This window comes from Leptospira sanjuanensis (assembly GCF_022267325.1).
GTDB lineage: Bacteria > Spirochaetota > Leptospiria > Leptospirales > Leptospiraceae > Leptospira > Leptospira sanjuanensis.
The window spans coordinates 2,837,501-2,895,171 of sequence record NZ_JAIZBG010000001.1 but is presented as its reverse complement, the minus strand read 5'-3'; the positions used below and the strand labels follow the sequence as shown (position 1 = coordinate 2,895,171).

Here is a 57,671-nt window from a genome sequence, read left to right as displayed (position 1 = left end):
CCGAAAAAATGTAAGAGACGCTCTTACGAATATTCTCGTAAATCCTTCTTCCCAATAGGATGGCTTTTACAATCGATGAAAAATTATCGTCCAAGAGGACGAGATCCGAAGCTTCCCGGGCAACGTCGGTCCCTCTCTTTCCCATGGAGATTCCAATATGTGCCGCTTGCAAGGCGAGCGTGTCATTCACGCCGTCTCCCGTCATCGCAACGATCTCCCCTTTGTTCTGAAAACAACGAACGAGTCTTAGTTTCTGATGCGGGAGAATTCTACAGAAAATCCGAACGTCGCTTAAACGCGCAGTCAATTCGGCGTCGTTTAACGATTCCAGGTCATCTCCGCTGAGAACTTCATCGGAACGATCAAAGCCGATTTGATCCGCAATCGACTTGGCGGTTCCCGCGTGATCTCCCGTAATCATAACGATCTTAATCCCTGCGCGTTTACATTCGGAAACTGAATTAGGAACGGATTCTCGAATAGGGTCTTCCAAAAGTACAAAACCTAAAAACTCGAAATTCAGATCGTGTTGATCTTCGGGAAGTTTTCTTTTTGATACGCTCGATTTCGCAACTCCCAACATCCTAAATCCTTTCGAAGAATATCTTTCGACGACTTCTTCCAATTCGCGGATTCGTTCTTGGGACAGATGACAAAGATCGAAAATCGCTTCGGGCGCTCCCTTCGCTCCCACGGAAAGAGTTTCGACGCTTTCATCGGACAACCAAGCGTAACTTAGAGCCATCAGTTTCGAGGATAACGGATATTCTTTTTTGAGCTCCCAGTCGAAATGAATGTGTTCCGTACCCGAAAGAAACTCGATTCCCAATTCTTGAATCGCCTTCTCCATCGGATCATAGGGATCTTTTTTGGAAGCGAGGAGCGCGAATTCCAAAAGATGATGAAACGATTCCGGGATTTCAGTAAGTTTAGAATCGCATTCCAAATGTTCGCCGTCGCAGTATAATCCTCGCACTTTCATTTTGTTTTCGGTAAGCGTTCCGGTTTTGTCGACGCATAACACGGTCGCGGCGCCTAATGTCTCGATCGCGCTCAATTCTTTCGTCAATACTCCGATTTTCGAAATTCTCCACGCGCCTAAGGAAAAGAATACACTCAATACGACGGGAATTTCCTCCGGTAAAACGGCCATGGAAAAGGTTAATCCCGCAAGAACCGCCTCCAACCAACGCCCATCTCTATAACCGAATCCTAATATTAGAAAAATACATAATACTCCGGCAAATAACGTGAATACGATCGTAAATCGTTTCGTTTCAGCTTGAAGCGGGCTTTCCGATTGGGTGATTTGCCGAAATTCCGTTCCGATCTTTCCGATTTCCGTGCTATCACCCGTTGCGGTCACCCGGAGGACGCCCTCCCCGGAAAGAACCGTGCTTCCCGCAAAAACTTTGTTCTTTCGATTTCTCAAGGACCTTGAAGCGCTCTCGTCGGCTTCTTTCGGAATTCCGTCCGATTCTCCCGTGAGAAGGGATTCGTCCACGTTTAGATTTAACGAGAATAACAGAGATCCATCCGCCGGGATTCGATCCCCTTCTTGAAGTATGATGATATCTTCGGGGACTACTTCTCGGGACGGTATGACGTCGATTTTTCCGTCTCGAATCACCCTTGCACGCAGAGGTGAAAGCTCCTTTAGGGAGGCTAACGCTTTTTCGGATTTGTTCTTTTGATAGATCGTAATCGAAATCACGGCGATTACGGCGACGGATAGCATTGCCGCTTCGTCCAAGCTACCTAAAAGCCCGTAAACGCTTCCGCATAAGATCAGCAGAATCAGCATCGGCTCCGATATTACCGAGAGAATGTCCTTGAAAAAGGAACGTTTGTGCGTGCTGAGTTCGTTCGGGCCGAATCGTTTTAGTTTTTGTTCGGCTTCCTCGGAGGTTTGCCCTTTGGAAATATATTCCTTGTCAGAGTTTATAATCGTCAAGAATCACTTCCTCTCGAATCGAAATCGCTTATCGTAAAGCGTATTATAGTTATAGAATATACCTTCGCTCGAATTCGATTCCCTCTCCTTTATGAAGTCGATTTTCTCCGAGGTCAACCGGTAAAGTTTAAAAGACCAAATTGCCGATCGGAAAGCGACGTCGATTTTGGAATCGGTTTCGAGTGCCGTTCGAACGGGAACGATTTTTATCAATGAAAAAAGATTCGATTTCGACTCGACAACGCGGATATAGTAATTGCCGGAACGCTGGGAATAACCAAAAATGAACGACTAACTAGAATATGAATCCTCCAGGTTCCGATCGAAAACTTCTCAAACAACTGCGCGGGTTCCGCTCCAAAACATCTTCCGCGTTTCCCGGATGGAACGGCGCCGCCGAAGAGGAGTTCGTCGCGAGCCGACTCAAGTTCGCGGAATGGAATCCGAATTCCTCCGTTCCAAAAACGGAACCCGGTTCGCTTTGTCTTGTTCTTTCGGGAAAACTCGAAGAAACGCTTTTAAACGGAGAAGAAAAGGATCTGATTCTCCGAGAATTGTTTCCGGGAGATTATTTTCTGCATCGACCGGATAAAATCCTTCATTCCGGAACATCAGAGATTCTTTATATACCGCTCCGTGATCTAACCAAAATCGTTTCCAAAATTCGTTCTTGGAGAAAATGGATCGCGGATCTCAATCGAGAGAATCATCTCTTTCACGTTTCCAAGCTCAGACCCTCCAAAAAGGAGCTGATGGCTTTCCTTTCCTCGGTCGAACTTTTGTTTCATCTCGATAAGTCCACTCTTTCCAAACTCGAATCGAGAATGGAATGGCTCGTGATTCCGGGCGGGGAAATTCTTCTCAAACAAGGAGACGTCGGCGACTCGATGTACATTCTTGTTTCCGGCCGATTGTCTTGGACGGTCCGTTCCAAAAGCAAAGAAATTCTCGCCGAAGGCGAATTAGGAAAAGGTGATATTATCGGAGAGATGTCGCTGTTGAGCGGGGACAAACGTTCCGCGACGGTCGTCGCGCTCCGAACCAGCCAAGTCGTTCGGATTTCAAGGGAGGATTTTCGGAAGAGTTTCGCTCATTCTCCCGAAGCTCTTTTTCAAATCACAGGAACGATCGCGCATCGACTCGGAACCGAAAGAAACCAAGGCTATCGCCGTGCGAATTCGGTTCGAACCGTTTCCATTTTTCCGCTGAACGCCTCGGTGATTCCCGAACGGTTTTATGCGTCCCTTCAGAACGGCCTGAAGACGTTCGGAAAAACGATATTAGTGGATTCGAATGCGTTTCGAAAGGAGTTCGGAGCCAAAGTTCCCGCCCGAGGCCGCAACGGATCGAAAACCTATCGTATCGGCGACTTGGTGGATTGGTTTTATCGTCTGGAGAAATATTATGATAAGCTTATATTTAGGACGGACTCGCGGAATCCGGGTTGGAGGGAAACTTGTTTTCGTCAGTCGGATCGTATCTTAATTCTGATCGATCCGAACTCTCCTCTTGAATTGGAATACGAAACGGCGAATTCCATGTTGCCCGGAGAAATTCAAAAAGAACTCGTTTTTTTGATCGATTCCGGCTTTACGAATTGGAAAAAAATCGAAGCGATCCTAACGGATTTTCCGTCGATCTCGCATTCGATCATTCGAAGAGACGTGGACGCGGACTTCGGAAGACTTTCCCGCAGATTGACCGGTAAAAGCATCGGTGTCGCATTATCGGGAGGAGGGGCCAAAGGTTTTTCGCATCTCGGTTTGTTGAAGTGTTTCGAAGAGAACGATATACCGGTCGATATGATTTCAGGAACGAGCGCGGGCGCGATCATGGGAGGCTTGTTCGCGATGGGACTCAGTTCGTCCGATATTCTTCCGTTAATCCGAAACTTTTGGTTGGATCGGAACATACTCGGAGACTTTACGTTTCCCTTCGTTTCTCTCGTACGTGGAAAACGATATTCGAATGCGATTCACGAATTCTTTAAGGATAGAAACATCGAAACGCTTTTGATTCCTTTTTATGCGGTCGCTTGCAATCTTACGAAAGCGGAACGAAAGGTTTTCGACAGAGGTTTGTTGTGGAAGGCGGTTCGATCCAGCACGTCGATCCCCGGAATCTTTCCTCCCTTTTCGGAAAGCGGAGAATTGTATGTGGACGGAGGTTTGCTTGATAATCTTCCCGGTTCGATCTTAAAAGAAAGAGGGGCTGGAATTTTGATTTCCGTGGATTTGGGGAGAGGGGGACAAGCGGATAAGGATTTAATGTATCATAACTTGCTCGGCCCTCAGTATTTGGGAGAAGCTCCCTCTTTTTTGAATTTATTGTTTCATCATTTAAAAAGACAAAGTTTAAAAACGAAGTATACGGGTTTTGCGGAAATCATGATGCGTTCGTTGATGCTTTCGAGTAAGAATACGTTGAACAGAACCCGCGAAAACTCGGACTTATACATAGAACTTCCGGTGGGCGGTTATTCGACGTTCGACTGGGATCAGTTTCAAAAACTGTACGAAATCGGATACGAGGCCGGAAGAAAGAAAGTTCACATCTGGAAAAACGAAATTAAGAAAAAACTAAATTCGTAAATTCTCATTTTTTAATTGAAATCCTTTTTGCGTTGAAGTTAGAATTGTCCTTCTTCGGCGACCACGATGCAACCTTCCAAAATTCAATCCTTGGAGGAATTCGCTTTAGAAATTCCTTCCTTTCAAGACAAGATCTCTCTTTTGGAGGAGCGTCCTTCCGGAAAAATCCTTTTTTCCGAAGGATGTAAGCGTTTTTGGGGATTCCGCGGTTTTGCCCGCGAGCCGGATTCTTTTTCGTCTTTTTTGCTGCATCTTCACGGTAAGATTCGAAACTACGCCGACTTTACGGAAAAAATTCTGCTGAAACATATTCAAGATTATGAATATTTTGATACTCTTTTTGCGGAGAACCGGATCCTGCGTTTCGATTGGAAGGATCTGCTCCGCGAAGGCGGACTAACGTATCGCCTTTACACCTTTGAGATTCTTTCGGAAGAAGGGGATTACGATTTGGTTCCGGAAAATTCGTTGAACGATTCCATCTTTTACCGATTGCCCGAACCCGCGTTTCTCTTCGATCCGTCGACGCTTCGATTTCTCGCGGTGAACGACGCGGCGATTCATCTGTACGGATTTTCCAGAAAAGAATTCTATTCGATGAATCTTTTGGAAATCCGTCCGCCCGAGGATCGGGTCGATATGGAAACGGTGATCAAAAATTTCGCAAAGGAAGCCGGTATTCAATCCAGAGGCATTTGGAGACATTGGAGAAAGGATAAAAAGATCTTATACATGAAGATCAATGCGAATCGGATTCCGTTCGGCGATTCGGTTGCGGTTCTTGCCACTTTAACGAACGTGTCCGAAACGATCGAAACATCGAACGCGCTCAAGCAGAATCGTTCCGAAAAAGAATCGATCATCGAAAGTATGTCCGATCGTTATTTCGCGCTTTCAAAGGACTGGAAATTTATCAGCGTAAACAAACAAGCGATCGGTATATTAGGAAAATCGAAAGAAGAATTGATCGGTAGAAATATCTGGGATATTTATTTCCAGCCTTCCGCGCAGTTTTTCCGGGACAAATACGAACTGGCGGTACAGACGCGAAAACCGCTTACGTTCGAATACCGGATCGAGGAAAGCGGCAACGTGGTCGAGTTTCGAGTGTTTCCATTCGAGGAAGGAGTTTCCGTTTTCTTTCAGGACATCACGGAAAAAAGAAGAAGGGATTCCGAACAGGAAATCCTGAAGGCGATTTCTTTGCGAATCCCCAAGGCTTCCGGAGTGAAGGAATCGTTCGAAATTCTTTTTGAGGAAATCTGCAAGGCGACCCCTTGGGATTTTGCGCAGGCTTGGAGATACAACAACGACGAGATTTTATTGGAGGAGAATTCCGCCTGGTATTCCTCCGAGGCGATTTATCTGCGTTATAGAATGTCTTCGTTCGAAACGAGTTTCTCCTCCGGGGAAGGAATGATCGGAAAGGTTTTTTCGACGGGGAAAATCCGTTTTATCAAAGACATTCAAAAGGAAAAGGATTTCAAAAGAACGCGGCAGGCGATTCAATCGGGCATACGATCCTGGATCGGCATTCCTCTGCGGACGGGACATGAAAGTTATATCCTGGAATTCTGCACTTCGATGGAACTCAATTTAGAAAGTTCTTATATACAAATGTTTGAGTTTATTGCCGATCAGATCGAGGTTCTTTTCGGGAACAAGGAAGCGGAAGAGGAAAAAGATCAATTTTTTAAACTATCGGGGGATATGTTCCAGATCACGAGATTGGACGGAAAGATCATCGAGCGAAATTCCGCTTGGGAAGAAGTGTTGGGCTACACTCAAAAGGAATTGGAAACGATCGATCTATTGGATATAGTCGTCGCCGAAGATCGGGAACGTATGAAAAAACTACGCGAAAGTTTTCGCGCGAACAAACAGAACGTCACGGATACTTTCAAATACGTCTCCAAAAGCGGCGCGATTAAAAGTATCATCTGGAAGACCACCTTTTCCGCCGAAAACGGATTGATATACACGACGGGAAAAGACATCACCGAAATGCAAAAGACTCAGATAAAACTCGAGAATATGACAAAGGAGCTGCAGCGTTCCAATGCGGATCTCGAAGACTTCGCTTTTATCGCATCCCACGATCTTCAAGAACCTCTGCGCAAGATTATGGCGTTCGGTGATCGGCTTCTCCGGAAGGTTTCCAATCTCGATTCGGAGTCCGTCGACTATATTCAAAGAATGTCATCTTCCGCACATCGTTTGTCCAACTTGATCGAAGGTCTTTTGTCGTATTCCCGCATCAAGAGCCGTGCTAAGCCGTTTCAGTTGGCGGATCTTACGAAGATTCTCAAGGATGCGATCAGTGATTTGGAAATTTATAGTAAGGAAAGAAACGCGAAGGTTGTGGATTCCAAACTCGGTTTTACCTGGTGCGATCCTTCTCAGATCGGAATGGTGTTTCAGAATCTGATCAAGAACGGTCTGAAGTTCAACAAAAGCGAAACGCCGGAAGTCATCATCCAGTGCACTCCGCATCCTACCGAGCCGGATTGGATTCAAATTACGTTTTTCGACAACGGAATCGGCTTTGACAAAAAGCACGGTGATAAGATATTTACACTCTTTCAAAGATTGCACAGTCGAGAAGACTTTGAAGGAAACGGAATCGGTCTTGCGGTTTGCAAGAAGATCGTGGAACTTCACGGAGGAAGAATCTACGCGGAAAGCGCCTTGGGCAAAGGCTCCACGTTTTATGTGGATCTGCCGGGAACGCTTTCCGGCGTTTAAAAAACGATGAGGCCTGAAATCAAAAATCAAAATTCCATTCATATACTCGTCGCGGAGGACGATCCGGACGATCGTCTTTTGATGCGCGACGGATTTCGGGAGAATAACCTAATCAATCCGCTTCATTTCGTAAAGGACGGCGAGGAACTGTTCGAATTTCTTCAAAACAAAGGAGAATATTCGGATATTGTAAAATACCCTCGTCCCGGAATCATTCTTCTGGATCTGAATATGCCCAAGATGGACGGAAGAGAGGTTCTGAAAACGATCAAGACCATTCCCGAATTCAAAAAGATACCGGTTATCGTTTTGACGACTTCCCGGGAAGAAGAAGATATGCTGCAGACTTACGATCTCGGAGCGAATTCCTTTATCCGTAAACCGGTCGAGTTCGGAGCCTTTATGGAAACGATCCGGACTCTCGGACAATATTGGCTCGAAATCGTGGAGCTTCCCGTTGTTTCCTGACGATTCGTTCGATGTCGTCGAAGTGCTGTTAGTCGAAGACGACGAGGAAGATTTTATTCTTTTTAAGGAATATCTCGGCGATATTCCGTATCCAAAATACAAAGTGACTCGTTTTCAGGATGCGGATGCGGCTCTTGCGAGTATCCGATCAAATTCCGATGCTTACGAAATCTACGTGATCGATCATTTTTTAGGGCAGAAGACCGGTCCTGAATTATTAAAAGAAATCCGTTCTGCGTCCGGATTTGCACCCGCCGTTTTGATTTCCGGTTTGCCTGATTCGGAAATCGCATCGTTAGCGGAAGAAGCGGGATTTCAAGGATATTTGGATAAAAAGACTCTTTCGACGTTTACTCTCGCCAAAGTCTTTTTCGCGCTGTTGCAAAATAGAAACGAAAAAACATTCAAAAAAGAGAATGGAGTTACGGACCCGCTTCTCCTAAGAATGGAAACGATCGCCCGATTTGCGGGCGGGATCGCTCACGATTTTAATAATATTCTAAACATCATCATTGCGAATTTGGACCTTTTGGAAATGCAATGCAGGGAGCAGCCGAACGTTCTCAGTCGAATCAGTTCCGCGCAAGGAGCGGTGATGCGCGGCGCGGAAGTAAATAAGAAACTTCTAAACTTCTCCCGAAAACAATCCCTCAATCCCGAATCCGTAGAACCGGATCGATGGATCGCGGAATATTTGGAAAAACCCGTCGAACCGTTTCCGGAAAACGTTCGGGTGGTTTTCGAACCGGGAGGGCAAGGAGCCAAGTGCAAAATCGATCGAAGCGAATTTGCAAATTGTCTCATGCATTTGCTTCAAAACGCAAAGGAAGCCGTGGAAGAATCGGGAGGAATCGTTCTGATCGAAACGGATACGGTCGCCGTGACTTCTTCCAAGGAATCGAAGGAATTCGGTTTAGAAATCGGAAATTATTTTTTGCTCCGGATCGCGGATAACGGACGGGGAGTGGACGCGAACTTCGCGGATAAAATTTTCGAACCGTTTATCACTACGAAACCGAAAGGAAAAAGTTCCGGGCTCGGGCTTTCCATGGTCTTCGGATTTGTTAAACGAAGCGGCGGCAAAATCGCTTTCGAATCACATCCCGGTTTTGGTTTCGACTTTTACGCCTACTTTCCCTTGGAAGAACGGCAACCGAACGCGCATTTCCCGGGAAAAGTCGCCTTCGGCGAAGGAGCCGAAATCTTTTATTTTACGGGGGAGGGAGAAACGTCGAAGAGAACGTCTTATGTCTTTCGGACTTTAGGATTTCAGGTTCGTCGATTTCAAGAATTGACATCCTTTCAATCCGAACTTTCAAAAGTGAAAGGAAAGGCCGTTTTATTCTCGGAATGTTGGGGAGAATCCTTCCCGCAGTGGAAGGAAATTTGCAGAAATGCTGAGAAGTCGAATTCTATGTTGAAAACGTTTTTCGTTTCCGCATCCGTTCCGGAAAACGGAGCTGAAAATTCTTCTCAAATCCTTTGGCCGATTTCCCGAAAATCTCTTGTGAATCATTTCGGTCGATTGTAAATTAGCCATTCATGAATCAGCCCCCTCCACCCAATTTACTGATTCTAGACGACGAGGAAGAGATCGCCGGCATCCTCGGAGATCTAGCCAAACAATGCGGCTTTGAAGTTACGATTACGCACGAAGCCGGGGTATTCTTTGAAAAGCTGGGCGATCATACGCAATATATTATTTTAGATCTGATGATCCCAGGCGTGGACGGGGTGGACGTTTTACGGATGTTATCCGGAAAAAAATTATCCGTTTCGGTGATTCTCATCAGCGGCGCGGATCGACGCGTGTTACAAAGTGCGGAATCTCTCGCGATTCAATACGGATTGAAAATTTCCGGCGTTTTGGAAAAACCCATTCGAATTCAAGAATATCAAAGAGTTCTAACGGGATTGATTTCCGATAACAAGAACGATTCTGTCAATTCTTCCGCAGTCGGCAAACGACCCGCGGCGGAACCGGCTTCGGCGATCACAGCAGAAGAGATCGAACAAGGAATTCGAGAAGATCAGTTTCGTCTTTTTTATCAGCCTAAGATTAATTTTAAAACGGGAACCGTTTCCGGTTTCGAATCCTTGGTGCGTTGGTCTCATCCGGTGCGAGGGCTTGTTTTTCCCGATTCATTCATTCCCACTTTGGAATCGTATCCGAGTTTGATGGATGCAATGACGGAGAAGTTGATCTTACAAGCGCTCGGTCAGTGTTCGATTTGGAACAAACAATTCCCCGGTATCGCGGTTGCGGTTAACGTTTCTCCGGTAAGCATGAACAAACTCATTCTTCCCGAAACGATTTCCAAGATGATCGAGGGGTTCGGCTTAAAAAACAATCAGCTCATCGTGGAAGTGACGGAAACGCAGTTATTGGAAAACATCACGTCGACTCTCGATATTCTTACTCGGATTCGGATCCGCGGGATCGGCCTTTCCGTCGACGACTTCGGAATCGGTTATTCTTCCTTGAAACAGATCCATCGTTATCCGTTTACGGAACTCAAGATCGATCGATCCTTCGTGAGCGTGGCTCCGTATGATAAGGAAGCGCTCTTTATCTGTCAGGCTGCGATCGATCTCGGTCACAAACTCGGAATGACTGTCGTTGCCGAAGGAATCGAAACCGCGGAAGTCGGCGAGTTGATGAAGAAGGAAGGCTGCGATAAAGGACAAGGTTATTTTTATAGCAAGCCGATGCCCGCCGAGGCGGCTCTGCAATTCTTAGCGAACTTCAAAGTCTAAGTGCGACGATTGCGGTTCAAGATCGTTGTACTTTTTTTCTGATTTACTCCCCAATGGAGAATTTCATCCTTTCGTAAGATGAAAAATTTTCTCCGGGACCCGGATTTTCCGATTCTCATCAGCGCGTATCGTTCTTCTTTGATCCGAAGATATTCCGCAGCCAACTTGGAACGTTATCCGGAATTGCGCGCGATTCCCCGTTCGGTCGTCGATACTCTTTTGAAATATTTTTTGGAACTCCTTTATCCAGAATACGAAGGGCGCGTTCTTTTGGACGGCGCTTTTGATTCACTTTCGGGTTTCGTTCACAGTCCTTCCAAGGTTTTCGGTTTGATCGGCTCCTTAGGAGCCGCGGCTCTCAGTTTCGGAAGGCATATCGGGGCGGCGTTTAAAACCGGATTTGCTGCGCTTCATTCGTATCTTACTGCGAGACATTTCGAAGCGCTTATGTTCGAATTCACTAAGGCAGAATTGAGAGCCGGAAACGATCCTGAGAACGAAATCGTATTCGAAAGAATCATTGCGCGCGTTCCCAAAAAGGAAGCGGATCAGTTCAGAGAGGACGTCGTAAAACTTTTCGAAACCTTGTCGAATCGCGAACTTCTCGCTAAAATCGTTTCGATGATGAAGGCGATTGTCGCAAAGATGGAAAGCAAACCGAAGACATATACTTCCGAAGACGTCGCCGGAATCCGATTGGGTCTCGCTATTCTTCAAAAGGGGGAAGAACTCTTTCAAGGTCTTTCCGATTTAGAGATGAAGCTGATCTTAAAAGCGATCGATCAAGTCGAAAGAGATTTTTTCGAAGATGCGTTAAAGCGAAACGGAAGATTCGAATCGGGTTGGACGGATCGATCGACGAATTAGACTTCATTAGAAAAAAATAAATCGGTGCGGTTTCCGGTTTTATGATCGTTGCTTTTTCGGAAAAGTCCTTGCGATGACATTCTCCAGTTGTTAGAATAGGAACGCTAAAAGTGGAGTAGGTCTATGAAAAAAATATTAGATTGGACGACAAGGATCATTGCGATTGCGATTTTGACTCCGGCATTTTACTTTAAACTTTCCGGAGCGGAACGTTCCATCGCTACGTTTACCGCATTGGACGCCGAACCTTTTGGGCGTTATGTGGTCGGATTTTTCGAGCTTGGTGTCGTTTTGTTATTATTGATTCCTCAGACGAGCTGGCTCGGTGCGATGATCGCGACGGTAATCATGATCGGCGCCATCGGTTCCCATATTTCCATACTCGGTTTTCAGGGAGAAGCGGGAGTTTCGTTTATTCTCGCCTTTGCGGTTTTGAGCTGTTGTATTCTACAGCTTATCGCGAGTAAGGATCGAAATCCCGTCTTTTCCAGAATTCTTACGAACAAAAGCTACTAAAAGCATTCCGGTTTTTGAATGTGATTTGACAAGGTTGCGGGAGTTCCAACAAACGCGGCAGAGATCGAAGCGGCGCGGAATCGAACGAGCGATTGCGAGTGAGAGAACGCGGTCACGGAGTGACCGAAGCGAAAGCGAAGTCGCGGAAGAGCTCGGTCCTGCCGGGTTTCGAAAAGGTCTGCGGTTTTTGGGGAAATAGTAGGAGCCGCCCAAAGGATGCTCGCTTTGAGTCCCAGTCTTGTCGTGGTTATTAATCTTGCCGATGGTCGGACTCGCCGTTACGCAATTCATCATCCATGATGAATTCAGCTCTACGGCGTCTCGCTTTGGCCTCGGAACATCCTGCTCCTCGGAAGCATTTCTTCGCTCTTTACGAGACCTCGAAATGCTTTACCAAAGCTCGCTTCGAGTCCCAATCTTGTCGTGGTTATTAATCTTGCCGATGGTCGGACTCGAACCGACACAGAGTTGCCCCCGGTGGATTTTGAATCCACTGCGTCTACCAGTTTCACCACATCGGCGGTTTGATTGCGGAAGAAAGATCAGTCGTCTACTTCGATGTACTTGCCTTTTCCACGAGCTACGATTTTTCCGATCTCGTTTTCGATCTCGGCTCTGTTTTCGATCACTTTCTTGTTCTTCTTCACAAACCATCCGCGCAAATGGAGCGGTTGGTTGACGAAGGCAGGCTGAAGAAAACGAATCGTCAGTTCACCCGTGGTTGTTTTGAAATTCATGGCTTCGTTGATTTTGACCATGATTTCGTCTAAGATCGTAGATATAATTCCTGGATGAATTACGTCTGGTTGACCTTGAAACTTTTCCGGACAAGTGAAGTCACCGTATGCGGATTGAGTATCTTCGTCAAAGGTGATTTTCAATTGAAGTCCGTCCGGATTGTCTGGACTGGATCCAAAACTTAAGTTTGCCCGAACCGAAGCTTTCATAAGTCAGAATTATACTATACATCCATGACGTCAATTACAAAAAGAAGTCCGAATGAGTTCAAGATCGGTATCCGGTTTGGTCGATTTTAAGAACAGTAGCTTCGCCCTATGACAACACTCCTCTTATTCATGTTAGGTCTTTTATCCGCCGGGGCCGGAGCCTACACTCTCTTTAGAGACAAACCCGCCTCGAAAGACGGCGATTCCGCTTCGGGAAAATCGGCTTCCGGAGGAGCAGGCGGTGCGGGACCGGGCGGCGGTGGGACTAACGTTCGCGGGGATCGCGGAAAAGAAATTCCCGTTTCTCAACCGGGCGCTCCGGGAGGCGCGGGACAACAATCGGGAGCCGGTCTTCCGTCCACGGGCGGTGCGGGTGCGCAGGCTCCGTCCGGAGGAGGACCAAGACCCGGAAAGGAAGACGCGCAAAAACACAAAGAAGATTTTCCCGGTCTTCGGAAAAAGCCTAAGTTAGATCTTAAGAACAAGGTCGACGATATCATTCGCAGCAATTCCAAATTTGCGAATCATCGTCGTCCTCTCATCAATGCGGAAGCTCTCGTTGATAAGGAAAGCTACAACGGCGCATTAGAAATTTATAAAAGAACCAAGACTCGAGTTCCCGACGAAGAGATTCAAGGGAAGATTCAGGAGAATATCGATCAAATCCAGAATCATCTCGAGAGCGACGAAGAGGAAGTCTATCGTCCAGACGATGGCGGACCTCCGATTCCGTTGGGAGATTTGGTCCGCGCCATCAAGGACATCAGCGAGTCGTTAGGCGATACGATTTCGAAAGGATTTTCCAATCCGATTTCACTTCCGCTTTCTCCTTTGGATCCCGGTGCGGTGCCCGGTCCTCCGACTTTGCCCGGTAGTTTGCCTCCAGGGCCGATTTCTTATCATGTCTTCAGTCCCGGTCCGGCCTTGCCTCCAGGGAGCATTCCTCCTCCAAGTCCGGAATCCTTAGCCGGTGGTGGAGCCGTTTATCCGACTTTTCCTATGGGGGGAGGTGGCGGCGGGAGCGGAGCAGGTCCTGGCGTGGGAACTCCTTCAGGATCCCCTGGTTCGAGCCCTTCAGGTTCCGGGGGAGCCGGTGGGTCCGGAGGTGGACCAGGCCGATTTGACGGTGGCGAAGGCTTTTCCTCGGGTGGAGGAGGCGGTTCCGGTGTGGGAACTCCTTCAGCTTCCAGCGGCGGAGGCGGCGAACGATCCGTAGAGAGTGAGCCGTTGAGTTATAGTTCCGGAGGCGGGGGCGGAGTTCCGTCTGCACCTTCTTCCAAAGAACATCTGGATCCGAACGCGATGGATCTTCCCGACGACACATTCTTCTCGGAAGAATGGGAGAAGTTCAAAGACCTTCCTTTAGTCGATCGCCGAACCGGAGAAAGCAGGCGGTCCGGTGGTGATCGCCGCGGTAAAGATCCGACTCGAAAGGATCGTAGGCAGGGAGACGACCGCCGACAAGAGGATCTATTCAAACTTCGAGACGACTATCTCAAACAAAAGGAAGAACAGAAAAGGCAAGAGCGAGCCGAAACTTCTCCGCCTGAACCGCCTGCATACGACTGGTCGGAAATGCCGCCGATGCGGGACGACCTTCCTCCGTTCTTGGCTCCCGTCGTTCCTAAGATCGAACTCGTACCGATTCGACTTCCCGATCCACAGGACAAAACCGTCCGTCCTCCGGATGAAGTTCCGCCGGCTGCTCCGAGTCCAGCTCCTTCCGGGGAAGTTCGCTTCGAAGCGGCTCCTTCTCCGGCGCAAGAACAAGACCTTAAACCATTAGAACTTCCTAAAATAGGTCTGCCCGATCCTGAATATCAAAAGACGGCCGAAGCGACTCCGGAGATTCCGCATCTCGCTCCAACTCCGACGACTCCGGAAGCGGACGAAGCCCCCGAGATCGAGGTCCTCGAAGGAGGTTTGCAACCGTTCGACGAGGAAACGGAGGAGGAAGAAGGAGGCGGAGAAGAATCCGGCGGAGGTTCCAAAGAAGAAGAACCGAGAATGATCCACGGGATTCTGGAATTAAAACCTCCGGAAGTGGACGATGCTCCGTTCTTGACTTTGACCTACGACTTCGACAAGATTCCGCACGCTTTCAAGCTTTCCAAGAATTACAGTATTATGGAATACTCCTATTACAAGTATAAGCCGATGCTCGTAAAAGCGCAGGAGTTTGCGAGAAGGAAGATGCTCAAGAACGCGCTGAACTACTATCGGGTTATCAAATCGCAGAACATTCCTCCCGAACTCAGAAAGATGATCAATCGAAACATCAAGGACATCACCGAATTCATGGAAAAATATCTCATGGCAAAAGGCGGATAACGGTGAAGAATTTTTGCTATAAATTTTTTTAAAAAATCGTTTAAAAATCGTAAATAACGTAAGTTCGGCTTAAGGAGATTTTTAACGCTGATCGTGTCCTTGATTTTGGGGTATCTCATTCAAAACTTAAAATGCGGGATCTCCTTAGTTCTTCGATCGGTACAAGCTTCTTCGAAAATCCGAATAGCCTAAATGTAAGGATTTTGTCGGAGCTATGCCAATGTATTTTTCGGTTTTTGGACGAGCTCTAAAGTGTAAGATCCTATTTTAGTTATTACAAATCAGTCAATTTCTTTCAAAGGAGATGTCAGGCTAATGCTGTTGCTGCACACGATGCCGAAAGTCGCAGTTATTTGCGTTGTTTATACCGCTTTAGTAATTCATTTAATGCATCTTTATAACAACTTATGTTATACCCGTGAATCATAATAAAATCTAATTGTCGATTTTCCGGTAAAGCATTCTTATAAGCTTCGATATCATCTATATATTTTAATTCTAATTTGATAAATTGATTTTTATCATTAGCTTTTTTGAAACTCTTTTCCAAATCATAAAGATTTTCGAGTTTTTTAATTAAATCATCTATTCGTTCTTTTGATAAACCGGATTTTTCCATAATTAGTTTTATTACTCCTGACTTTGTTGATTTTGGAGTAATACTTATCAATTTATCTTTTGATATCAATGGCAACGCTATGTCTCGATCTATTTCCATGTGGCCTGCTATCATCCATAAAAATATTGCACCTGGTCCAATTGCTAAAGGTCCATTAATCTTATCATCAATAACTTGACAAAGAACCTCTCCATTCATATCTTTAAAAGCAGGGTGAAACACGAAACTTCCATCGCCGCCGCTTATAGGCGATTGTATGCTATATAAATCATAGTCTTCATCCTTCCATTCGGTTCTCTCAAGATTTTTGGAGTTAATTCTATTATCAAACGCAATCTGTCCGCCGAATAAATTTTCTCCTTTCCAGATGCACATAGCTGCATGTTCAGAAATTATTCTTTTAACTGATTCAGGCCATCGTCCAATCTCTTTTTTATCCGCCGGTCCGGTAAGTTCAATTGAAACGTCATTAACAAGATTTACTTTAATATTTTCATCCAAATACTCAATGCCTTCGACTTTAGAAAAAATTCTCTGAAATAAATCCAAGCTGGATGGCGTATCTAACAAAAGCCCTCTGAAATGCTCGATAATCTTTTCATTATTTCGAGTCCATTCTGTATTCATTTTATTTCCTTTTGTAATATTCTAATGTAATTTAAATTGATAATAAAATATTTTTTTTTTTTGATTCCGGTGTATCTGTTTTGACTTATCCGGTTTGTTTATAATTGGCGACAATTGCTCGGTTTGGTGTTACGGAATTCTTGAGGAATGCAAATGCTTTCGGAATGATTCTATCGCCAAAAGCCCGTGTTAAACGTAAAGTGAAATATTTTAAGTCATAACTCATCCGCTAAATCATCTTTAAGCAACAATTGAATAAGTTTACACTCCCCAAGCATGGATGTCGGAAATCTTCCGAATTTTTGAGCCTTCGGTATCCGAAAAACTCTATAGAACCCCTGACTCCAATTTCTTCAATACCTTGTCGATTTGTTCTGTGTTAAATCGTTTCGTCTTTACTTTCTATTGTTATTTTACATCAAAAAGGATTTCAAATGTTAAAAAGATGTTAATCTTCTTTTGAACTCTCCAAGGAAAAATACCGATGGATGTTAAAACCCACGGTCCATTCTTTCTTGTTGTAATCGTAATCCGCGCCGCGGAGCAATTGCGTATGAGCGATGGATCGGCTGTTCGTAACGAACAATTGAAACACGTGGCCTCCCGTTTCAAAGTCCACGCCGAAACTCAAAGGAACCGACATGTATTCCACCGGTTTGGAAAGAAGAATGTTGTTGATGACCGCGTCGATCGTTCTACCTCTCGCGATAAGATCGTTGATCTCCGAAGCGGAATATTCCACCCCTCCGATTTTCGTTTTGCGGTCTTCGGTAACATACGAGTCTCCGATATAATCCCGCTTCGGAGTGAGAATCGTTCCGAACGTAAAATCCAAACGTTTGAAGAGATGAATCCGAAACGAAACGTCCAAGCCGGTTCGATCGTTCGAGATATGGTCTTTTACGAAGTTTCTATGAACAAACATCGGAGAAAGTTGAAGAGAGAAGACGTCTCCGAATCGTTTCGAAATCAAAAACGAAGCCAATGTGCTTTGGCGATCCGTATACGTCAGTTCGTACGTATTCAGCTTTTTATTCGCTTCGGAATCGAATGTGGTAAGCCCCGTCGAAACCTTGAGATACGGACCGTAGAATCGTTCCTGCTCCTCCGTTTCCTGGCCGAACACTCCGAAAAAACTGACCGTTACCGGAAAGCTCGAGTCTTGCGTTAAAAGGCGAACCTTCCCTCTCGCTTCGTACGTTTTTTGAAACGAAGTCCTCGCCATTCCGATCGTGATCCGGTCGGTCACTCCGTAGTCGAGAGAAAGCTGCGTATTGGCTCCGTTGTCCAAGCCGATAAAGTCGTACGAAGTGGACTTCGCATTTCCGAAACGGTGATTGAACCGGAAGTCCAATCCGTTTTTACCCACGTCCTCGGTGCTGGGCATGTGAATCAAACTGCTTCCGAGGAAGGCGGACTTTCTTTGGTCCTGCGCGGAAAGGCCGAAGGAGATTAAAAACAGAAAAGGAAGAAGAAAAAGTTTTATTCTTTGGTTTGCCATGTTACGGATGTTTCGATTCTTATTTTTTCATTCAGTTTCAAAATTACTAATTTAGGAATTTCGATTTTAAAGTCTGTCAGGAGCAGATCAAAGTTTGCGTTGACCACAAGTTCTTTTTCTTTTTCCTCGAAGGTTCCCTGGACTTTAACGTTCTTTTTGGAGATTCCGTGGATCGAAAATTCTCCGTCCACGATCACCGTTTTGGAGGTTTTGTCCCACTTGACGATGTTTCCTTGAAACGTAGCGAGCGGGAACTTTTCCGTTTCCAGATAATTCTCGTGCATATGTTTGTTCATCAGTCGATTGGGAACGTTTAAGTCGTTCAGATTCACCCGGAACCAGAACTTCTTCGTATCCAAATTGGCCGTTCCTTCTGCTTTGGAAGCGGTTCCTTGGATCGTTTCCTGAGGAGCTTCGCTCAAGAACCGAATGTTCGCCTCTTTAACGATCCAGGAATTCTTATCCGCCGCGAAGGCGGACCCGCACCAGAAAATTAGAATAGAATAAAAAACGAATGTGCGAACCGAACGAAGACGCGCCGAAATCACGGATTGGCTCCTTTGAGAATCCAGCAGAAGACGGCTTTGTTGATCGAATCGTTATTGTAGATTCTCATCGTGCCCGTGTTGATTTTTTGAAACAGAAGGCTGTTTCTAGGATCGTTTACGATCACTCGATTTCGAACCGCGCTGTACGAAGTGATATCAAAACCGGCGTTCGCGTTGCTCGAATTATGGCAAGTGGAACAAGTCGACGTTCCCGCAGCGTTTAACGTGGAGAATGCGGGAGCTGGATCGGTGCAATCGGAATTGCTCAGTTCTTTAAGTGGAGCCGCAGATCCCATGAGAAAGGCCAGATTCTTAAGAGAATCCTCCTTATCCGAACTTTTTTCGTTTTGGCAGGCGGGTAGAATCGAAGCAATTCCGAGCGTAAGAATTAAAATTCCGAGCGTTCGTCGATTGTGTTTTTCTTTCATAACATTCTCCTTTGAAAACGGATTTACAACAGATAGAATACCGTTCGCGATTTCCAATCTTATAACGGATTTGCGTCGCAAAAATCAAAATTTATAATTTCGCATTTCCAAGAATATACGCACGATTTTCAGGAAGAAAAATCGCAAATTTACTCTCCGAATTATAGGATCGATTGCAGTGGACGCGAAGGTTCCCGTAAAAAATAGTGTAAGTAGAAGCAAATCCGAGTCGGAGTACGAACATGCAATCCCTGGAATCGACTTTAAAATCCACATACTATCTCGATCACGATTCCGAATCGGTGCGGAAGTTTTTAGAGCGCGTCACTTCCTCCGGAAATTCTCCCTTGGAAAAACTTGCAGAATTTTATTTAGGGGTTCGGGATCAGATTCGATACAATCCGTATCAAGTGAACGATCGGAAAGAATCCTATAAGTCGAGTACGATCGCCGACAGTAAGCAGAACTATTGTATTCCGAAGTCGATTCTTTTTGCGTCCGGTGCAAGGGCTCTCGGTTTCCCTTCGAGGATCGGATTTTCGGATGTGGTCAATCATCTTGCGAGCGAACGTTTGATCCGTCATCTTGGAACGACAACTTTCGCTTTTCACGGATATGCAGAAATTCTAATAGACGGAGTTTGGGTCAAAGCCACCCCCGTTTTCGACAAGGAACTCTGCATACGATTCGGAGTCGCTCCTCTCGACTTCGACGGAAAAAACGATACGATCTTTCATTCGTTCGACGGAGAAGGGAAGAAGTTTATGGAATACGTAAATCATAGGGGAGTCTTCGAAGACTTTCCGTTCGAATTCGTAATCCAAGGCCTGAAGGACTTTTATCCGAACGTGATGGGTAAGACGTTTCGAGGCGATTTGAGAAACGAAAAGCCTTTGGTTTGACATTCTTGTCGAACACTTCCGTATTTCTATTCGATTTGATTACGTCTCCTTTTAATACGAATTTAAAATCATTCCAAATCGAAGTCTCTTTTTAAACCGAAGAAATAAATTTCCTGCGTCTCTTTTTTCTCTTGAGGCGCATTTCAAATTCGTATCTTTTACAAAGTATCCATGGAAACGAGTATACGATCTCTTTTCCTCCGAGAAATAAATGAACGCTCCTTCAATCGTTTTAGAATAGACCTTTGTATGTGTGTAAGCTATTCTTTACGTTTAGAATTGCTCTAAAATAGAAGAGCTTTGACTCACATTATCTTCGCATCTGCTTACTTTATAAACTTATATAAGTAAACGCAGACTCGTTTTTGAAAACACTTGACTACCTATGTGATAGAGGCTATCATTAGCCGCCTTAAAATCTATGAAAAAGATATATATATTCATCCAAAGGTTAGGAATTCGAAAAAAGCTTATGCTTCTATTCGGATCGGTTTTGATACCGATCGCTTTGTTGGTGAGCTTAGCGCTTACGAATACGAAGGATAGAATCGAAGACATAGAAACGATCTACGAAGATCGCGTAATTCCTCTCAAACAATTAAAGAAAATCTCCGATCTCTACGCGATTTTTATCGTGGATTGCGTTCACAAAGTGAGAAGCGGAGTGTTTACTCCCGAAGAAGGCGTTGCCAATTTGGATAAAGCGACTTCCGGAATTCAAAAAGAATGGTCTGCTTACAGCGCCACGCATCTCGTAAAGGAAGAGGAAGTGATCATCAAGGAATTAACTCCTTTGTTTGACGCATCAAACGCCGCGGTTGCCGAAGCGAGAGAGCTGATGACCACAAGAAACTTGGAAGAACTCGGAGTTTTTGCGGAAAAGCGTCTCTATCCGAGAATCGATCCGGTAACCGAGAAAATCGAAGAGTTGATCCAGGTTCAGTTGAGAATTACGGACGCGATTTATATCAAAGCGGAGAAGGAATTCGCTTTCAGTTGGTTCGTGTTCATTCTTCTTTCGGGAATAACTCTGACGTACATCCTTTTGGTCGCGGTGATCTATTCGATCCAATTGGTCAAAGGATTGAACACTGTCAGCGGCGCGATCATAAACGCGGATTTTTCGCATCCGGTCGAGGTGGACGAAGACAAAAAGAAAAAGGACGAACTCTATCTTCTTCTCATGGCCTTCCGTCTCTTTCAGATCAAGGTGAAGGAGATGCTGGATACGATCCTGAACTTTTCGGAAAGCATCGTGGCTGCTTCCGAACAGCTTTCCCAATCGGCCGATCATCTTTCCTCCAATGCGCAATCCGAGTCCGCTTCCGTGGAAGAGATTTCCGCATCCGTGGAGGAAATCTCTTCCGGGATGGAATATGTAACGAGGAACGCGGAATCCCAGTATGCTTTGATTTCTTCGTTTAACGGCGAAATGCGCGAACTGGAAGGAATGATCTCGAAGGTGGGGGATGCGGTTAAGAATTCTCTGGATAAGATTTCCGAAATGTATCTTAAAACCGATTCCGGTAAGAAGACGATGGGCGATCTCTCCGAAAGTATGGAAAAGATCGAGAACAGCTCCGTGGAAATGCAGTCCATCACCGCGATCATTAAGGAGATTTCCGAAAAGGTCAACTTACTCGCGTTAAACGCCGCGATCGAAGCGGCCAGAGCCGGGGAACACGGAAGAGGTTTTGCGGTGGTTGCGAGCGAGATTACGAGACTCGCGGAACAAACCGATTCCAGTGCGATGACGATCGAAGAACTCATCAAAACGAGCAACGCCGAGATTGAAACCGGAAGAAGAATCGTGGAAAATTCCGTGACCGTTTACGCTCAGCTCTTGAGCGGTCTTGAACATTTGAAGGAATCTTCCAATCAGATCGTGGCGACGATGGAACTTCAACAAGAGAAGAAGGAGAAGATCCGTTCGGGAGTCGATCAGGTCGACGCGAAATCCGAAGAAATCCGCAATTCCGTGAAAGAACAAAAGGTGGCGATCGCGGAAACCGCAAACGCGGTTTCGAATATTTCCATTACGGTTCAAAACAGCGCGGCGAATTCGGAAGAGATTGCGGGAAGCGCGGTGAGTTTGTTGCAGATCGCGAAAAATCTGCAGGAAACGATGAGCTTTCTCAAGGGATAGAAGTTTTCGGAATCAAAAAGCTGATTTTAAAATCGTATCTATAGAAAGAAAAATATTCCGAAACTGAAAAAAACGATTCGGTCGGATTGTTGAGTTAGAACATGAAACCTATTTGGAAAGAAATTGATCAAGAGACTTTCCGAAAGAAATCCAAAACCAAAAGACTTTTTGCGAGTCTTTTGGTTTTTTCATTTGTGGCGATCGGCTGTCGTCCCGATTCGGATGAAAGTCAAATGCAAACCTTGCTCCTACTCGGAGCCTATAACCAAGCGCAGTGTTCTTCCGCGGCCAATGCGACGAGAACGCAAGCAAAGAGAACATTCTTCACTTCCTTTGAATCCGTTTCCGATTTTTCAAACTTCTACATCGTTCCGCAGAACTATCACAATTCCTGTTCGCACGATCTTTCCGCCGAACAAGTTAAGACCGGAGCAAAGTCGCACAAGGGTTGGGTGTATTCTTCGTATGCAGCGAGTAGTCTTTTGGTGAATAACAATCACCGCGGTTATCCTACGATACAATTGCATAAGACGAGCGGCGGAAGTTTCGTGACTCCGGTTTTGATCACGATGAATGTTTGGCTGGATATGAATTTGAGGACGATGCAGCCGGAAAACGAGTGGTTCAGCTTTGCGACGATCGCGGATGATTCTTCCGATAATTGGAACAGCCCCATTCTTGTGAATTTAAACAACGAAGGGTTTGTTCATCTAATGCACGTTCCCTGGATGGGGCAGAAACAAACTTCGTATCAAACAAGTTCGTTATCGTTTCCGAAGTCGCAATGGGTGGAGCTGAAAGTCTATTTGGATTTTTCCAATCCAGAAGGGAACGTCAAAGTTTGGCAGAACGGAACCCTCGTTTCGGAAGCGAAAGTGTATTGCAGAAAAAACACGATCGCACAATTGCATTTCGGTTTATACGCGCCGCCCAGCATTTCGAGCGGAACGGTTTACAACGACGATCTGAAAATCGAAGAAGTGGACGCAAGTCCGTAAGATGGAGAGATCGGCGGAAGTTTGTAAAAAGGGAATCCGTGACAAAAGCTTTTTAGAATTTAGCGCTTCCGGCGCTTTATCAGATCCCGTTCCAAAGAAAACTCACTGACACTGCTCTCTACGGATCGCAGTGTCAATGACGGGAACTTGGAGTTTGTCTTTCTATCCAAGTAGAAATAAGTTTCGGGACAAGCTGTAAGTAACGATTTAATTTTTGTTAAACGACTTCGTGTTTTTCATTCCCAGCCGAGTTCTTCGCGGAGGTTGTTCATCCTTCTTCGGTTCGCAAGAAAATCAAACAAACCTAGGATGGATTCCGAGCGGATCTGAACGACCTTGTCATTCTCATCAAATAAGAATTCCACCGTGTCCGGGAAATGAAAAACCCTGGTATAAAAGCGGGTTTTGATATAATAACCGTCGACTTCCAAAACGCTGACGCGGTCGGCCTGTTCGAGTTTTTCTTTGAGTTTTTGAAAGGCTTCTTCCTTTTCTTCTCTGTAGCGGAAGGGTTCTATGTGATGGATGAAGTTATACGAAGAACTTTGACTGGAGACGCAGTTCGGTCTCGGAGAACAATAGTTGAGTTCCTTGTCGTAGACTCCGGTTCTGGGTCCGATCAAGGTCGTGCAGCAAAGAAGAATCAAAAGCGCTGTTTCCATAAAAATTAGACTTTTCTAAAATTCCTTTTCGAGAATTCTTCCGTATGTCATGGTACGATTAGAACCGTTCGAGACCAACGATATTCCCCTGTTGATTTCCCGGGTAGATACTCAAGGAGTCGTTGCCGCAATTTTCCGGTCCTAAGTTTCGTTTTCCTTTAACCGAAGAACAGCTTCTGGAGAATCTCCGGGCCATCGATCGTAAGGCATTTCGCATGATTGAAACAAGTTCCGATGAAAGGATCGGTTATTGCGAACTTGCCTCGATCAACTTGGAACATGAGTCCGCTCGTGTGCCGCGGCTTTTGATCGGCAAGTCCGAGTCGCGTGGAAAAGCGATGGGCAAGGAATTGGTTAAACTTCTTTTGCGGATTCGTTTTACGGATTTTGGATTGCACCGGGTAGCTTTGAACGTGTATGATTTTAACCGGCCGCAATCGCCTGTTATCAGAATGTCGGATTTCGGATCGAAGGTTTAAACCGGGATATCGTTCGATTCAAGGACGGGTTTTGGTCCGGATTTGAGATGAGCATTTTACGACCGGAATGGGAAGCCTTGCCGGTTTCTTAAATTTGTGGTAGTTCCCACAAATCGGGATGGACCCTGGGTTTTCTTTGTTCCCAAGAAGATTCGGCATTTTTCGGGAAAAATGTGGGAACTCATACGACTTGAATCCGACGGAATCTGCTTCTTCAACGCGGGGGCCGGAGTTCCGTCCATTTTTTAGAATTGAAAAAAAATTAGAATGATTCTAAAAAATATTTGCTTCCGGGGGGGAAGCCGATAGTATGGAAGGGTCTAAGTTTCAAAATCAAAATTCAAAAGGAGAGACAAAATGCCTCAGGTTACATCCCTTGCGCCGGATTTCAAAGCGGAAGCTGTTCTTGGAAAAGAAATTAAGGAAGTTAAACTTTCTGACTACAAAGGAAAATGGGTGGTTCTATTCTTCTATCCGCTCGACTTCACCTTTGTTTGCCCGACTGAGATCATCGAATACGATAACAAGCTCGCTGAATTCAAAAAACTCGGAGCGGAAGTTCTCGGCGTTTCCGTGGATTCCGCATTCACTCACTTGGCATGGAAGAATACTCCGAAAAAAGAAGGCGGTATCGGAGACATTAAGTATCCTCTGATCGCGGATCTTACGAAGTCCATCTCCAGAGACTACAACGTTCTTACCGATGGTGGAGTCGCGTTGAGAGGAACCTTCATCATCGATCCAGCGGGAGTGATCCGTCAGGCGACCATCAACGATCTTCCTGTGGGACGTAATATCGACGAAGCGATTCGTCTGATCAAAGCGTTCCAATTCGTGGAAAAACACGGCGAAGTTTGCCCTGCGAACTGGGATGAAGGAAAGAAAACGATGGTTGCGGATCCTCAAAAATCCAAAGACTATTTCTCCGCAGTGAACTAAGTTCACGGATTTTTTTCTGTCCGCAGGCGCTCGCCTGCGGATTCTGGCACTTGAGAGACGAAGTAGGCTCAACGGGAGTCTAATATCGGGAGGAAACGGAAAATGGAACAAGTTCTGGAAAAACAATCCGCCAACGAAGATCGCTTTTACCGCCCCGATAATTTTCCGAAAGGCCTCACACGCAAAGTCGTCGAATCCATTTCTCATATTAAGAACGAGCCGGGCTGGCTCACGGAATTCCGTCTCAAAGCCTTTGAAATCTACGAACAAAAGCCCATGCCGACTTGGGGATTTTTTCCCAACTTCAACGTGGACATCGATTCTTACACGCACTACATCGGCTCCAATCAACAAAAGAAAAAATCCTGGGACGAGGTCGATCCCGAAGTCTTAAAATCCTTCGAACGACTCGGAATCCCGGAACACGAACGCAAGTATCTCGCCGGAATCGAAGCTATGAACGATTCCGAAACCGTTTACGCGAACGTAAAAAAAGAATTAACCGAACTCGGGATTCTTTTCTGCGACATCGACACCGCAATCCGGGAATATCCGGACATCGTACGCAAATATCTCGGAACGGTCGTCAGCGTGGGAGACAACAAATTCTCCGCGTTGAACAGTTGTGTTTTTTCGGGAGGTTCGTTCGCGTTCGTTCCCAAGGGAGTGAAAACTCCGATGCCTCTTCAAGCTTACTTCAAAGTCACCGCGGCTTCTTCCGGTCAGTATGAAAGAACATTATTGATTGCTGATGAAGGAGCGGAGATCGAATACTCCGAAGGTTGTTCCTCCGTTCAAGACAAGGGCACGAACTTCCATACGGCGGTTGTAGAACTCATCGCTCACAAAAACGCGAAGATCTTTTATACGACGATCCAGAACTGGAAGAAGAACATGTACAACTGGACCGTCAAACGCGGGTTATGCCACGAAAGAGGGCATATCACTTGGACGGACGTGAACATCGGAGCGAACACCGTCAAATATCCGGGAATCGTTCTGCAAGGAGACCATTCCACGGGGGATATTCTATCTCTTGCGTTTGCGGGCGGAGGACAGATTCAGGATACCGGCGCGAGAATCATTCATGTCGGCAAAAATACTCGAAGCAATATATTAGCAAAAGGTGTTTCTCTCGACGGAGGAATCAACTCCTACCGAGGACTTGTTAAGTTCACCGCAGGATCCGAAAATTCTTACTCTCACGTTAAGTGCGACGGTTTGATGATGGACAATCGTTCCCAATCGCACGCGTATCCATACAACGACGTTTCCGGTCAAAACGGAACGCTCAACTACGAAGCTACCGTTTCGCGGATCGACGAAGATCAACTGTTTTATCTTCAGTCGAGAGGATTGTCCGAAGACGACGCGAAACTTCTCATCATCAACGGATTCTGCGAAGGTGTGACCAAACACCTCAACGTGGAATACTCCGTTGAAATGACGCGTTTGATCCGAATGATCTTGGAAGACGGCCACGTCATTCAGGAAAACAACGGCTCCGTCGTAAGCTGATCCGTAGAAGTCTTTCCGATCGGTACACATCGAATTTTCGGGAACGTACAACGCGCCCATTTCGGCAAAAGGAAAGACACGTTTAAGTTTTTTCTTGCCGAATTGCCGCGGTTTTTCGACAGTTCGAAATTATAAAAAGACCGATGTCGGTTTAAAATTTTCGTTTGTCAAAAAAATGTTGACCGTCTTTTTGGCGGGTCGGCTAAAATAGAAGTATGAACCGGGTTCTTCTTTTATCCGTGCTTTTGTTTTTGACCGCCTGTGATCCCGGAAAGGAACCATACAATCCCGAAATCCCGTATTCCAAGGCTTGGTGGGACAGCGTGATCGTTCGCTGCGCTCTCGGGCAAAATTCTTCCTGCGTATTTCCTCCGATTCCACCGTCGATTTTTCCGGATAAGATTTCCGATACGGGACAAACGCTCTGTTACGATACAACGACCAATATCTCCTGCGGTAACGGAACCTATCCGCGTCAGGACGGTGACTTCCTGGATCTTCCGTCTAACAGAAGTTATATCGGTCCCACGGCTCACTCGGTTTATACGAACGATTATACGACCTTGGATGCGGTGCGCGGTCTTATTTGGAAAACCTGTGCCGAAGGATTGAGCGGGCCTACTTGCTCGACTGGAACCGCGACCGCGACTACGTACGCAAGCGCGCCGACTTATTGTGCTGCGTTGAACGCGCAAAACTCGGGGGCGGGATATGCGGGAATCACCACTTGGAGGATGCCTTCGATCTTCGAACTCGAACGATTCGCGAATATCGAAAGCAATACGGCCGTGGATTCTTCCGCGTTTCCGGGAAGCCCGAGCGTGAATTTTATTTCCGATACTCCGTATTCGGGAAGCCCTTCCACAACGGGCTGGCATATTCAAATCAACGCGGGTTTTTACGATCAGTTGAATTACGGAATCAGTCCGTATGGAGTTCGCTGCGTTTCGGGAACTTCCCTCTCCACGCCTTCTTACACGAACAACGGTGATGGAACCGTTACGGACAATCGAACCGGTTTGATTTGGCAAGGCGGTGCGGGTTCAGGCGGAACGAACACTTGGCAAGGTGCGCTTAGTTATTGCACCTCTCTTTCTCTCGCGGGAAAAAGTTGGAGATTGCCGAACATCAACGAACTTCTGAGCATCGTGGATTATTCCGGTGTTACTCCTGCGATCAGTTCGACGTATTTTCCGGGAACCGTTTCCCAATACTATTGGAGTTCGTCCACGGCGAGAAACAATCTGACCTACGGATTTGCGATTTTCTTTACGAGCGGGCTTATGGGCGGGAATGGAAAAAGTTCGAACTGGTATCTTCGCTGCGTTACCGGTCCGTAAACGAAACCGAAGCGCGAAAAAATAGAAAATCTTAGGTAAAATGGTTTTTCCTTTTCCGAGTTCTCTTTAATATTTAAACGTCTTTTAAATAGAAGCGGAAACGTCGCCCGACCCATGAAAACCTTAGATTCAAATTTGCTTAATTCCGAATTCTTCCGGCAGATTTTCGAAACCAGTCGGGACGGAATCGCAATCGCAAATCTTGAAGGAAATTTTTTGGAAGCGAATCCGGCCTTTCAGATTCTTACCGGTTATTCTCTGGAAGAACTGCAGAGAATGAGCTTTTGGTCCTTAATTCCTTCCCATTGGAATTCGGTGGAACAAAAAATTTTCGAAGAGAATCTTCTTTCTTCCGGTTATTCTCAGGAATTCGAAAAAGAATACGTTCGTAAGAACGGAAGTCCGATTCCGATCTGCGTCAAGACGTACGTGCTTCAGGACGATTCCAAAAAACCGGTCGCGATTTGGGGAATCATCCGCGACATCTCCGAACAAAAACGAAACGAAGAAGTCCGCGAAAAATTATACGATGAAATTAAGGAAGGCTGGGAAGCTCTGCGGAGAATTTTCGTTCTCAATCCGTTTCCGATGGCGATCTCCGAAATCGGATCGGGAAAACTTCTCGAAGTAAACCGCAAGTTCGGCGAACAGATCGAATACGACCACGATCAACTCGTAGGAAAGACCACCTTGGAACTCGGCGTTTGGTTTTCGCCGCAAGTTCGAGAAACGATCGTCTCGATCATGAAACGCGACGGGTTCGTGGACGGAGTGGAGATTCCGTTTCGAACCACGAAAGGAAAGGAATTTTGGGCGCTCTTTTCCGCGCAGCCGATCGAATACAAAGGAAAGACCGCTCTTTTAAGCATCACCGTTCCGATGACGGATCGGATCAAGGAAGAACGGGAAAAACAAAAACTTTTGGACGAGGTCCGTGAAAAGGAAGAGATCCTCAGTCAGATCTTTCGGATGAATCCGTCCGCGATTACGTTGTCGAAAGAGGACGGTACGTATTTAGAAGTAAACGAAAGGTTTTTGGAATACTTAGGCAAAACAAAAGAGGAAGTATTGAATAAAACCCCTCTCGATCTCGGGTTTTACTACAACCTCGACGATCGGGCTTTGATTTTTCAAAATTTGAGGGAGAAAGGAATCGTACAAAACCTTGAAGTTAAGTTGAAAACTTTCAGCGGCGCGATTAAGACGATCTTATTTTCCGCGAGAATGATCGAATCCTTCGGGGAGAAAAAAATTCTTTCCATCGGTCACGATATTTCCGATCTCAGGGAATCGGCCTCCAATCTGGAAAATCTCGCACAGGAACTCGAAAAAAACAAAAGCCTCTTTCAGAAATTGTTTCAGCTCGTCCCTTCCGCGTTAGTCGTCACCGATTGGGAGGAAAAGACGATCGTCGACGTAAACGAACGATTTCTCGAAATGGCAAAACGCACTCGGGAAGAAGTGATCGGCAAGACGACTCCCGAAATTCATATCTGGGATAAGTCCGGAAATTTCAGAGCCGAAGTCTACGAAGCTCTTTCCAAAACGGGAGAAGTGAAAAATCTCGAATCCGTTTATCAAGCTTCGGACGGGGAAATCGTTCCGATTCTTTATTCGGCGAGAATCATAGAAATCAACGGACGAAAACAGGTTATCTCTCTTGCGACCGACATCTCCGAAAAGAAAAAGTCGGAGGAAGACCGAAGAAGATTGGACGAAGAACTTCGTCTGAGCAAAGACCTTTTTGAAAAACTCTTTCAACTCACGCCCGCAGCGGTCTCCCTTTCCGAATTGGAAACCGGAATTTATCGACAGATCAATCAGTCTTATTGCGATCTGATCGGTTATACGAGAGAACAGATCATCGGAAAGTCTTCGATGGAACTCGGAATCTGGAGAACTCCGATCGATCGGGCAAAACTCAAAAAGGAATTGGAGGAAAAAGGTTGGACCGCGAGCCTCGAGGCCACGATTCAAACCTCGGACGGGACCGTGAAACACGTATTATCGGGAAACAGAGTTTTCCAGTTGGACGGAAAACCGATGCTGCTCGCGCTCCTCATCGACGTAACGGATAAAAAAGCGATGGAGCTCGAACGGAATGAATATTTCGCAAAGATGCAGGAAAGCAAGGATCTGTTCGAAATGATCTTCGAGATGAATCCCGATACGATTACGATCAACAATCTTTCCGATGGAAGTTACGTTCAAGTCAACGAACGCTTCTCCGAGATGCTCGAATATACCAAAGAGGAAGTGATCGATAACATTCCGATCGACATAGGCATCTGGAACGATCCTCGGGAAAGGGATAAGGTCGTCTCGATTCTCAGAGACGAAGGAATCATCCGAGATTACGAAGTTCAATTCAAAAAGAAAAGCGGAGAGGTCGTCGATACTCTGTTTTCCGCAAGACGAATTAAGATCGGTGAGGAACCGATCGCCATCGCGATCACAAGAGATATAACTCAACAAAAGATCGCCACAAGGGAACGCGAGGAACAAACAAGAAGAATCGCCTTACACGCGCAGGCGCTCATGGAGATAGCGACCGATTCGGAATTCGCGTCCGGAGATCTCGAAGCGGGAATGAAAAAAATCGTTCTTATGGTATCGGAAGTGGCGGATTGCGACCGGGTCGGAATCTGGATCTTTCCGAAAGAAAACCCGAACCTATGGACGATGTTTGCGGGTTGGGATCGGAAAGATCAGACTTATATGTCTCGGGTCGAATTGGACATGTCCGATTATCCGACTTATTTCGAGGCGATTCGAAGCGATCGTTTCGTGGACGCGTCCGATGTGATTCACGATCCGCGAACTGCCGAACTTGCGGAAACGTATAGCAAACCGAACGGGATCAGTTCTCTTCTCGACGCGCCTTTTTTTCTTCGGGGGAAAATCAAAGGGGTAGTTTGTCTCGAACACCGCGGAGAACAGAGACGTTGGAAAGGATATGAAAAACAATTCGTCGTCACGGTCGCCGAACAAGTCACTCAGCTTTTATTGAATGCGGAAAGAAAGGAAGCCAAGGAAGAATTGGAAAAGGCTGTCAAGGTGCGAACTTCCGAATTGGCAAAGGCTTTGGAGAATCTTCAGAAAACTCAGGAACAACTGATTCTTTCCGAAAAAATGGCCGCGCTCGGACAACTCGTCGCGGGGATCGCACACGAGATCAACAACCCGTTAGGCGCAATCGCGGCCCTCAGCGGCGAACTCCGCGCGTATTTGAATTCTTCCGCGGATCGAATGGAAACGTTGAGTCCCGAGTTCGGGAAGGCGAGTTCGGAATTCATTCACGATCTTTCGGAATTGATCCGCAGAGGGATCGAAAGTAAGGAAGCGATGTTATCCCGAGAAAACAAAAAGGCCGCGATGGCTTCGATCAAATCGAAGTTGATCGAATTGGGATTCGAGAATCCGCACGATATTGCGGATCGCCTTTTGGACAACGGACTTCCCCTTGCATTGGAAGAATTCTCCCCATTGTTTTCCGATCCGGCGCGTTATCCGTTGATCAAATTCGCATTGGAAGAAATTCATACGTATCGAAATATCCTATCGATCCGATTGGCGGTGGACCGTACTTCCAAAATCGTATATGCTCTTAAAAACTACGCGCATATCGATACGGAGGAAAGCAGAGGAAAGGTTCTCACCGATCTTGCGGAGAACATCGAAACCGTTCTAACGATCTATCATAATAAAATCAAAAGCGGTGTGGATGTGGAATTGGACTTTCCGACCCGACCTACGATCGAAGCCTATCCGGACGATCTTGTGCAGGTTTGGACCAATCTCATCTACAACGCGTTGCAGGCGATGCGGTTTAAAGGAAAGATCAAAATTTCCATCGGAGATCGAAAGGACGAAGTCAAGGTTTCCATTCAAGACAATGGACCCGGGATTCCGTCCGACGTGCGAGAAAAGATATTCGATCCGTTTTTTACGACCAAAGGACCGGGAGAAGGAAGCGGCTTAGGTTTGGATATTTCCAGAAGGATCGTAAAAAAACACGAAGGAAGAATCGAGCTCGAATCGGAACCGGGTAGAACTATCTTTCATGTGATTCTTCCCAAAAAATAAATTTAGGTTTTCGATCAATCCGGCTTTTCTATTTCGAAAAAAAACGGAAAATCCGAGCGGGTTTCGGAAATTTTTTGTTCAATAAAAAGTTGAATTCTCGAGGAATTTGATTTCTATTACCTGATGGCAAATAGAATACTCGGTTGGTTTTTAATCCTCGGAATTATCATTCTTCTTCTTAGCATCGTATTTCCCGGTTCAAAAGAACCGAATCCGAACGATCCCGCCGCCGTCGCTCAACCTTCTTGGATCGAAAACGCTCTCGGAGGAATCCTCACCGCCGTTCAGGAAATCAAAACGAGCATGGCTTCTTCCGGTTCCGCCGATTCTTCCGATACGAACGTGCCTTCCTCCACCGGCACAACCTCCGGAGAAGATCCGAGCGAGGTTTTTAATCGTGCGTATCAAGCCAACGAACGGGGAGAATATCAAAAGGCCGTCGAAGAATATTCCAAATATCTGGAATTGGTTCCGGGGGACGCTTCCGGTTATTACAACCGCGGTCTTGCGCGTTATACCATGAAACAATACGAAGATGCGGTTAAGGATTTCGATAAGGCGGTCGAGTTGGATCCGAACAAAACGTCAGCCTATCTTTACAAAGGATACGGAAACGAGATGATCGACGATTGTATGCAGGCGATCGAAGATTTTCAAAAGGCGATCGATCTCGGTGAAAATAAAAACTCGGAACTCTACGGACATAAGGCGCGCTGCGAAAACAAGGACGAGGATTATACGGCGGGTTTGGAGTCGGCGCAGAAAGCCGTGAACTTGGATAAGAAGAACGCATACGCGCTTTTTGAGCTCGGTTACGCGCAATACGCGCTCGGGAAATATGCGGAAGCAGTAGCGAGTTATTCGAAGACCTTGTCGTTCAATCCGAACGACGAAGTCGCGTATCACAACCGCGGTCTTGCGTATGTTTTTTTAAAAAAGACACCGCTTGCTTGTAAGGACTTTCGAAAGTCTTTGGATCTCGGATACCAAGATTCCGGCAAACGTTTGAAGGAATATTGTAAGTAAGAATCGCTTTTAACGTTTCGGACTTGCACTTCGCCTATACAAACCGAAATTTTTCGTGGTTAAAACGGGTTCGATCTTTCCGTTGCGAACGTCTCTCTGAATTCTTTGCAAAATCAGTTCCGAAGAAAGATACGCAGAATTGTATCGATGATCGAACACGATCCATTCTTTCCATTCCCTGTTTTCCCGGATCGGATATACCGGATTGTCCGGCGAAACGAACGGAGAAAGATGAAATCCTGCCGATACGGAATTTCCCGCGGGAATCGATTTTAAAACTTCTTCGAGTTCTTTCGCTTTGCTCGTTTGCGGTTGCAAGGGAATCGGATATTCGTTTTCTTTCGCGTTTCTGTAAACGCTGAATGCGAAAGTTAAAAGAAGAAGAACGAAAATTTTCCGTTCTTTCGGAATTCGTTTTAAAAATCCGATACGGCCGATAAAAGAAGATTCGGATTCTCGCGAAGGTTTGAAATCGTTTCCGGCATTTTGAATCCAAGTGGAACCGGTTCTTAAAAAAAGAATCAAAAACGGAATCAAAGGATATACGTAATAGCTGTAGAGATCCCGAACCCACGGATGCACCGAAAGTCGAAACGCGGAATACAAACAGAAAAACGGAACCAGCAACCATCCTCCGGTCCAATTCCAAAATCCCCATTCCAGGCTGAGATCCCGAACTCCTTTCCAATAAGAGTAAATACTTTCCGGTTTTTGAATATACGAAAACGCGGCCCAAAGCGGATTTGCAACCGCTTGTCCCCAATATTCTTTCCAGTTTCTTTGTGCGGAACTTCCCGCAAGTCCGCTTAAATACGGGTGGATGAGAAAAGAATAAATAAGACAGACGCTCAAAACGAAAATCCATTCTTTTCTTTTCCGCGGATCGGCAAGTAGGAGTCCGGCGGAAAGTGCGGCCAAGTAAAAAGAAAGGTCTTCTTTAATTCCTAAAAAGAAAACGAGTCCGAGAACGGTCATCCAATGTTTTTCTTTTTGAACGCCGATTAAAACGCATAGGATCGCGCAAGGAACCAAGGCTTCAAAGTGAAGGGAATGTCCAAGCCGATACAAGCCGGAAGAACCGGCCCAAAGCAAAGAAGCACAAAGAGCAATTTCTTTCGGGACGGAAGAGGCCAGGAGATAGAAATACAAAAGAGGAATCGAAATCGAGATAAAGAAAAAAACTCCGATTCCTAAACCGAGAGGGGAGCCGAACGACATCGCAAAAGGCGCTAACAGAAGAATTCCGGGCGACATGTGATGCGAAAGAAAATTCGCATTCTCGTCGGTTCCATAGTATTGCGTTTGAAAAAACGTTTTGTCGATTCCCGGAAGAATCATTCTAAACTGAGCCGCGTAATCCAAGTCGCCTAACAGAAACGACTCGGCCGCCCTTTGCGTGTAAAAAATTCCTTCCGCGAAAACGGATGCGGACCAATACGAGATGAAAACGATCGGTGAAATTTTTAAGGAACGAAAAAAAGGATGTCCGTATTTCCGGTCCGCCCAATGCAAAAACACGCAAAGAATCAAAATCCCTGCGAGTGAAAATCCGCCCAAGCCCTTGCTCCCGAACAAGATCTGAATCGGAAGATATAAAAGAAAGAACGGAAGGAATGAAACTGACACGGACATCTTCGTTTTATCCAAATCTCATTTCTTCTTTTTAAATTCTTCCGAAAAAAGGTTTTTTGTAACGAACGACGAAAAAGTTCGGCTCGTTTTCTTTCGCACGACGGTTCTAAATTCTTCCCATTTCCGAATCGGATTTGGATAAAAAATTATTTACAAACCTTGGATTCCCCGGAAACTCTCACAGCTTACAGCCGCGCCCATAGATCGGATTCGTGCATTAAAAAGAAGCGCGGCTGCAAATTCTCACCAACAACGAAAGGAGAAAAAAAATGGCGTTTGAAAGCCCGGACGGAATGTCCTCAACGGAGAGTGTAGGTTTCCTATCTCAAATGGGAAATTCGTTTAAGAGTATTCTTACAGGAATCGTCTTGTTACCGGTGTCGTTTATCATTATTTACAACGTGGAAACTTGCGAACAGGCGAGCGCCGCGTTGAAGAACGCGGTTCCGGCGGGCCAGGCAAAAGAAGGTCAGCCTTCTTACGTGACGGGAACCTTAAAGGCGAACTCGCTCGGAGGAGAATTCGTAAAATCGGGTCCGTATATTTCGTATGCGGTGAGTTCCGAAGTGTATGCTTGGGACGAAGAAGTAAAGACCGAAGGTTCGGGGAGCAATAAGAAAGAAGTGAGAAACTGCGTTTTGGAATGGACTTCTTCACCCGAAAACCCTTCCAGCTTTAAGCTCTCCGGTTGTCGTGCGAAAGCGTTTCATAGAAAATCCGTAAAAGACCAATCGGATTCCGCGAACGGCGGAACGATCACCGCGGAAGGTAAGAATTACTCGGTGAATTTAAGCGACGTCGATTTCACTTCACAAGTTTCTTCGAGAGACGCGAACGAGGACGAAATCATTTCCAACGGTTTCGTATATGCGGACGGTTATCTCCATAGTTCCAAGGCTTGTGCTGAAACCGAAAAGGAAGGATGCGAACGAGTGAAGGTTTCCGTGACTCCGATTCCGGAAGGTGATATGACCTTTATCGGAGACGTGAAGGGTTCAAAAGTCGGTCAGTTCACTTCTTCGGAAGGAAATAAATTCTTGAACGCGAGCGTGGGAGGTTTTGCGGAAACGATGGCGGATATCAAGTCCGATGACAACACGATGAAATGGGTCGGAAGATTTGTCGGCTTTCTGGCGATGTTCGGGAGCTTTACGATGATGGCCGGTCCTTTGACTTCTTTACTCAGCTTTATTCCGTTTCTTGGAGATTTGGGTAGCGGTCTGATCAAGGTCGTTTTAGGTGTGATCGCCTTTGTCATTACGGCAATCACCATTCTTCTGATTAAATTCTGGTATATTTGGCTGGTTCTCCTTTTGGGAGGAATCGGATATGCGATCTACAAGAAGAAATACGCGCCTCAAAGCGCCGGTGCCTAGGTTTTCCATCGATTTTTAAATCGGAGAAGGGCCGGTCTTCCGTCCTAGGGAGACCGGCCCTTTTTGTGTCCAGAAGCCCTTGCCCTTAATATAACAATCGTTATTTTAAATATGAGCTTTTTATCATATACTGTAGCGATCGATATAAAATTTGAACGATTGATATAAAAAAACAATTGCATATATTCCCAAAATAATTAGAATTTAGTATATATATAAATCTCCGTAACGAACGTTACAGGGAAATGCCTCCAGGGAAACCGACGAAGAGGATCTTAGGGATGAATTTGAAAACAAACAGCAATCGAAAGTCGAACTTTGCCCTCGCTCTTTCAGAAAATAGAATTCTATTTTATAGAATTCTAATGGCTTTTCCGATTACGCTCCTCTTAGTTCTCGGATGTAAGCCGCAATCCACCAAATACGACACCAATATTTTCTTTGATAACGTCAATTCATACGATGGAATTTCCCTATTTACTGTTTTGAACGGATTCCCCGTTCTCAAAAGCTTTTTTGTCAGTTTAGATCCCGTCGATTTCAACAAGGCTTTGGGAGATAACCTCGCCAAAGCAAGCCGGGAAGACAATCTCGGAACCCTCCGCGCCGCCCAGTCGGCGCTTTTGGTCAGCCGTTCCAGCATACAAAACTTGAGTTCCGACGGCGCCTCTTTGATCGAAAAAATGGAAACCACGAACCCCGGAGCTTACGACGCCGTTCAGCCCCTTTTTGAAAAAATCCGCGCGTATCCGAAACCAGTGGTTCGGAATCTTCTTCCGATTTCGGCTAACGCGATTCGTCAGGAATATCTTTCCAAAACGAAGGATCAAGTCACTCAGTCTATTCAACAATTTGCATCCGATTTAAAAAGCACAAGCACGCGCGATCTTTTAGTGGAGATCGAAGACGTCGGTTACAAGGGTTTGGTCGCAAACGCAAACGCAAGGGCGGGAGTGGAAAGTCTTTTGAACGGTTTTTTTGATCCGGTGTTGGTTGCGGATCGGTCCCTCAAAGACGGTTTTATTTCCATCATCTACGACTTGGGCGAAATGATGTTCAAACGCGCGGGCTTCAGCGATTTCAAGACTCCGAACACCGCGATGAAAGAATTGGTTTTCAATTTGGATAAGTATTTCACGGCGGGAGGAGCGCAATACAACGCGGATTACAGCGATCCTCTACATCCTGCGGAACTGAAATCGTTTCTAATGGAATCGTTTCAGATCGTTCGCAGTCTTTTGGATACGGGAACGTTAACCGCAACACCGGTCAATCTTTTGCAAAAAACGGCGGAGAATCTGGCTTTGTTGGATTTTGCCGTTGCGCCGTCCAACGTGGACAATTCCCTCAAGGAATTGATCCGAATCGACGCAGACGGTAAGGATCGCGCCTACGACGGAACGAGCCGTTCCATGTCCGCTCTCGAAACCCTCTTTGTCGTTCTAACGATCGCGAACAACTACGGTTTTACCTGGAATACCGCGGCGACTTCGAACGATTGGATCACGGGAACCACGGGCGGAGAATTGACCGTAGGGGACGCGATTCATTCCTTAAGGTCGGTGATGGGTTCTTCGGATTCATTCAATTTTAAGAATATTACAAATTTAAGTAAGGCCAGCAATAAGGTCTTTCGGGACGGCGCGGTTCATTCTTTCGATTTGAACAGCCGCGTTCTTTCCCTTTTGGAGGACAATGCGAGAGGGATTACCGCTCCCGTTACCGATCCGGCCGCGGCGAACTTCGATCGCGTTTACAACAAAACGCTTCCTTGGGCTCTGAATTGGATCAAACGCGTGACCTACGGCGGATACGGACCTTATTATAATAAAAATCGCAGAGACGGCGCGGGAAATTATCTTTCTCCGGACGGAACGATCACGCGGAACAGCGACTTATCCGAAACTCTCTTCCAGCCGACCTGGCAGACGCATAGATACGAGGTTCAGTTGAATCTGCCCGCTCCGAATAACACGAAATATGTCGGGTTGCGCGGTAATTATCAGAACGGAGCGAACGTTCCGAATACGTTTTATACGATCTCCGAAATTCAAAAGACCGATTCCCAGCGTGCCGTTGACAGCGACGAAGAAGCGTTCTACAAAAATCTCCAGTGGCTTTTGTATGAAAAACGATTTGTCGCCGTTCTTCCCGTTCGCGCTAAACTTGCGGCCACGGTCGCCTTCGAAGAAGCTCTGTTTATCACCGCAATTGGAAACGGTCTGGTGGGAATGCTGAATCTCAAACCGAACTGCAATCCTACTTCCTGCGCGGCGGACAACGGCCGCTGGACCATCGACAATACGAACTACGTAAAAACATACAGCGCGGCCGGTTCCGATCTTACCTATCTTTCCAGCATTCCGGGAGATTCGGTGATGCTTTTGGAAGGCTGGGGATTCGGAGCCGACGGTCAACAGGCGTTTCAAGTTACGTTCGTATATCCCGCTCTTTGGTCCCTGATCGTTCCGAGTCCGGAGCTGATCTACGGTATGCTTCCTCCCGTGATTTCGCTGAACGTTCCCGTTTTGGAACGATTGGGATTTACGACTTCCACGAAAGTGATTCCGGATCTTGTGAACAGCAATTGGAGTCAGAGAAACACCCTTACTCCTCTCGTTGTCGCATTAGCAAAAGCGATGGACGATCAAGTCTCGGGTCAACAGACCGCAGGATTCAAAAATCCTTATACACTTCTTACCAACCTTTCCGAAATTCTTTCCAGACCTCTCGTGTTCTTCGGTCCCGATACGACCGCGACCAATCCTACGAATCCGACGCCTCCGAGTTTTACGCAGGTTCGTATCGTGGGAATGGCGGACGGTTTTCGGAATCCGGTCGCTTCGGTGATGGAATACTATCCAATCACGAGTTCGGGCGCTCAGGAATATAGAACCTTGATCAGCGTTCTTTCCGAAAACACGAGACGCTTTCAAGACGGGGCTTTGAACTTAATCGGTAAAACGCAGCTTCTTACCGGCCTTACGAAATTCTTAGGTCAACTCGGTCTTCCGGCTAACGTGAACGTTAAGACGAAGGTCTTTAACGGTTTGAAACTCGTGATGGGGGAAATCAAACTTACGGCGGAAACTCCGACCGCGACCCAGTTCAACATCGAGATTAAGTTCACGGAATGGAGAGATAAGGTCGCGAACTATCCGACCGTCAACGGAACGAACATATTCGATCCTTTGTGGAACGGTGTGGACGACGTCGTGAATTTGTTTAAGGATTATCTTTCCAGAAGTTCCGGCTGGTCGATCGTTGCGAGTTTGGATTTTCTTCTGAACCTTCTTTTGGATATTTCTCCGAGCAGCGCCGACATTACGCAATTGTTGAATTTGGCTTCTTCCCTTTTTTACAACGCGGATAATACGAGATCGTATACGATCACCAACATTCTCACGCAAAGCCTCCCTCCCGTTCTGGAAGCGATGTCTCCGTATGGAAGACCCTTGTATGGAACGGGGTATTATCTCGCTGAGAGCGGCGGTTTTTTCAGTTATCTTGAATCGAAGATGTTTATGAATCCTTCCTTTGCGGTGAGGGATCTGTTCGCAGACGTGAAAAATTTCTTAAGGTCGGATATCATTCAGAACAAGGAAGATACGAACCGTTCGTTTTTATTTTCGACGGGAACCTTGATCCGTCAGATGGCGGATATCTATCAGGTGGGAAGAAAATTCTCACCCGTCGGTTTTTACATGTATGACAATTGGAACAACGATCAACCTACGTCGACGTTGTGGGACGATATGAACTTTATGTTTTCGGTGCAGTAGTGATGAGAATAAATACAGAGAAGAACGGGGTAATCAAGATGAACGGAAAGAAACGCATAATTCTATCTGGAATTCTTTCGGTCGCGGTATGTTTGGTATCGGCTTGTTCGGGAGAGAAAAACGCGAATTCTCCTTTGAACAGCGTCTTATCCCTTTTCGGAGTGGCGACCGACTCTTCGGTTTCGGCTAACGTGGTCGCTCCTTACACGGAGACGGACACGCCCACGGATCTTCCTGCCAACTTCGGCACCGCGGCGCCCGAGGCGATTCTTTATATTTCATCCACGTCAGACGTGGATCGTTATAAAAGTATCGAGATCCGTTTTTCTCATCCTATGAACAAGACAACCGTTCAAGCGGATTTGTCCCTATCTCCGAGCGCCGGAGTTCTGCCCGGTCCGGGAAAGGGAGGAGTTTTTTACTGGGCTTCCAGTTCGCGTTTGGTTTTCGATCCGTATCGGGAATTTAAAACCAACGAACAATACACTCTCAGTTTAACGAGCGCGTCCAAAACGATCGACGGTCGAGATCTTACGAACTATTCGCAGAGTTTCACCACGGAACCCGACTACTTGATGACGAACAAGATCAATACTACGAACACTCTCGGCGGAACGAACGATATCACGTTCAACAAAGCGACTACTCCTACGTTGACGTTGACTTCCACGTTTAACAATCCGGTCGTCGGTGCGAACTCGATTCAATCCATCCAGCTTAAACACATGGGAGATCCGAACACGTCGGGAATCAACATCTGCAATTCTCCGTGTAACATGAGTTCTACGTTTACGACCAATCTTTCGACTTCGGCGATTCCTCCTTATATCGGAGGGAACGTTTATTATTACGAAATCACCGTCGCTTCCGGAAAGGTGTTCAAACGATTCGCTACGTTCAATTACGGAAACGTTAATACGACGCCGAACAATCCGATCGTCAACGGCGGATCGTTGATTTTAGATCAGGCGCAGGCGATGCCTTTCTTGTCGAAGGTTCTCGAACGATTCTCCGCGGGAAATTTTAAGGTAAACGGAAAGACCTTCAATCAATTTGCCGATTCCGATAAAACGACCGCGAGAAGATCGAGCTATTGTATCGATTACAATGGGATCGGAAGTTTTACCATGCCCGCATATATCCGTTACTATGGAGATTCCGCTACGGGATTCGGAGACGGTTATTGCGGACCCTCCGGGGACAACCCGGGAGGTTTTACGGAAGAAGGCTGCGCGACCGTGATCTTTACGGACTGCACGGACTTCGATATCGACGTTTATATCACGGGTATCAACGTTTATACGAACGTCGCCGGTTATCCCGGGCTCAAGAACATCGGCGTTTCTATGGTCGCGAATAATACGGGAGAATTGGGTTTCGACTTCAAGGGAAAAACCCTCGCCGTCGACATGATTATGATCGCGAAAAGCCGGGGCTCCTTGTTTTTAGTAATCGGATCGGGAAACCGTTTCGTATTCTCTACGACCGCATATTTGAACTACAACGACGCTCCGCCTGCGGATCGTTCGACGACTGGAAAGGCGAGTTTGACCGTAGATACAAACGGAGACGCTTCGCTTAACATTTTTACTCCTATTACGAACTTGACCAACTTCAATACGACGGATTGGTCGAACAATCTTACGGTAAAGGATAGAACCGGAAGAGTGAATTCGGTTCTTCTCGAGGCTACGACGAGCGGAATCGCGGGTTGGTTATCCGGAACCACGGAAGGAGCGGCGAACGGAATGGTTCCTGCTTTGACTCCTCTTATCACACGTTCGATGCTTCGCAACTTTATCGAAGACGTGGCTCCGTCCGTTTTGAATTCCATCATCGGGTCTTTGAAAAATCCGGGAGTCAATATCGCTCTGCCTTCTTATCTTCCGGCGCCTTTGGCGAACTTCGCGTTGAACATCAAGATTCAGTTGGGTGCGGATTCTCAAGTGCGCGTAACCGGTTTGAACAAAGGAATCGTGGGTTCCATCGATCTCGGAATCTCCGCGGCAAGTCCGATCGGTTCTCCTCGTTCGCATCAGGTTACGAGCGGTTTCGTAGTCAGCAAGCCGACCGGAGCCATGAGCAATCTCTATCAATTTTCCAAGAGCAACGCCAATCCGGGTCTTCTTCTTTCTTTGACGGTCGACTCGATCACACAAGCCGCGTATCATCTTTGGAAGAACCGGGCTTTGGATCTGAGCATCGATAAGGCGTTCATCGATACGATCAAGCTGTATGCGGGAAGCGATCCGCTCTTTCAATTGACTGAATCGCTGATCAAGGTTTCTCCGATCGTTAACATTCTCGCTCCGGGAAGATCGTCTTTGATCGGAATCGATCCCGTAACGGGAGCGGTTGTTCCCGCGATCAGCGGAACGGACGATATCATCATTCAGGTGAGTCCGATTCAAGCTCCGAACGGAACGTTAAAGCCGGTTGTGGGAACCGCCAAACCGAAATTGGAAGTGAACTTCACCGATATTCAACTTTCCATTTTAGGAAAGAGGGCGGATAACTCCACGTATCTCATCAGCACGGCCAGAGCGAGTTTGAAAGGACTTGCGGATTTCGATTTCGTTACCTTTTCCAATCCGACGGGAAATCCCGCGTATGCGAATCTCAACGCGTTGCAGATCAAAATTTCAAACGGTTCGACCTTGTCTTACACGTTGGATATTCTGGAAGGTTCTTCCGGAGCGGGTGCGCCGAATCCGTTCGGTCTGGATCCGAAAGGAATTCTTTCCGTGGTGGATCCTCTGGTTCCGTCCTTGATCGTTCCTTTGGTCAACAACGTGTTGAAGGAGATTCCGCTTCCTGCGAGCATCAGTTTGCCCGCGCTAACGCATCCGACCAACGGAACTGCTTGCGGAATCATTACGAAAACGACACATTCTTATCTTTATACTCTGCCGATCGTGGATACGGAACCGTATCCGTACGTTTTCGGAGGACTTCGTTTAACATCGGGGGGGCCTGCCGCTGCGGATCCGGGCGTCTTGATTACCTGTCCGTAGCCGAACGATCATAGAAGCGATGTTTTAATTTTCTTCGCGCTAAGGATGTGGAGCGGGCGTAAGCAGTCGCCTCGGAAAGAGGCGACCGAAGGCGAGAGCCGGAGCGCGTAACAAGCCTGGTCTGCGCGCCTTTTGCGTAGTATCGTATATTACGTTTTTTGCAAGCGTGCAGAAGCGCCCGAACGTTTCGGATTTATCTCCAATAGGAAAGAATCATGGCCACCGCTTGAAGGGCGAGAAAATTATATCCGGCGCCGATTCCGAAAAATTTCCAGGATCTGCCTTCGAAGGCCACGTCGTTCAGCAACATCGGAACGTAAAATCCGAGCCAAGTGTAAAATCCGGAAAAGAATCCGTAGACGTAAGCGGGGCTGTCTTCGCCCGCATTCCAAGAGGACGCTCTCCAAACGTTCGTGGTATAAAACAGAACGTATGCCGTTAAAAAAGAACCGATTACCATAATCCCCATGGATTTCCACATGTCCTTCGAGTTCGGAACGAAATCAGAGGGAATGCCCATTTCCTTCATCCAGGCTTTACCGAAGATCGGTCCGTACCAGAGCCAGCCGATAATAACGTTCGCAACGACGGCAACTAGGACCGCCAGATAGTTGATGTGTAGTTCAGGGTGCATAATTTCTCCTTTTTTCTAAGAAAGAGAATTGTATAAGGCGCCGCCGAACGGATGTCAAGCGGTTCTCGGGCACAAAAAAACCCGGCCGAAGCCGGGCACAGCGGATGTTGGTTTTGGTTAAAGAGAAACTTATTGTTTACCGTAGGTCTCGTCCTTCTGAACGTCGTCGGGAGGAGTCCAACCTTCCGGAGTGTGACAAGAAAGACAGTTCTTTAAGGAAACGTTCTTTTTTAATCTTGCTTCGAAACCGGACAGAGCTTTCAGCTTCTTTATGATTCCTTCATATTCAACTTTCTTCATATCGGAATCTTTGGGAGAAACAAACGTTCCTTTTCCCTTTTCCTGAAGAATTTCCTTTCCTTCCGAATCGGAGACCAATACTTTCCCTTCGCAGGTGCAAAAGGAAGAATCCTTCGTTTTCGGATCGTATAAAACGGAGAAGGAAGTTCCGCGAACGCCGGCGGTCGATGTCGCTGTCGCCACGTCGAATTTTTTGCCTTTTAGTCCCACGATTTTGAACCAGGCGAAACCTTGATTCACTTCGACGCGTCCGTCCTTCGATTCACCGTGAAGACTTGCGAGTTTTACCTTACTGTTCTGCTGAATCTTGAATTCGGAACCCTTGTAAACGATGGTGATCCTGGACCCGTTTCCGGTGGAAATCAAATCTCCTTCGTCCACGAAATCGTTCGATTTGAGAGGCTCCCAAGAGGTTTTGCCGGTCTTTTGAACATGAGCTTTTCCTAATAAAAAGCCGACCTTTGCGTCTCCCGTTTTCGATTCCTGACTCAGAAGAACGATCGAACTTCCGGTCATCGTAAGCGAGAGAAGTATCGATGCGATCTTGAATTTGCGGTTCATAACAATCTCCTAATTTAAAACTCTATCGTTGTCTTTAAGATAATCTGTCTATCTAAGGCGGAATAGGAAAGAATTCCCGGTCCGCCGGCTCCGTTAAACTGATTCAAATATTCCCGTTCGGTTCTTTCGGTCCCGTTCACGTCGATGTAAGAATTCTGTGCGATTCCTCTGGAATCGAAATTCTTGTTTTCCACATAACCGAGCGCCATTCTAAACTGAGGCATTACGATCCACTCGAAAAAGACGCTGACCCTTCGGAAAGAACTCTTACTCGCATAACCGTTGTTCGACGTTTCGGGGACGGAGGCCGCCAAGGCGGTCGGTAGCGTCTGCGTGGAAACGGGAACTCCCGTTCCCGGAATCCATTCCTTCTGCTGGGAATCGGTCGTTCCTACGATTCCGTTATTCCCCGTTCCGCGTTCGATTCTTCCTAAAATGGAAAAGTTGCCGATTCCGACGGAGAACCAAGCGTAAGCGCCTCTCCCGAATCGATCCTTTCCGTAAACGGCAGGAGGAGCAAACGGCTGGAAACGATCGCGGAGTTCTCCCGCGTATTGTCTTTTAAAGAATGCGCCGATCCCGAAATTCAGTTGAACCGCGCCGTTCCATATTAAATCGAATTCGGAACCGGCCGTGTCCGATTGAAGGGAACGGTTGCTCTTGAAGTAGCTCGTGTTCGGATCGAGATCGTTTCGCACGCAACTGGTTTTTCCTTCGTAACATTCGTTTTTCCGCGCTCCGAACGCGTTTTCCCTTCTATAAAAAAGATGAAATCCGGCTTTTCCTTTCTCGCCTAACTCTGGTTCAACGGACACGCGCGAGGATATATCCATTCCCGCCGAATTGGTGTTCTGGGCCTCGCGATATCCTTCTCCGTTGCTCAGCATCAGCTGGGAGCTTACGATCGACCATTTTCCGGTCGCGCTGAGCCCGATGTCGGCCGGCTGCGGAGAAAAACCGAGGGATTCGAGAGGTCCGCGATCGATATATCTCCACTTCCAATAGTTGCTCCACTGCGTGTAAGTGTGAGGCAGTTCCTGCATTCCGAAGTTGAGCGTGTAATTTCCCGCGGACGTTTCCCACGTTTTTTTAATACTCGCTCTGCGGATAGCGATCACATAAGGATTCGGCTTCGTTCCTCCGTCCAATCGTGTATCCGCTGTTAGTTGAGCGTTTCGGACCAATTCTCCCCAAAGTTCGGTTTGTATTCCGGTTTCCTGAAACGTCTTCGAGATCATCAATAAGGTCCAAGGAGTGGAGAATCCGACTCTGTCGTTCGCGTTCATATACGGGTTTGCACCGTTGTTTGCGGTCCCCGAGTTGTCGCTGCCCAGCTTTTCCCCGTAGGACGGCGAGATAACACCACGAACGTCCAGCCCGTAGTAGGCGTCCGGTTCGTCTTTTTTTGTTGTAACAACTGGTTCTGCAAACATGGTCTCAGCAGTCAATAAGAACGATGATATTAGAATGAAACGGATCGATTGTATTTTCATGATTCCTCTGAACCGTTAGTAGCCGGGAAAAAGTTATTTCCGTCAATTTTTTATGCGATTTCATTCTTCTTCTTTTCCTCTTAAAAAAAACAAACGCTGGCAATTCTTTTCCCAAAAGAGTATGCTCTTGGGAAATGAAACGCAGGTTTTGAGGAATTAAAGGATGAAATCCGGAATGACGGGAAATAAATTGTGCGTTCCAATGTTTATACTAAGCAGGTGAATTGAAAATGAACTCCGGTAAGCGCATACGCTGGTTTAAACTTTTTTTCTGGTTCTCCATAAACACCGTCATCGGAACCATGAACGCCCTTTTGATCGCGCACAATTCCGAGTCTCCCTTTTGGAAAGTCTTTCTCGCTACCCAGATCACCACACATTTCGTTTGCGGGATCGTGGAGATGACCGTGGAGTCCTTGAATTCTTCCGGACAAAAACACGGATTTATAAAATCCGGCGTTATCTTAATATTAGCGTCTTGTTTTGCGGCGATCGTGGGAGTTGCCGCCGGAGGAATTCTTCACGCGATCGCGTTGACCGATGAAACGCCGGGGAAACATCACGGCGGTTCGTACAATATCCTTTTGAGTTCCCTGATCCTCGCGCTCTTTATCTCCGTATTGGAAAAATCCATGCAGATTCTCATCGAAAAGAAGAAGGAATCCGAAAGCGCGCTCAAGGAACTTCACTACGCCGCGCTTCAATCGAGGATGGACCCGCATTATCTATTCAATACTTTGAATACGATTCACGCTCTTTTGGAAATCGATCCCTCGAGGGCGGATCGTGCGATTCTTCTTTTATCGGATTCGTATCGCTTTTTAACCGAAAGACATTCCGAAAGACTCGTTTCGTTTCGGGAAGAATGGGAATTTACGAGAAACTATCTCGAACTTCAGAAGATCCGCTTCGCCGATTTTATGGAGCTTAGAATGGAAAGCAAAGGGGACTTTTCCGGAATTTCGATTCCTCCTTTGTCGATTCAGCCTTTGGTCGAGAACAGTTTCAAACATTCCGTAAATTCCGGAGACGTTCAGAGGAAGATCTGCGTAAGCGCGGAGATTAAAAACGGAAAGATACGGATTTCGATCGAGGACAACGGAACGATTTCCACGTCGAGAAGACAGTATTCCGGGCCCGGGGGAGGATTCGGAATGCAGGCGATAAGAAGCACTTTGAGAAACATTCAGGCGAGACTGGATTACAATTTCCGGGACGCCATATTAAAATTGGAAGAAGGGGAGACCGGAGGGACCACGGTTCTTTTGGAATATTCCGTATGAAAGATTTATTATATTCTGTTTTGATTGTGGAGGACGAGGCTCCTGCCAGGGAGCTCCTCCGCAAATATCTGGAAGAATGGACTTCCTTTAGGATCGATGCCGTTGCCGGTAACGGCCGTCAAGCGCTCGAGGTTTTGGAACGGAAGAATTTCGATCTTGTCTTTCTCGACGTGAATCTACCCGAAAAATCGGGGATTCAGGTTTTGGAGGAGAAGGGCAAACCCGCTCCGGCGCTCGTGTTTACGACGGCGTATCGGGATCACGCGTTGCGCGCCTTCGAGGCGGGCGCTTTGGATTATCTGTTAAAGCCGTATTCCCGCGAACGTTTTCGTGAGACGATGACCCGAGTCGAGGAATTTCTATCCGTCCGCAAAAAAGGAAACAAGGCCGAAGCCTTTTTGTTTTTCCGGGAATCGGGTATTTTGCACCGTCTCAGCCTTTCCAAACTTTTGTATCTGACGGCAAACGGAAAAAAATGCGTGTTGCACAGCACGGACAAGGATCATGAAACTCCGAAACTTCTGGGGGATTTGGAAGAGGAACTTCCGGGAGATCGTTTCGTGAGAATTCATAAAAAGTATATTCTTAATTTGGAATATATTTCGGGGATGAAATCGAACGCGGGCGGAGGATACGAGGTGTTTCTGAACGACGAGGACGAAACGGTTCTTCCCGTCGGAAGGGAATACGTTTCCGTATTAAAGGAAAAATTCCGAGAAAACGTGAACTAATCCCGGAACCAGTGTTTCTTTCGAAACCAATATATCATTCCCGGAGGGATCAAAGCCGCGCCTGCGACCGTAAAGAATAAGAACGGGACGCTGTCATAGGGAATGGCGGTGAAGTTCATTCCGAAAAATCCGGTAAGAAAGGTCAGAGGCATAAAGATCAAACTGATCAACGTAAGTCGCTTAACGACGTCGTTCGTTCTTTGGGAGATCACCGAAAAATACGCGTCCATCGTGTTTCCCAAAAGATCCCGATCCATATCGATCGTTTCGTACAGCCTGTTCAAATGATCGTAAACGTCCCGGAAATAGATCTGAATCTTGGGACTTAAAAAATTGCCGTCTCTTCGGATTAAACTGTTCACAATTTCGCGTTGCGGGGAAAGAACCCTTCGAATGCGCGTAAGATTCCGTTTTAAAAAGAGAATACCCGCAATCGTCTGTTGGCTGTCTTGGTTTACGAGGATCTGCGCTTCGATCCGTACGATTTCCTCGCTCATCTTATCGAGGATCGGAAAGTTGGAATCCACCGTTTGATCGAAAAGCATATACAGAATCTGATCGGTTCCCCGGGAAAGAGGATTGCCCTGTGTCATACAACGCGATCGCAGTTGTTCGATCAACGGTTCCTCCTTTTGATGAACGGTTACCACGAACTTCTCGTTATAAAAGATATGGATCTCGTTGCTTCGGAGAATTTTTTTGTCCGCGTCGTATTGAAAACGATGTAGAACGATAAAGATATACGAACCGTATTCTTCCAGTTTCGGTCTTTGGTTTTTGTTGATGCAATCTTCGATCGCGAGCGGGTGAAAGTTGCATTCTCTCGCAAGAAAATCGAGATCTTCTCCTTCCGTCGAATCCAAATCGATCCAAACGAGTCCTTTGCTGCAAAGCCATTCGAGTTCGGGAATTGCCGCCGGTTTGTCGCCCGCTTCCAAAAGAACTTCGCAAGGACCGGCCACCGTTTTTTCCTGACCGCCTTCGGGAAAGGATTCCGTGAGTAAGATTCGTTTCAAACAGAGAGTCTCCGACGGATGAGACTATCCGGCAAAGCGACTCTGGCAAGGAGAATTATTTGGGGGAGAATTTGTCGTAGTTCCGACAATCCGCCGTAACACAAGCGCGGCCCCCGCCCTCATCGGGTGGAGGTGGCGGGTTTTGCGGGAAACCCTCGGACAATTTTCCACTAACATAAAATTCCTCTTTTGTAAAGTGGAATTTACTTGGACGAAACTTGTCGGAACTACGACAAATTCCCGGACGCTTGCCTATGCCTCGCAAAGAGCCGACGACAAAGTTCCGTTGCCTTTCGGCTAACTCGCTCTCTAAACTCAAATTTCGTTCCCTATGGGTCACTCGATAAATCGCGTTAACTCAGCAGAACGCTCTCTAAACTCAAATCTCGTTCCCTATGGGTCACTCGATAAATCGCGTTAACTCAGCAGAACGCTCTCTATGAATCGCGTTCTATGTATTCTTCAGCGTGTAAACGAGATAGTTCCGAAAGTCGTCGAGGGAGAATTCTTTCTTGTTGGTAAGATAATTGATCATGTAACCGATCGTAGTCGAAGCGAGGTTTTTGATCTCGAATTCGGTGTAGTTCGGTTTAACGGCGCGGATCGTCTTTTTGGAAGTTTCAAAAAAGATCATATTCACGAGGTGAATGTTTCTTCGTTTGAGTCTGTGGATCTTCGGTTGAAGCATCAGATTCCAATACAAACGGAGATATTCCTCGTTTTCCTTCACAAGGGTGATGATACTTTCCGAAACGAGCTGGATCAGATCCTCCGTGCTCGGATTGGAAACCACCTCGTCCGTGACGTATCGCTTTAGAATTTTATCATGCGATTCGATGATCCCTTCCAGGATCGCTTCTTTCGAGTCGAAATAGCGATACGCGAGCCCGAGAGACATTCCCGCCTTCGAAGCGACCTGTCTCATCGTGGTTCCGTGATAACCTTGTTCAGAAAAAAGTTTAAGGGAAGTTTTTAGGATCAGATCCCGGGTGTCTTTCGCCATTCTTATCGGATCGAGTAGAGAACCTTTCTGGCTCCGATTCTTTCCCGATTGGTTTCCATTCTGTTTTTATAAGAGAACGCCTTTTCGGGTTTTAAAACGGAGAATAGATCGTAGAGTTCGATCTCAAAGAAGAGCATCGCTTCCGCGACTTCTTCCGGATTCTTTTTCAAAGCTTCCGATGTATTTACGACTACGTGTCTTGAATTGATAAGGTCGGGACCGATGACTTCGGCGACCTTTCTGAAATTGGACTTCGTGATCGTTCCTCCGACGGAAGTACGTTTTCCTCTTTCTCTGGAAAGATATACGATGTTCTTCGTGACCCGCATCACTTCTTCGTCGTCCGGAATCAAACCCATGGAAGCGGAGAGATCGGAGCGAGCCGCGGTGACTTGATCCAAATCCTCGAAAGGACGTGAATCCGCGATCTCCATCAGATTTTTATAACCCGTGATCGTTTCCAAATTGATCGACTTGGAAACCTTGCCGTAGTTCACGGGAGTAAGCATGCTTTTCAATGTCTGAATAAAATTTTTGAGTGCGTATGAGGATTCGATCATAGGAGCGCAGATTCCTTCGATCTCCTCTTTGACGAGCATACGGATATCCGTCCTCGCTTCGGGGCCGCCGATTTTAACGGTGACCGGAACCAGATCCTTAGCCGCTAAATGGAGAATTCGGATTTCATCCGCGTCCATATCCTCCGTTTCGGTGCCGCCTTTCAGTCCGCAAATCGGATACTGATCGGTAAGAGAAACGAGGGTTCTTCTGAGTTCGATGAGTTTACGGTCTATCTGCTCTTTCACGCTAGAAGTATCGACCGATTTTGAAAAACCGATAGAATTTTTAACGCAGGATTGACAACTGAAGTGAGATTCTTTTTGCTTTCCCTTATGCAGGAACCCGAGGTAAAAACAAAGGATTCTTCCTCCGGGGAAGAATCTCCCATCAGCTCTACTTTTTCCTTTATTCTGATCGTGATCCTGGTATTTGCCTTCAAATCCTCGGTTTTAGACGCGAATAATATCCCATCGGGATCGATGATCCCCACCTTAAAAATCGGGGATTTTCTCTTTGTAAACAAGATGAGATACTCGGTTCGGATGCCGTTCACCGAAGCGGAGCTCTTTCGGATCGACGATCCGAAACGCGGAGACATCGTAACCTTCGCACCGCCGTTGCGCGCTCTGAGTTTGGGCGACAGCCGGGACGGATTCTTTGCAAAGCGCTACGTCAAGCGGGTCATCGGATTGCCGGGCGATACGATTCGAATCACCTCTAAATTTCTTTCCACAAAGAAGGGAAACGTGAACTACTCCGTGATCGAATACAAGGAGAAGGGATCGGAAACGTTTCAAAACTACGAACCGGTAGAAGTGGAAGAGGGGGACGTCCTCGGTGATTTGGACAATCTTTACGCGCCGACCAGAACCTTGTTTCAGGAAAAAAAGCCAGGATTTGAACACTACGTGCTCGAAGGCTACGAAGAAGACAGAAAACGCCTCGACGGTTACGAATGTAATTTTTCGATCGGGTGCGAAATTCCCGAAAATCAATACATGGTCGTGGGAGATAACCGGGACGATTCTCACGATTCCCGCGCTTGGGGATTCGTAAAACGGGAGGACATTCTCGGAAAAGCGCTCGTCATTTATTTTTCCATCAACTGGAAGGACAACGTCTGCGAGTATAAAAACGGAAAGGAACTTTCCGAAAAAGGCCCGGAGTTCGCGGAACGGTATCAAGGCGAAGAACTCGTAAAAAACTGTCATCCTTCCGAGATCGGTTTAATCCGCGAAGAAAGCAAACTTGGCTGGATCGAACGCACGCTTCGTTATAGAATCTGGAGAATGGAAGTGCGCTGGAATCGAATCGGCAAGATTCTGCGTTAGGCGTTATGTCTGAGAAAAATTTAGAACCGTCCGGAAAAGAAGAATCCTCCGGCAAGGAAAACGATCCTTCCGGATTTCAAAAGGAATCTAAATCGAAGGAAAAAGAAATTTCTCCCTGGGAATTTGCGGGTCTTGGAATGGAATTCGCGGTGATTGTCGTCGGTTCGGTATATCTTGGAAATTATTTGGATACGAAGTTTCATTCTTCTCCGTTCGGTTTGCTCGGAGCTTGCCTTCTCGGATTCTCCTACGGAATTTACTACATCATTTATAGAACGACACTGAAGAAGTAGCGTAGTTCCGACTTTTTTCCAAGAATCCTCTTTCTTTCAATCGAAACGATCGTTTTGATGGGAAGAATTTCTCGTAGATACGACTTTCTAAATCGAATCGTTATTTCTTGGATCGCCCGACCGTTTCGCTGAACCACCGTTCATTAAACGCGAGTTTGCGCTCTTCCGATTTGTGCCTGTCGGAATTCAAACTTCTCTTTCAAAAAAAATCGAACTCTGCAAAAAACGAAGAAACTTTTCGGCTCTTTCGTGGTTACCTTGTCGGTCGATTTGTTTTTATGAATCTAAAACGTATTTTTCTAATATTCTTCGCGGGAACCGGAATCGGATTCTTTGTCAACTGTGCGCTCTTGTTTCCGGTTGAAACCGCGACGGAACGTTGGCGGAGTTCCGTCCAAAAATTGGAGCGGTCTTCCGGCCAAGACCGAAGACTCGCCGAAAAAGAATACGTTACTCATCTCGAAAGTTTTCAAGGGGATTCGATCGAAACCAAGGAATCGCTTCGAAACTTTATTCTCGCCGAAACCGCGAGTCGATTCAATTCGCAGATCGCACAAAAGGATTGGGCAGCCGCGGCGTTCATCGCTTCGATTTATGCCGAAACGATTCCGTTTTTAGGAATCGGGGATATTACGATCAAAGGAACCAAAAGCGGAAATCTTTATTCCGCACGCGAATACTTTGTCGCGGACCTGATTGCGTATACGGGAGAAAGCAAGGACGATCGTTTTCTTCCTCTCATTCAAAAGATGATTCCGAATCCGATCGGCGATGCAAGGCTCGCGTTCAATCTCGCTTGTCTGCACGCATTGAACGGAAACAAACAAGAAATGCTGCAATACATGAAGATCGCTTTGTTTCTAGGAAAAGAAACCGTGGACTTTGAAAACGACTCCGACTTTAACGCGTTTCGTTCCGATCCCGATTTCATCAAAATGATTTGGGATGGTCCCGCCTTGAATCCTTCCTTGATTCCGCCGGCTTCGAAACCGAATCTTTCATCTCCAAAACGTTAAAGGGAGAAGGAGGAAGTTCGACCGTTTTTCGGTAAAGTGTGGGAACTCATACAAATCGACTGACTAACGGCAAAGTGTGGGAACTCATACAAAACGACTGACTAACGGTAAAGTGTGGGAACTCATACAAATCGACTGAACAACGGTAAAGTGTGGGAACTACCACGAATTTCTCGAATTACGTTGGCCTCTTCTTCTCGCCGAAAAACGTAGGAACTACCACAAATCCCCATTTCCACAATCAAAATTGAATGGCCCCCGGAAGATCTTGATTCTTCTTGGAACCGTAGACGACTGCAAAGAGGAAACGAACAAAAATGAGCTGGAAGAAGTATCTCTTAGGACTTGCCGTTTTGATTCTTGCCTTAGCTACCGGTTACGAAATCTTTTATCCCGAAAGGAAATTTCTTTCCGGAAGCATTCTCGCCTTGTGTTTGCTTGTTCCTTTTTATCTCTTAAAAATTCTCGCGATCGTTAAATTTCCCGAAAAAGGTGTGGGAATGCAGATGGGCATAATGGCAGCATCGTTCTTTTGCAACGGAATCGGCCTTTGGGTAACAGTTTCACAGAACGATAGTTCTGATCTTATAATTGGTTTTTTGATTGCCCATTTCAGCCACTTTCTAATAGTTGTATTCGCGAGCTGAATTCCGGAATCGCTTATACATACAAAGAAGGCCGGAATGTCGCCAATTCTGTGCAAGCGGTTCGTTTTTCACCGTTCCGTTTTTGACTCGAACAAATGAATCTTAACAAGACTTCTTTTATGACAAAAAAGTTTATCTTCTTTGCTTTCTTAATCGTATTACTTCAATTCCCGATTTTTGCATCCGAGGAATCTTCTCACGAAGCAGCCTTCGATCTAAACGAAGTCATCGTTCATCACTTGATGGACAACGCCGAGTTCCCGCTCAATTTCGGAGGGATTCAGGTTTTCGAGGGAGAGACCGGTTTTGATCCTTCTGCTTCGGCGATCTTTACCGACCACGAAACCGGAAAACGTTTCCACTACGTGGGCGGATTCGATATGCACATTACGAAACGCGTCACGATGATGTGGATCGTAGCCTTTCTTCTTTTTATCATCTTTATTCCTGCGGCGAGAATCATCGCAAAGAATCCTCTGAAGATTCAGTCCCGTTTCGCAAACACGGTCGAAGTGTTCGTAAACTTCTTACGTAAGGACATCGTAGACGAAAGTATGCACGGACACGGTCACGGCTACTATCACTACATCTTCACTCTGTTCTTCTTTATCTTATTTTGTAACTTGATGGGGCTGGTTCCTTCCGTCGGCGAGTTGCTCGTTGTCGGTAAAGAATACGGAGCGATTGCGGCGACTAAGATCGGTTTGATCACGCCCGTTCCCGACCAGTTGATTGCGGCGCACGGCGGACACGGTTCACATCACGAAGCGCCTCTCGCCGCAAAGATCTGGAGCGGTATCACCGTAACCGGAGATATTTCCGTAACGATGACGCTTGCGCTTCTTACCATGTTCTTAATTTATACCGCCGGTTTCATTTATCAAGGACCGAAGTTCATCTGGCATTCCGTTCCAAACGGAGTTCCTCTTCCGCTCTATTTGATCATGTGGCCTTTGGAGTTCATCGTTTCTCCGATGGCAAAAACATTCGCACTTACCGTGCGTCTTTTGGCGAACATGACCGCGGGACACGTTATCATTCTCGCTTTGATGGGTTTTATCTTTCAGTTTCAGTCTTGGGGAATCGTTCCCGTTTCGGTGATCGGTTCGGGACTCATCTACGTCTTGGAAATCTTCGTGGCTTTCCTTCAGGCGTATATTTTCGTATTGCTTACTTCCTTATTCGTGGGATTAAGCATGCATAGGCATTGATTAGAGAATATTGAATCAACAAGGAGTCAATTGACAATATGGAATTTGGATTAGGATATATCGGTGTGGGTATCGCGGCTGGAGTCGCAATTCTCGGAGCAGCTCTCGGAATCGGAAGAATCGGTGGTTCTGCTACTGAAGGTATTTCAAGACAACCGGAAGCTGGCGGAAAAATTCAAACTGCAATGATTATCGCTGCAGCTCTTATCGAAGGTGCCGCTCTGTTCGCTCTCGTGATCGCTTTCCAAGCTGCGGGAACTCTGAACGAAGGTCTGAAAGCTACCGTTGCGAACCAAACTAAAGCTTCTGCAACTGCAGCAACCGAAGAAAAAGGAAAGTAAAACTTGGTACTCTTAGCTGCTAAGGGATTAAGCCTCCTAGATGTGAACCCGGGTCTGGTAGTCTGGACTCTGGTTACCTTTCTAGTCGTAGTCTTAGTTCTGAAAAAGTTTGCCTGGGATGTAATTCTGAATGCTCTCGACGAAAGAGCCGAAACCGTTCAGAACGATATCAAAAAGGCCTCAGAACTCCGTTCGGAAGCGGAAGCTCTTCTGAAGGATTACGAAGCTAGGTTGAACTCTGCGAAAGACGAAGCAAATGCGATGATCGCCGAAGCCAAGTCCGATGCTCTGAAACTGAAGAACAAACTCTTGGAAGAAACAAACCAAGAAGTGAAAGCTCAGAAAGAACAGGCAGTGAAAGAGATCGAACTCGCGAAAGGCAAAGCTCTGGAACAACTGCAATCCCAGCTCGTCGATATGACGATCTCCGTTGCGGGTAAAGTTTTGGAAAAACAACTCAAAAGCGAAGACTACAAAGCTTTCGTTGAAAACGAACTAGACAAACTCAAAAAACTGAGCGCATAAAACAATGAACGACTCCGGTGTCTCGAAAATATACGCGTCCGCCCTTTTGGGAGCGAGTTCCGCTCCGGAAGAAGTGGAACAAGAACTCGCGGATTTAGTTCAGCTTCTTTTTCAAGAGGAAAAGATCAGGAATTTCTTTCTTTCTCCGACCGTATCGATCGAGGAGAAGGAAACGATTCTTGTAAAAAATCTCCGGGGAAAAGTTTCAGAGACGACTTTGAACTTTCTCGGAGTGCTTTTAAACAAGGGAAGATTTATCAGTTTCCCGGACATTCAAAAGCAGTTTACGGAAGAGCTGGATAAGAAGAAAGGAAGAGTTCGCGCGCAAGTAAGAAGTTATCCTTCTTTAGAACCTTCTCAAATCACCAAACTCGAATCCATACTTTCGGAAAAATTCAAATCGCAATTCATTCTGGAAGTCTCGGAAGATAAGTCTCTTCTGGGCGGATTTGTCGTACAATTCAATGACTTAAAAATCGAAAAGTCAATCGCTTCCCAGCTCAAGGAAATCAAGAAAGCCATGCTGGAAAAGAAATTACCGGTTGGAGCCATCTATGAAAATTAAAACAGACGAAATTACGTCCGTTCTCAAACAGGAAATTTTAAATTATAAGAAAGACCTCAGCGTAGAAGAAGTCGGAACGGTCCTCGAGATCGGTGACGGTATCGCTCGGGTTTACGGACTCAAAAACGTGATGTCCGGAGAGATGGTCGAGTTCCAAAACGGAATCTTCGGTCAGGCGTTCAACCTCGAAGACAACTCCGTAGGTGTGGTCGTTTACGGAGATTATCTCGCAATCCAAGAAGGATTCACCGTAAAAAGAACGAACCGCATTCTCGAAGTTCCGGTAGGACCGGAGCTTCTGGGCCGCGTAGTAAACCCGTTAGGTGAACCCCTCGACGGAAAAGGGCCGATCAACGCAAAACTTACCAGACCCGTTGAATCTCCCGCTCCTGGAATCGCGATGAGACAACCCGTAGGCGAACCGATGCAAACAGGAATCAAAGCGATCGACGCGATGATCCCCGTCGGACGCGGACAGAGAGAGCTCATCATCGGTGACCGTGGAACCGGAAAAACTTCCATCGCACTCGATACGATCATCAACCAAAAAGGCGCGGGTGTTATCTGCGTTTACGTTGCGATCGGACAAAAAGCTTCCACAGTCGCTTCCACAGTTGAAATGCTCCGCAACAAAGGCGCACTCGAATATACGATCGTGGTTTCCGCGACTGCCGCTGAACCCGCTCCGCTTCAATACATCGCTCCTTACTCCGGATGTAGCATGGCGGAATACTTTATGTATAACGAAAAGAAAGCGACTCTCGTAGTTTACGATGACCTTTCTAAACAAGCGGTTGCCTATCGTCAGATGTCTCTTCTGCTTCGTCGTCCTCCGGGTCGTGAAGCGTATCCCGGAGACGTATTCTACCTTCACTCAAGACTTCTCGAAAGAGCGGCTAAACTCGACGACAAATACGGAGCCGGGTCTTTGACTGCGCTTCCGATCATCGAGACTCAAGAAGGTGAGGTTTCCGCATACATTCCGACTAACGTGATTTCGATCACCGACGGACAGATTTATCTCCAGTCCAACTTGTTCGCATCCGGTTTCCGTCCTGCGGTGGACGTGGGGATTTCGGTTTCCCGCGTCGGTTCCGCGGCGCAGATCAAAGCGATGAAACAAGTCGCCGGTAAGATGAAACTCGAACTCGCGCAGTTCCGCGACCTCGAAGCATTCGCTCAGCTTGGAACCGAACTCGATCCAGCGACCCAAGCGCAGTTGGATCGCGGAAACAGAATCGTTCAGATGCTCAAGCAGCCCGTTTCTTCTCCGTATCCTGTGGAAGAACAAGTCGTGGAAATTTTCGCGGTAACGCGCGGATTTATGGATAAGATTCCGGTCGCAAGAGTTCAAGAATACG

The 57,671-nt window shown here is 46.5% G+C and carries 45 protein-coding genes, 1 tRNA gene and 1 pseudogene (2 of these 47 running past the window's edge); 32 read left to right on the top strand and 15 right to left on the bottom strand.

Annotated features, from left to right (window positions below; genetic code table 11):
* Window positions 1-1,954 carry the 5' portion of a cation-translocating P-type ATPase gene (locus LFX25_RS13000; protein ID WP_238730617.1) on the bottom strand. 605 nt of this gene lie to the left of the window's left edge, so the window shows 1,954 of its 2,559 coding nt (coding positions 1-1,954); it begins with the start codon at window positions 1,952-1,954; its stop codon lies beyond the left edge, outside the window.
* A gap of 302 nt (window positions 1,955-2,256) precedes the next feature.
* Here LFX25_RS13000 and LFX25_RS12995 point away from each other — a divergent pair, with 302 nt between their 5' ends.
* From LFX25_RS12995 to LFX25_RS12965, 8 genes and pseudogenes are all read left to right on the top strand, one after another.
* Window positions 2,257-4,545, top strand: a complete 2,289-nt coding sequence (locus LFX25_RS12995; RefSeq protein WP_238730616.1) for a patatin-like phospholipase family protein — start codon at window positions 2,257-2,259, stop codon at window positions 4,543-4,545.
* Window positions 4,546-4,611: 66 nt separating this feature from the next.
* A pseudogene (locus LFX25_RS20975) lies at window positions 4,612-6,135 on the top strand (PAS domain S-box protein); the annotation flags it as partial.
* A complete protein-coding gene (locus tag LFX25_RS20970) occupies window positions 6,130-7,290 on the top strand; it encodes a sensor histidine kinase (protein WP_406600531.1) in 1,161 nt (386 codons plus the stop codon). The pseudogene LFX25_RS20975 and the gene LFX25_RS20970, both read left to right, overlap by 6 nt.
* 6 nt (window positions 7,291-7,296) lie before the next feature.
* Window positions 7,297-7,758, top strand: a complete 462-nt coding sequence (locus LFX25_RS12985; RefSeq protein ID WP_238730614.1) for a response regulator — start codon at window positions 7,297-7,299, stop codon at window positions 7,756-7,758.
* Window positions 7,748-9,289 carry a hybrid sensor histidine kinase/response regulator gene (locus LFX25_RS12980; RefSeq protein WP_238730613.1) on the top strand — a complete coding sequence of 514 codons (1,542 nt, stop codon included), beginning with the start codon at window positions 7,748-7,750 and terminating at the stop codon, window positions 9,287-9,289. Before LFX25_RS12985 ends, LFX25_RS12980 begins: the two co-directional genes overlap by 11 nt.
* Before the next feature lie 11 nt (window positions 9,290-9,300).
* Entirely contained in the window at window positions 9,301-10,515 is a 1,215-nt protein-coding gene (locus LFX25_RS12975) for an EAL domain-containing response regulator (protein WP_238730612.1), read from the top strand.
* Window positions 10,516-10,593: 78 nt separating this feature from the next.
* On the top strand, window positions 10,594-11,382 hold the full coding sequence (locus tag LFX25_RS12970) for a hypothetical protein (RefSeq protein ID WP_238730611.1): 789 nt from the start codon (window positions 10,594-10,596) through the stop codon (window positions 11,380-11,382).
* 123 nt (window positions 11,383-11,505) lie between these two features.
* On the top strand, window positions 11,506-11,898 hold the full coding sequence (locus LFX25_RS12965) for a DoxX-like family protein (RefSeq protein ID WP_238730610.1): 393 nt from the start codon (window positions 11,506-11,508) through the stop codon (window positions 11,896-11,898).
* Between the two features lie 437 nt (window positions 11,899-12,335).
* Here the strand turns inward: LFX25_RS12965 and LFX25_RS12960 are convergent.
* Together LFX25_RS12960 and LFX25_RS12955 are read right to left on the bottom strand one after the other, a co-directional pair.
* Window positions 12,336-12,419 (bottom strand) — tRNA-Leu (locus LFX25_RS12960).
* Window positions 12,420-12,440: 21 nt separating this feature from the next.
* A complete protein-coding gene (locus LFX25_RS12955; RefSeq protein ID WP_000648186.1) occupies window positions 12,441-12,845 on the bottom strand; it encodes a PaaI family thioesterase in 405 nt (134 codons plus the stop codon).
* Window positions 12,846-12,974: 129 nt separating this feature from the next.
* Between LFX25_RS12955 and LFX25_RS12950 the strand changes: the two genes are divergently transcribed.
* On the top strand, window positions 12,975-15,176 hold the full coding sequence (locus LFX25_RS12950; RefSeq protein ID WP_238731598.1) for a hypothetical protein: 2,202 nt from the start codon (window positions 12,975-12,977) through the stop codon (window positions 15,174-15,176).
* Between the two features lie 349 nt (window positions 15,177-15,525).
* On the opposite strand, the gene LFX25_RS12945 is transcribed toward LFX25_RS12950, so the two are convergent.
* From LFX25_RS12945 to LFX25_RS12930, 4 genes are all read right to left on the bottom strand, one after another.
* Window positions 15,526-16,422 (bottom strand): hypothetical protein, encoded by an 897-nt coding sequence (locus tag LFX25_RS12945; RefSeq protein ID WP_238730609.1) that lies wholly within the window; start codon window positions 16,420-16,422, stop codon window positions 15,526-15,528.
* A gap of 448 nt (window positions 16,423-16,870) precedes the next feature.
* On the bottom strand, window positions 16,871-17,923 hold the full coding sequence (locus LFX25_RS12940) for a DUF5777 family beta-barrel protein (RefSeq protein WP_238730608.1): 1,053 nt from the start codon (window positions 17,921-17,923) through the stop codon (window positions 16,871-16,873).
* Window positions 17,905-18,423 (bottom strand): YceI family protein, encoded by a 519-nt coding sequence (locus LFX25_RS12935; protein WP_238731597.1) that lies wholly within the window; start codon window positions 18,421-18,423, stop codon window positions 17,905-17,907. Before LFX25_RS12935 ends, LFX25_RS12940 begins: the two co-directional genes overlap by 19 nt.
* A gap of 44 nt (window positions 18,424-18,467) precedes the next feature.
* Window positions 18,468-18,899, bottom strand: coding sequence for an LIC11213 family lipoprotein (locus LFX25_RS12930; protein ID WP_238730607.1), 432 nt, complete (start codon window positions 18,897-18,899; stop codon window positions 18,468-18,470).
* A gap of 242 nt (window positions 18,900-19,141) precedes the next feature.
* On the opposite strand from LFX25_RS12930, the gene LFX25_RS12925 reads away from it, so the two are divergent.
* The 3 genes from LFX25_RS12925 (at window position 19,142) to LFX25_RS12915 (ending at window position 22,945) form a co-directional block, all read left to right on the top strand.
* Window positions 19,142-19,801, top strand: coding sequence for a transglutaminase-like domain-containing protein (locus LFX25_RS12925; RefSeq protein WP_238730606.1), 660 nt, complete (start codon window positions 19,142-19,144; stop codon window positions 19,799-19,801).
* A gap of 421 nt (window positions 19,802-20,222) precedes the next feature.
* Entirely contained in the window at window positions 20,223-21,947 is a 1,725-nt protein-coding gene (locus LFX25_RS12920) for a methyl-accepting chemotaxis protein (RefSeq protein WP_255717819.1), read from the top strand.
* A gap of 233 nt (window positions 21,948-22,180) precedes the next feature.
* Window positions 22,181-22,945, top strand: coding sequence for a heparin lyase I family protein (locus tag LFX25_RS12915; RefSeq protein WP_238730604.1), 765 nt, complete (start codon window positions 22,181-22,183; stop codon window positions 22,943-22,945).
* A 236-nt stretch (window positions 22,946-23,181) separates the two neighbouring features.
* Here the strand turns inward: LFX25_RS12915 and LFX25_RS12910 are convergent, their stop codons facing one another.
* Window positions 23,182-23,607 carry a DUF1499 domain-containing protein gene (locus tag LFX25_RS12910; protein WP_238730603.1) on the bottom strand — a complete coding sequence of 142 codons (426 nt, stop codon included), beginning with the start codon at window positions 23,605-23,607 and terminating at the stop codon, window positions 23,182-23,184.
* A 122-nt stretch (window positions 23,608-23,729) separates the two neighbouring features.
* On the opposite strand from LFX25_RS12910, the gene LFX25_RS20965 reads away from it, so the two are divergent.
* From LFX25_RS20965 to LFX25_RS12885, 6 genes are all read left to right on the top strand, one after another.
* Window positions 23,730-24,086: a GNAT family N-acetyltransferase gene (locus tag LFX25_RS20965; protein WP_406600499.1), complete on the top strand. Its 357-nt coding sequence runs from the start codon at window positions 23,730-23,732 to the stop codon at window positions 24,084-24,086.
* A gap of 357 nt (window positions 24,087-24,443) precedes the next feature.
* On the top strand, window positions 24,444-25,025 hold the full coding sequence (locus LFX25_RS12905) for a peroxiredoxin (RefSeq protein WP_118956404.1): 582 nt from the start codon (window positions 24,444-24,446) through the stop codon (window positions 25,023-25,025).
* 102 nt (window positions 25,026-25,127) lie between these two features.
* Entirely contained in the window at window positions 25,128-26,543 is a 1,416-nt protein-coding gene (gene sufB / locus LFX25_RS12900) for a Fe-S cluster assembly protein SufB (RefSeq protein WP_238730602.1), read from the top strand.
* A gap of 215 nt (window positions 26,544-26,758) precedes the next feature.
* Window positions 26,759-27,883, top strand: a complete 1,125-nt coding sequence (locus LFX25_RS12895) for an Lcl C-terminal domain-containing protein (protein WP_238730601.1) — start codon at window positions 26,759-26,761, stop codon at window positions 27,881-27,883.
* A gap of 114 nt (window positions 27,884-27,997) precedes the next feature.
* Window positions 27,998-31,969 (top strand): PAS domain S-box protein, encoded by a 3,972-nt coding sequence (locus tag LFX25_RS12890; protein WP_238730600.1) that lies wholly within the window; start codon window positions 27,998-28,000, stop codon window positions 31,967-31,969.
* Between the two features lie 123 nt (window positions 31,970-32,092).
* Window positions 32,093-32,995, top strand: coding sequence for a tetratricopeptide repeat protein (locus LFX25_RS12885; protein ID WP_238730599.1), 903 nt, complete (start codon window positions 32,093-32,095; stop codon window positions 32,993-32,995).
* Between the two features lie 9 nt (window positions 32,996-33,004).
* On the opposite strand, the gene LFX25_RS12880 is transcribed toward LFX25_RS12885, so the two are convergent.
* Complete coding sequence (locus LFX25_RS12880) at window positions 33,005-34,627, bottom strand: DUF2079 domain-containing protein (protein WP_238730598.1); 1,623 nt, start codon at window positions 34,625-34,627, stop codon at window positions 33,005-33,007.
* Window positions 34,628-34,896: 269 nt separating this feature from the next.
* Between LFX25_RS12880 and LFX25_RS12875 the strand changes: the two genes are divergently transcribed.
* From LFX25_RS12875 to LFX25_RS12865, 3 genes are all read left to right on the top strand, one after another.
* Entirely contained in the window at window positions 34,897-36,003 is a 1,107-nt protein-coding gene (locus LFX25_RS12875) for a TMEM43 family protein (RefSeq protein ID WP_238730597.1), read from the top strand.
* Window positions 36,004-36,284: 281 nt separating this feature from the next.
* Window positions 36,285-39,785, top strand: a complete 3,501-nt coding sequence (locus tag LFX25_RS12870) for a hypothetical protein (RefSeq protein WP_238730596.1) — start codon at window positions 36,285-36,287, stop codon at window positions 39,783-39,785.
* Between the two features lie 2 nt (window positions 39,786-39,787).
* Window positions 39,788-42,799 (top strand): Ig-like domain-containing protein, encoded by a 3,012-nt coding sequence (locus LFX25_RS12865; protein WP_238730595.1) that lies wholly within the window; start codon window positions 39,788-39,790, stop codon window positions 42,797-42,799.
* 193 nt (window positions 42,800-42,992) lie between these two features.
* Here LFX25_RS12865 and LFX25_RS12860 read toward each other — a convergent pair whose 3' ends face one another.
* The 3 genes from LFX25_RS12860 to LFX25_RS12850 all read right to left on the bottom strand — a co-directional run bounded on the left by LFX25_RS12860 (window position 42,993) and on the right by LFX25_RS12850 (window position 45,787).
* Window positions 42,993-43,433 (bottom strand): DUF1761 domain-containing protein, encoded by a 441-nt coding sequence (locus tag LFX25_RS12860; RefSeq protein WP_238730594.1) that lies wholly within the window; start codon window positions 43,431-43,433, stop codon window positions 42,993-42,995.
* Window positions 43,434-43,562: 129 nt separating this feature from the next.
* Window positions 43,563-44,294 (bottom strand): FecR family protein, encoded by a 732-nt coding sequence (locus tag LFX25_RS12855; RefSeq protein ID WP_238730593.1) that lies wholly within the window; start codon window positions 44,292-44,294, stop codon window positions 43,563-43,565.
* A gap of 14 nt (window positions 44,295-44,308) precedes the next feature.
* On the bottom strand, window positions 44,309-45,787 hold the full coding sequence (locus LFX25_RS12850; protein ID WP_238730592.1) for a hypothetical protein: 1,479 nt from the start codon (window positions 45,785-45,787) through the stop codon (window positions 44,309-44,311).
* A 230-nt stretch (window positions 45,788-46,017) separates the two neighbouring features.
* On the opposite strand from LFX25_RS12850, the gene LFX25_RS12845 reads away from it, so the two are divergent.
* Window positions 46,018-47,070, top strand: a complete 1,053-nt coding sequence (locus LFX25_RS12845) for a sensor histidine kinase (RefSeq protein ID WP_238730591.1) — start codon at window positions 46,018-46,020, stop codon at window positions 47,068-47,070.
* Entirely contained in the window at window positions 47,067-47,801 is a 735-nt protein-coding gene (locus tag LFX25_RS12840) for a LytR/AlgR family response regulator transcription factor (protein WP_238730590.1), read from the top strand. The genes LFX25_RS12845 and LFX25_RS12840 overlap by 4 nt, the downstream gene beginning before the upstream one ends.
* On the opposite strand, the gene corA is transcribed toward LFX25_RS12840, so the two are convergent.
* The 3 genes from corA to LFX25_RS12825 form a co-directional block, all read right to left on the bottom strand.
* On the bottom strand, window positions 47,798-48,817 hold the full coding sequence (corA, locus tag LFX25_RS12835; RefSeq protein ID WP_238730589.1) for a magnesium/cobalt transporter CorA: 1,020 nt from the start codon (window positions 48,815-48,817) through the stop codon (window positions 47,798-47,800). The genes LFX25_RS12840 and corA overlap by 4 nt on opposite strands.
* Before the next feature lie 451 nt (window positions 48,818-49,268).
* Complete coding sequence (locus tag LFX25_RS12830) at window positions 49,269-49,820, bottom strand: TetR/AcrR family transcriptional regulator (RefSeq protein WP_118956420.1); 552 nt, start codon at window positions 49,818-49,820, stop codon at window positions 49,269-49,271.
* Window positions 49,821-49,822: 2 nt separating this feature from the next.
* The gene (locus LFX25_RS12825; RefSeq protein ID WP_238730588.1) at window positions 49,823-50,626 is read right to left on the bottom strand and encodes an aldolase/citrate lyase family protein; all 804 of its coding nucleotides are present in this window, start codon (window positions 50,624-50,626) and stop codon (window positions 49,823-49,825) included.
* 87 nt (window positions 50,627-50,713) lie between these two features.
* Here LFX25_RS12825 and lepB point away from each other — a divergent pair, with 87 nt between their 5' ends.
* The 9 genes from lepB to atpA all read left to right on the top strand — a co-directional run.
* Complete coding sequence (gene lepB, locus LFX25_RS12820; RefSeq protein WP_238731596.1) at window positions 50,714-51,712, top strand: signal peptidase I; 999 nt, start codon at window positions 50,714-50,716, stop codon at window positions 51,710-51,712.
* Between the two features lie 5 nt (window positions 51,713-51,717).
* Window positions 51,718-52,005, top strand: coding sequence for an AtpZ/AtpI family protein (locus LFX25_RS12815; protein ID WP_238730587.1), 288 nt, complete (start codon window positions 51,718-51,720; stop codon window positions 52,003-52,005).
* A 278-nt stretch (window positions 52,006-52,283) separates the two neighbouring features.
* The gene (locus tag LFX25_RS12810; protein WP_238730586.1) at window positions 52,284-53,021 is read left to right on the top strand and encodes a TPR end-of-group domain-containing protein; all 738 of its coding nucleotides are present in this window, start codon (window positions 52,284-52,286) and stop codon (window positions 53,019-53,021) included.
* Between the two features lie 317 nt (window positions 53,022-53,338).
* Complete coding sequence (locus LFX25_RS12805) at window positions 53,339-53,668, top strand: hypothetical protein (RefSeq protein ID WP_238730585.1); 330 nt, start codon at window positions 53,339-53,341, stop codon at window positions 53,666-53,668.
* A 95-nt stretch (window positions 53,669-53,763) separates the two neighbouring features.
* A complete protein-coding gene (gene atpB / locus LFX25_RS12800; RefSeq protein WP_238730584.1) occupies window positions 53,764-54,879 on the top strand; it encodes a F0F1 ATP synthase subunit A in 1,116 nt (371 codons plus the stop codon).
* A gap of 38 nt (window positions 54,880-54,917) precedes the next feature.
* Window positions 54,918-55,220 carry an ATP synthase F0 subunit C gene (locus LFX25_RS12795; RefSeq protein WP_020774010.1) on the top strand — a complete coding sequence of 101 codons (303 nt, stop codon included), beginning with the start codon at window positions 54,918-54,920 and terminating at the stop codon, window positions 55,218-55,220.
* A 3-nt stretch (window positions 55,221-55,223) separates the two neighbouring features.
* The gene (locus tag LFX25_RS12790; RefSeq protein ID WP_238730583.1) at window positions 55,224-55,745 is read left to right on the top strand and encodes a F0F1 ATP synthase subunit B; all 522 of its coding nucleotides are present in this window, start codon (window positions 55,224-55,226) and stop codon (window positions 55,743-55,745) included.
* 4 nt (window positions 55,746-55,749) lie between these two features.
* Window positions 55,750-56,310 carry an ATP synthase F1 subunit delta gene (gene atpH / locus LFX25_RS12785; protein ID WP_238730582.1) on the top strand — a complete coding sequence of 187 codons (561 nt, stop codon included), beginning with the start codon at window positions 55,750-55,752 and terminating at the stop codon, window positions 56,308-56,310.
* A protein-coding gene (atpA, locus tag LFX25_RS12780) for a F0F1 ATP synthase subunit alpha (RefSeq protein ID WP_238730581.1) crosses the window boundary here: on the top strand, window positions 56,300-57,671 show its 5' portion. Its footprint extends 140 nt past the window's final position; only the first 1,372 of its 1,512 coding nucleotides appear in the window; it begins with the start codon at window positions 56,300-56,302; its stop codon lies beyond the right edge, outside the window. The genes atpH and atpA overlap by 11 nt, the downstream gene beginning before the upstream one ends.

What these genes read in the sequence shown, in the direction of transcription:
- LFX25_RS12890 (WP_238730600.1), top strand. Translation starts at nt 27,998, where the DNA reads ATGAAAACCTTAGATTCAAATTTGCTTAATTCCGAATTCTTCCGGCAG.
- LFX25_RS12810 (WP_238730586.1), top strand. Translation starts at nt 52,284, where the DNA reads ATGAATCTAAAACGTATTTTTCTAATATTCTTCGCGGGAACCGGAATC.
- LFX25_RS12970 (WP_238730611.1), top strand. Translation starts at nt 10,594, where the DNA reads ATGAAAAATTTTCTCCGGGACCCGGATTTTCCGATTCTCATCAGCGCG.
- atpB (WP_238730584.1), top strand. Translation starts at nt 53,764, where the DNA reads ATGAATCTTAACAAGACTTCTTTTATGACAAAAAAGTTTATCTTCTTT.
- LFX25_RS12950 (WP_238731598.1), top strand. Translation starts at nt 12,975, where the DNA reads ATGTTAGGTCTTTTATCCGCCGGGGCCGGAGCCTACACTCTCTTTAGA.
- LFX25_RS12870 (WP_238730596.1), top strand. Translation starts at nt 36,285, where the DNA reads ATGAATTTGAAAACAAACAGCAATCGAAAGTCGAACTTTGCCCTCGCT.
- LFX25_RS12915 (WP_238730604.1), top strand. Translation starts at nt 22,181, where the DNA reads ATGCAAACCTTGCTCCTACTCGGAGCCTATAACCAAGCGCAGTGTTCT.
- LFX25_RS12855 (WP_238730593.1), bottom strand. Translation starts at nt 44,294, where the DNA reads ATGAACCGCAAATTCAAGATCGCATCGATACTTCTCTCGCTTACGATG.
- LFX25_RS12830 (WP_118956420.1), bottom strand. Translation starts at nt 49,820, where the DNA reads ATGGCGAAAGACACCCGGGATCTGATCCTAAAAACTTCCCTTAAACTT.
- LFX25_RS12955 (WP_000648186.1), bottom strand. Translation starts at nt 12,845, where the DNA reads ATGAAAGCTTCGGTTCGGGCAAACTTAAGTTTTGGATCCAGTCCAGAC.
- LFX25_RS12965 (WP_238730610.1), top strand. Translation starts at nt 11,506, where the DNA reads ATGAAAAAAATATTAGATTGGACGACAAGGATCATTGCGATTGCGATT.
- LFX25_RS12805 (WP_238730585.1), top strand. Translation starts at nt 53,339, where the DNA reads ATGAGCTGGAAGAAGTATCTCTTAGGACTTGCCGTTTTGATTCTTGCC.
- LFX25_RS12925 (WP_238730606.1), top strand. Translation starts at nt 19,142, where the DNA reads ATGCAATCCCTGGAATCGACTTTAAAATCCACATACTATCTCGATCAC.
- LFX25_RS12795 (WP_020774010.1), top strand. Translation starts at nt 54,918, where the DNA reads ATGGAATTTGGATTAGGATATATCGGTGTGGGTATCGCGGCTGGAGTC.
- LFX25_RS12840 (WP_238730590.1), top strand. Translation starts at nt 47,067, where the DNA reads ATGAAAGATTTATTATATTCTGTTTTGATTGTGGAGGACGAGGCTCCT.
- LFX25_RS12865 (WP_238730595.1), top strand. Translation starts at nt 39,788, where the DNA reads ATGAGAATAAATACAGAGAAGAACGGGGTAATCAAGATGAACGGAAAG.
- LFX25_RS12995 (WP_238730616.1), top strand. Translation starts at nt 2,257, where the DNA reads ATGAATCCTCCAGGTTCCGATCGAAAACTTCTCAAACAACTGCGCGGG.
- LFX25_RS12845 (WP_238730591.1), top strand. Translation starts at nt 46,018, where the DNA reads ATGAACTCCGGTAAGCGCATACGCTGGTTTAAACTTTTTTTCTGGTTC.
- LFX25_RS12905 (WP_118956404.1), top strand. Translation starts at nt 24,444, where the DNA reads ATGCCTCAGGTTACATCCCTTGCGCCGGATTTCAAAGCGGAAGCTGTT.
- LFX25_RS12920 (WP_255717819.1), top strand. Translation starts at nt 20,223, where the DNA reads ATGAAAAAGATATATATATTCATCCAAAGGTTAGGAATTCGAAAAAAG.
- LFX25_RS12895 (WP_238730601.1), top strand. Translation starts at nt 26,759, where the DNA reads ATGAACCGGGTTCTTCTTTTATCCGTGCTTTTGTTTTTGACCGCCTGT.
- LFX25_RS12815 (WP_238730587.1), top strand. Translation starts at nt 51,718, where the DNA reads ATGTCTGAGAAAAATTTAGAACCGTCCGGAAAAGAAGAATCCTCCGGC.
- sufB (WP_238730602.1), top strand. Translation starts at nt 25,128, where the DNA reads ATGGAACAAGTTCTGGAAAAACAATCCGCCAACGAAGATCGCTTTTAC.
- LFX25_RS12860 (WP_238730594.1), bottom strand. Translation starts at nt 43,433, where the DNA reads ATGCACCCTGAACTACACATCAACTATCTGGCGGTCCTAGTTGCCGTC.
- LFX25_RS12930 (WP_238730607.1), bottom strand. Translation starts at nt 18,899, where the DNA reads ATGAAAGAAAAACACAATCGACGAACGCTCGGAATTTTAATTCTTACG.
- lepB (WP_238731596.1), top strand. Translation starts at nt 50,714, where the DNA reads ATGCAGGAACCCGAGGTAAAAACAAAGGATTCTTCCTCCGGGGAAGAA.
- LFX25_RS12975 (WP_238730612.1), top strand. Translation starts at nt 9,301, where the DNA reads ATGAATCAGCCCCCTCCACCCAATTTACTGATTCTAGACGACGAGGAA.
- LFX25_RS20970 (WP_406600531.1), top strand. Translation starts at nt 6,130, where the DNA reads ATGGAACTCAATTTAGAAAGTTCTTATATACAAATGTTTGAGTTTATT.
- LFX25_RS12850 (WP_238730592.1), bottom strand. Translation starts at nt 45,787, where the DNA reads ATGAAAATACAATCGATCCGTTTCATTCTAATATCATCGTTCTTATTG.
- LFX25_RS12945 (WP_238730609.1), bottom strand. Translation starts at nt 16,422, where the DNA reads ATGAATACAGAATGGACTCGAAATAATGAAAAGATTATCGAGCATTTC.
- LFX25_RS12880 (WP_238730598.1), bottom strand. Translation starts at nt 34,627, where the DNA reads ATGTCCGTGTCAGTTTCATTCCTTCCGTTCTTTCTTTTATATCTTCCG.
- atpH (WP_238730582.1), top strand. Translation starts at nt 55,750, where the DNA reads ATGAACGACTCCGGTGTCTCGAAAATATACGCGTCCGCCCTTTTGGGA.
- LFX25_RS12875 (WP_238730597.1), top strand. Translation starts at nt 34,897, where the DNA reads ATGGCGTTTGAAAGCCCGGACGGAATGTCCTCAACGGAGAGTGTAGGT.
- LFX25_RS12910 (WP_238730603.1), bottom strand. Translation starts at nt 23,607, where the DNA reads ATGGAAACAGCGCTTTTGATTCTTCTTTGCTGCACGACCTTGATCGGA.
- LFX25_RS12885 (WP_238730599.1), top strand. Translation starts at nt 32,093, where the DNA reads ATGGCAAATAGAATACTCGGTTGGTTTTTAATCCTCGGAATTATCATT.
- LFX25_RS12985 (WP_238730614.1), top strand. Translation starts at nt 7,297, where the DNA reads ATGAGGCCTGAAATCAAAAATCAAAATTCCATTCATATACTCGTCGCG.
- LFX25_RS12940 (WP_238730608.1), bottom strand. Translation starts at nt 17,923, where the DNA reads ATGGCAAACCAAAGAATAAAACTTTTTCTTCTTCCTTTTCTGTTTTTA.